We start from the raw sequence: 57,257 nt of genomic DNA on the forward strand, positions 1-57,257 counted from the left end.
CTCTTTTGTTTTGGGTTCTGTTAAACCCGCACATTTTTGCGAAAACATTGTTCAGTTTTCAAGGTACTACCTGCTGCCTCTTTAAAACAGCTTTTTTATTTTCCCAGATCCGTGCCCTTTTGTCAAGCACTTTTTTCTGGGACCTTTTTGCCGTCTTGCCCGACAGCGTTTATTATCTTACTAAAGCAGCTCGCTTTTGTCAACTGCTTTTGCTCGATTTTTTTGCCGGCCACCGGGGCCTCTTGCCTTGCGGCTCATTGCCCGACGACAGTTATTAATACTAGCAATTATTTTTCTTTTTTGCAAGTATTTTTTACAAAAAAAATTAATTCAGTCAGCTTTTTTTATTGATTGCTCAATATGAACCAATAATAAATGGATACTCTGGTATACATCCCTGATATCATGTCGGCATTCATCTACCACCCAGTTAAAAACAATAGCATAAATTCCGTTTGCTACTAATTCCACTTTGCGAACTGAAAATGGACCTCTAGGTCGCATGTAATTTTCTATTGCTATAGCATATTCTTTTCGCAAAACACGATAAAATTCTGGTGGATCTTGTGCAATCCTATTGAGATTAATATAGAATATTTTATTCTCTTTTATTTTCAGCAACATGCGGTAAAACATCCGGTCCATCGTTTCGCCATCTACACTTCGCAATGTCCGCCTAGTTTGCAGAGTTAAAACTGAAGTAAATAAATCACAAATATTGCGGTATTTTGTATAAAAAACCCCACGATTTATATTTAACTTCTTACAAAACTTAGTTACAGTGTACTTATAAACTCTATATTTTGACAGCTCCAACAGGAGAACTTGCTCAGTCTTTGTTAAGCTCATATTGATCGCTCCTACTTATAGTATCATAAGTATATCAATAATAGGCATGACGAGCAATACTATCTTGGAAAAAAATGATGTTATTTTTAAAAGCTAAAAAAGCACTTAAAAAGGCAACATACTTTAATTTATCCTCTAAATAAAAAACCAACAACTACTAAAATCGTAGGCTGGTTTTCAGATAATAAGTTAAATTTGATTTTTATTTAAAATTAAGTTTGATTATCGCGCCTATCTTTTCTTTGTCGCTTTGCCTTACGAATTTTACTACGCTGCTCAATTTTATTTTTTTGAGCTCTGTCTTGCTGAATAGCTCTTTTAATCTTTTTCTTATAGCCTGGTTTACGTTTTTTCTGCGCTTTTTTTACCATTCCTCTCACCTTATTATCAAGTCCTTGAGAAGTTGATTTTCTTAATTTGCGGTTATGATAATGTGTCCGTGATATGAGAGAATTATCTTTAATTTCGACAAAATCAAAATGAATCCCCATTTTTTCCAGCTTAAGAATTTGATTCATTTCTTCTTCACGAATTAAGGTAACGGCATGACCACTCATCCCATTTCGTCCGGTTCTACCAATACGGTGAATCACAAATTCTAATTCACGGGGGATTTCATAATTAATAACCAGGCTGACACCTTCAATATCTATGCCACGTGCGGCTAAATCAGTTGCCACTACATACTGGTATTGTCCGGCTTCTACTTCACGCATAGTTCTTTTACGTTCGCGTTCAGTTATTCCACCATGAATCTTAGCCACTTTTAAGCCCTGATTAATGAGAAATTCTGCCAGTTCATCAACAGTTTGCTTTGTGTTAGCAAAAATAAGTGCCAAATACGGTTGACCCATTGTTAATAATTGATAGAGTACTTTTTTACGACTTTTTGAGCCAATATCAAGCAAATCGTTTTTGACCGTTGGCGAGATAACGGTGGGATTATCTATGATAATAGTTTCAGGCTTTGCCATGTATTTACGTAAAAAGTTAGCCAACTTAACCGGAATTGTAGCCGAAAAAGCAGTTAAAACACAATTTTGGGGCAATCTTTGAGCAATAAAATCAATTTCACTCAAAAAGCCCATGTCCAAAGTCATATCGGCTTCGTCAATAACAAAGTTTTTGACATAATCTAATGGCAAAATCTTTTTTTCAACGAAATCATGTAGTCTGCCGGGAGTGGCAACTACAATCTGAGGTTTATGGCTAGAAATCTTATCGACTTGTCGCTCACGGTCGGTACCGCCAGCTAGATGTGCAATGGTAATGTCTAAACCGGAAGCGTCCCTTAACTGGCGGGCTACTTGATACAATTGCTGGGCAAGTTCACGACTAGGCGTAGTCAAGATTGCCTGAGTAAATTGAAGATTCTCGTCAATTTCATTCATAACAGGAATCAAAAAGGCGTGAGTTTTACCTGAACCGGTAACTGCTTGCACTACAGCATTTTTGTGTGCCATTAAAACAGGGATCACTTTTTCCTGCACTTCAGTAGGTTTAACAAAGTTAATCTTTTTTAATCCCTGTCTAATTGCTGGATTTATCTGTTCATTTTCAAAAATATTATTCATGTTCCTCTTGATATTCCTTGGTTACCTGAACTAGTTCTGCGAAAATTTGTTTCACTTCCGCCATGTCTTTTGCGTTAGCTCCACTTGCTAAAGCGTGACCGCCTCCATCATGTTTTGCTGCTAATTCGTTAATTACTGGTCCCTTTGAACGATAATGGACTCTGAATGTACCGTCTGGTTTTTCAACAAAAACATTCCAGGCAATGATATCCTTAATTCGACCGGGAGTAGAAACAGTACATGAAGCTTGTTCTGAATCTACACCCAATTTATGCAGTGTATCCTGAGTCAGAATAGCATAGGCTGCACCACTAGCATCGACTTTCATATACTCCAAAACTTCGGCCTGTAATTTTGCCTGTTCGAAGGTAACATCACTGATATTACGCGCAATTTCATTAATATTAATTCCGGTCGCTGCCAATTTAGCCGCAATTTTAAAAGTACGATCTGTTGTTTCAGGATACATAAATCTACCGGTATCACCCACTATTCCAGCATAAAGGGGATAAGCAACTTCTGCAGTAAGTGGCATTTTTTCAGTAATAATAAAGTCTGCTATAATTTGTGAAGCAGCAGGAGCCTGATCATCAACAAAACTCATATCAGCATATGGTTCAACATCGGGATGATGATCAATTTTAATTAAAAAATCGCCTTTGCTATATAATTTATTTGAAATACGGGCAGTATTTCCTGTGTCTGTGGTGATTACAAGAGCTCCTTCATAATCTTTTTCAGTCACTTGATCCATATGATTGATCCATGCTAGATCGCCTTCATCATTTTGACCCGCGCATAAAATACGCTTATTGGGAAACTGCAGCTTTAAAGAACGTGCAAGTCCTGCCTGAGAACCTAAAGCGTCTGGGTCTGGACTAGTGTGTCTATGTAAAATAATGGTGTCATATTGTGTGATTTTTTGATATATTTCGGTAAAAGTATTCATATCTAAACTCCTTTATTACTTATATAAATTCCAGCCTAATAACAATTTTTTATTGAGTAAACAAATCTAAATCCATATTTTCATAGTCTGCTTCTGTAAAATCTGTAGCAGTCACACCCAAAAGTCTTATTCCATCATTTAAAAATGAACTGGAAATAGGATCAAAAAGTTCTTTAGCAACATTGTATAACTCTAATGGATTATTAGTAGCATGATCAAGTTTACGCCTTTTAGTAACAGTCTTGAAATCACTGTTGCGAATTTTTAAAACAACAGTATTGGCATAAAAATTTCGTTCAATTAGCTTATCAGCCAGATCATTAACATAATTACGCAAATTTGTCAGTGCAGTTTGCTCATTGTAAACACTAGGTTCATAGGATCGTTCAATACCAATAGATTTGCGATTACGCTCATCATCAGGAATTACTCGTGATAAATCAATACCGTTGGCGTGTTCAGCCATTAAGTATCCCATACGGTTGAAGTGTTTTATTAAATCACGAACATGCATTTTTTGCAACCCATGACCTGTAAAAATGCCCATTTCTGCTAATTTTGCTTGAGTTTTTGGACCGATACCATGAAACTGAGCAATTTTTTGTTTTGCTAAAAATTTTTTGGCTTCATCTGGCAAAATAACAGTGCGCCCGAATGGCTTCGAATACTCAGAACCCATTTTTGCTAAAAATTTGTTATATGTGACGCCAAAAGAACAGTTAAGACCAACTTCTTTTTTTATTTTCTTCTGAAGATTAATTGCAATCTGCAACGCAGAGGTTATCCCTAATTTGTTTTCAGTTACATCCAAATACGCTTCATCAAGCGCGATAGATTGGACGTTATCAGTAATTTCATGCATCAACTGATGTATTTCTGCAGAAACACTATGATATTTGGTAAAATTTGGGCTCAAAAATACCAATTTATTTTTCGGTATCAGTCTTAATGCCTTAATCGATGGCATAGCAGAGTGCACACCGTATTGACGAGCAATATAATTAGCTGTTGCAACCACACCATGACCGTGATAATTTCTCGGATCCTGACCAATTACCAGTGCCTTATTTTTTAATTCGGGATGATCACGTGTTTCTACAGACGCATAAAAAGCATCCATATCAAGGTGAATAATTTTTCTATGTGTATCATTTTTAGGCAAAAGGCCATCGTCAAAATTACTCATAAATCCAACGTTCTGTCGGTGACTCAAAAATTTTAGCAGCTGATTTAGGACCCATTCTGTAGGGCAAATATTGTTCAGGTTCTTGACCCTGTTCGTTTTCTTTTTGCCAAGCTTCTTCAACATGGTCAATAAATTTCCAATAGTTTTTTAGTTCACTCCAGTGAGTAAAATTAGTCGAATCATTTACAAAAACATCATGCAGCAAACGTTCATAACCATCTGGCACCTGTTTTTGCTCTTCACTTGTAAGTCCGTAGCTTAAATTCTCACGTCTGATTCCAGTTTCATTGATTTTTTTACCGTTAATAGTAATAAAAATCTGCATCTGCGGATCTATAATGATTGAAATATTATTTGAATGAGCCATGCCATACTGATTCGACATATGCTTTAAAACAATGTCAATCCTATTTTTCTTTTCTCTCATTTCTTTACCAGTTCTAAAATAAATTGGTAAATCTGCCAGTGGCCCCTTTTTAAACTTTACTTCACCTGCTACATAGGTTTCCGTATGAGAATCCTCAGCAACATTGGGTTCTTGACGATAGCCAAATGTAACATCACTGCCGAGATATTGTCCCCTTACAAAGTGTCGTGCAATTTCATCTTCTGTGGGAATTATCATACTATCAAGCAGTTCTTGCTTTGCTTTGTGGATACTTTGCGAAGTTAGATCTTTAGGTTCCGGCATTGCGAGCAACGTAATTATCTGAAAAATATGGTTCTGTACCATATCGCGCAAAGCTCCTGCTGTTTCGTAATAGCCACCTCGAGCCTCAACTCCAAGTTGCTCAGCCAAAGTGACCTGAACGTTTTTAATATTATGATTATTCCAAATATTTTTAATCAAAGGATTGGTCAGCCTCATTGGCAAAATATTCTGAATCATTTCCTTACCCAAATAATGATCAATCCGAAAGATATCATCTTCAGCAAAAGATTCAGTTATTTGCTTGTTCAACTCTTCTGCCGTGGCAAGATCACGACCAAAAGGCTTTTCAACAACAATGCGGTTAAAACCCGAACTAGTTAAATGTTGATCATTAATGTGTTCAGCAATAGTCCCAAAGAATTTAGGAGCCATCGCCATGTAGAAAATACGATTTCCCTGTGCACTATATCGATCGTCAAGATCTTGCGCCAAATTTTTCAAGGTTTCATAGTGTTCCACATTTGTCACATCATGAGACTGATAGTAAAAATGACTGGCAAACGCAGCTAAATCATTTTCATCCACTTCATTATGTGTTTCGTGCACAGCGTCACTCACTTGGTCGCGCAAATATTCATGTGACCATGGACGACGAGCCGTGCCGATCACAGCAAAATTATCGTGAATTAAACCTTGTTCAAATAAATTAAACAGTGCAGGATATAACTTCCTATGAGCTAAATCTCCACTCCCACCAAAGATAATCATAATTACCGGAATGTTATTCATGAAAAAATCCTTTCTGCTATCTTTTTACACTAACTTTATTTTATACTATTTTGCCGTTAAACTCGCGCTTTGAGCAATATTTGCCAATATTTGTTTACTAATTTTGGTAATAAAAAAGTGCCTTAAAGGCACTTTTTAACCACTTTATTTTGACTTGTCCGGTGTTTCAGCAGCTGAACTAGCTGGCTTTTCTTCAGCTGGTTTTTCAGCAGGCTGATCCGGCTTTTGATCTGTCGTCGGTTCACTTTGCTTTGCTTCTTCAGTTTTGTCAGCACTTTCAGAGGTAGCAGCCGGTTCAGCATTGGTCGCATTGCCTGGCAGAATTTGCTGTACCGCCATTCTACTAAAGGTTAAATAAATGCCATCTGCATCAAGCACCACAGTTTTGTCTTTAGTATTAACAGAATCAATTTTACCGTGAAGACCGTCGATCATGATGACGCTGTCACCTTTCTTCAATTGATTCATCATTTCCATTTTCTTTTGCTGTTGCTTTTTTTGGGGTTTGATCATAGTAAAATACATCAAAGCAATCAAAACAACAAAGATAATGATTGTCCACAAACTTCCGCTTCCATTATTAGCATTAGCTAAAAATAAATTATTCAATGTTACACTCCTCAAATTAAAATTACTCATTGTCTAAATATTAATTATACAAAAAATAACGAACAATTGCATTATTTGTTTGGCAAGGGCAAGCCTAAATGAACGTAAGCTTTCTCAGTGACCATTCTTCCTCTTGGAGTCATTAATAAAAAGCCATTTTGCATTAAATATGGTTCGTACAGTGACTGGATAGTTTCAACGTCTTCACCCGAATTTGCCGCTAAAGTCCTGATTCCTACCGGACCACCATGATAATTTTCAATAATCACACGCAAAATTTTGCGATCAGTCTGATTAAGCCCTTCATCGTCAACTTGCAATTGTTGCAGTGAGCTTTTGGTAGTCGCAAAAGAAATAACTTCTTCTCCTTTGACCTGAGCAAAATCACGCACTCTGCGTAATAACCTGTTAGCCACACGGGGCGTGCCCCTAGATCTGCGTGCTAATTCGTGTGCTGCTTGAGGTTCAATATCAATATTAAAAACTTTGCTTGAACGACAGATAATTTTTTCTAACTCATCAACCGTATAATACTGCAAGTGTTCCACTATACCAAATCGTCCGCGCAATGGTGCGGACAATTGCCCAGCCAAAGTAGTTGCGCCGACTAAAGTGAAAGGTGGCAAGGGGACATGAACCGCGTGAGTAGTCTGCCCTTCACCAATTACGATATCGACATAATAATCTTCCATAGCAGAGTAAAGAACTTCTTCAATTGGTTTGGCCAAGCGATGAATTTCATCAATAAATAAAATATCACCAGGATTAAGATCAGTTAGCAAGGCAACTAAATCACCAGCCTTTTCAATTGCAGGTCCACTAGTGCTTTTCAAATGAACACCTAGTTCATTCGCTATTACAAATGCTAAAGTTGTTTTTCCCAATCCAGGCGGACCATATAATAGAACGTGATCCAGTGCTTCGTCTCTTTTTTTAGCAGCTTTTATATAAACTGCCATTTCTTTTTTTACCCGTTTTTGTCCCAAATATTCATCTAGTGTTTGGGGACGCAGTGAAAATTCGGCCTGTTCTTCTTCTGAGCCTTGAGCTTCACCAGAAACTATCTCATTTTTATTTTCTGCCAACTGTCTCACTTCCTTTTAAATCGTTATTTTCATTATAACAAGATTTACTTCTTTAAGAGAAGAGACAATCCCTTTTTGATGTACTGATCTGCTGTTGTCTTTTCCTCTTCTATTAAAGCCGGTGTAATCCTGTCTACTTCTTTTTTAGTATAACCTAGTGCAAGTAAAGCTAACAAAGCATCATTTAATTCTGGGGTTACTTCTGCTAAAGCTTCTTTATTTGCTTTATTGACATAGTCTCCTAATTTACCTTTTAAATCAAGGACAATTTGTGAAGCTGTTTTTTTACCTACACCTGGAAAACGAGTTAAGTATTTCACCTCACCCTGTTCAATTGCTTCGGCTAGAGAATTACTGTCTTCAGCAGCCATAATTGCTAAAGCAGACTTTGGTCCGATACCACTGACACTTAAAAGCTTTAAAAACAATCCTTTATCATCTTCAGTCTGGAAACCATATAAAGTGACTCCTGTATCTCGCACAATTTGTTCGATAAAAACTCGCACTTTTTGTCCTTCTTGGTATGCATATGGTGAGGGACTAAAGACCTTGTAGCCAACTCCATTTACGTCAACTACTATAAAATCTGGCTTGATTAGAGTAATATTACCATTTAAATATTCATACATTTGTTGTTAATCTTTCTTAAACATTTTGCGTAAATCTTTTTTCCTTAGGCGCACAATTACCAAATTACCCTTTGCATCATGATACGGATCAGAAATTTGCCTCAAATTTGTCAAAATTTCGCCACAATCTGCAGATGTCAATTTTTTGCGCCCTGCAACTTCCCTTTGAGCTTGGTCTGCTGCTATTCTTTTAATTAAATTTTGAGAATCACTGTCATCTATGTTTAAAAACGTGTCTAAAATTGTACGCACAGAATGTTCGACGTCTTTGCCTAACCAAGTGGGATAAGACCTCAAGATAAAGGTATCTTGCCCAAAGTCTTCTAAAAAAATGCCAATTTTTTGAATGTCTGCCAACTTATCTTTTATTTGTAGAAAATCTAAATTGCCAAATTCCAAAATTAAAGGACTCAGTAAACCTTGCTGGCTAATTTTAGAACTAGACAACTCGAGCATAATCTTTTTAAAAGAAAGCAGTCTTCTAGCGGCAACCTGATCAATTAAATATAGGTCATCATTACTTGCAGCAATAATATATACTTTAGTCTGACCTACAAAACTTAGCTCGGGTAAACTACTTGCCAGTAATTCATCCCCTGTAGAAATTATCCCACTATTAGATTGCTTACTGGTAAAAGGGGTCAACTGACATTGCTTTTTTACATTATCTGTCCAAGTTGCAGTAATCAAATATCGATCATCATCTCGCGGAATATCTAAATTCACGTACTGTGCATGCTGTATATGCTGGATTTTTTCAGGTACCGTTTCATTAATTTGGTCAGCTTGAGTTTCAGGTCTGTTAGTTTCAACCACGTTTTTATTTAAATTAAATTTTAACTGATCAACTAAAGTATCCTCCGTAGCATTATTTAAATTGCTGATAGCATCAGATTTTCTTTCATTTTTCAAAAGCACAGTGCTGATTGCATTTGTTATTAAACGACTTAATTCAGTTTCTTTGGATAAACGTACCTCTCTTTTTGTGGGGTGCACGTTGACATCTACCAAAAGCGGATCAGTTTTTATCTTAACAACAGCTATCGGATAATGTTTAGCAGCAAGGTTATTACCATAACCAGCCATCACTGCACTAGCTAATTTGAAATTTCTAATGTAACGACCATTAAGTAAAATGGAAATAAAATTACGCGTAGATCTGGTAAGTTCAGGGTTAGAAATTAAGCCACTTACTTCAAAGTCATTGTCACTGCCTTTAAAAGACAACATTTTTTCAGCAATATTTCTGCCATAAACACTAGAAACCGTTTGCCGTAAGTTATTGTTGCCAGCAGTCCTTAATAATATGCGACCTTCGTTCATCAATGTAAATGCAATTTCAGGATAACCTAACGCAATCCGATTAATAATATCCACGATTTTCATAATTTCAGTTCTCGGACTACGTAAATATTTCAATCGCGCCGGCGTGTTATAAAATAAGTCTTTAACAGTAATCTGTGTACCTTTTCTGGCAGCGGCATCCTCCTGTGCTTTTTTAACTCCACCCGCAAACTCGGCGCGCGTACCTATTTCATTAGCAGAATTAGTTAAAATTTCGACATGACTGACTGCAGCAATTGAGGCTAAGGCTTCGCCCCTAAAACCTAATGTATTGACATTAAATAAGTCATGCTCATTTGCAATCTTACTGGTCGCATACCTAGTAAAAGCAAGATCAATCTGATCGCTATCAATTCCGGAGCCGTTATCTTGAACTACAATTTGCTTTAATCCGGCATCAGTGAATTCAATTCTAATTCTGCTGCTACCTGCATCAATTGCATTTTCAACCAGTTCTTTTACCACGCTAGCAGGTCGTTCAATTACTTCTCCGGCTGCTATCTGATTAGAGAGGTTGACAGAAAGCTCATGTATTTTTGCCATGACTAGTTCTCATCCTTTAAATCTTCCTGCCAGTTTTCGACTAGCTGCATTACTTGCAAAGGCGTCTGATCAGCTAAATAAAGATTAGAAATTTCATCTAAGATATCTTTTTCTTTATCAGTTAATTCATCCTTGGAATCTAATGGTGTTTCAACAGGCTCAGCTTCTTCTGTTTCACTAACTGAACTAAACAAATCCAGCTGCGTGGAAGCTGGGCCCAAATTACTTCCTTGAGCTTCAAGCCTATTAAGCAACTTGGTAGCTTTGCGTAAAACTTTTCGCGGTAACCCGGCAAGTTGAGCAACATGGATGCCATAACTTTGATCAGCTGGTCCAGGTAAAATTTTGTGAAGAAAAATCAACTTGCCGTTTTCTTCGGTTGCTCCCACGTGAATATTCTTTAAATGAGGCAAAGTCTGTTCCAAGGCTGTTAGCTCGTGGAAGTGCGTCGCAAATAAAACTTTGGCTCCAACTTCATCGTGCAGATACTGGACAATAGCACCAGCTAGAGCCATACCATCATAAGTGGCTGTTCCCCGCCCGATTTCATCAAATAAAACCAAGCTGCGTTTAGTGGCATGTTGTAAAGCATCATTTGCTTCAGTCATTTCAACCATAAAGGTACTTTGACCAGAAATCAGATCGTCTGCTGCCCCAATCCGGGTAAAAATTTGGTCAAAAATCGGCAAGTCAGCACTATCTGCTGGCACAAACGAACCAATTTGAGCCATCACGGCAATAAGCGCCATTTGTCGCATATAAGTACTTTTCCCTGACATATTAGGACCTGTTATCAGAAAAATGTCCGTATTTTCTGTTAATTTTACATCGTTAGGAATAAAAGAGCCTGCTTTCATGACCTGTTCAACTACAGGGTGACGGCCCATGATAACTTTAACATCCTGATTATCAGTATGGAATTGTGGTCGGCAGTAATTGTTGTCCTCGGCTACTTGAGCAAAAGAGCAGAAAACATCGAGCTCTGCCACTTGTCCAGCCAACTTTTGCAAGGCAGGAATATATTTCTTAACTTCTTCTCTTAATTTCACAAACAAATCATATTCCAAATCCGTCGATTTGGTCTGTGCTTCTAAAATCAGATTTTCATGTTCTTTAAGTTCAGGTGTAATATATCGTTCAGCATTGGTCAAAGTTTGCTTACGGGTATAACGATCTGAAGGTACTTTGCCCTTATTCGAATTTGTAACCTGAATATAATAGCCAAAGACCTTGTTGTAACCTACTTTTAAATTTTCAATTCCTGTTTTGGCCCGTTCATCCTGCTCCATTTCAGTCAACCATTTTTTACCATTATTCATGGCATCCCGGTAGCGATCCAATTGACTATCAACACCATCTTTGATTAATCCGCCTTCAGTCGTCAGAACTGGAGGCTGATCAACAATGGTATCTGTAATTAATTTAGCAATGCCTTTTAACGGATCAATTTGTTTGGCAAAATTTTGCAGATTTTTATTATCCGCCCTTTGCATTGCTGTCAAAATCGTTGGCACGGCATTGAGAGAGTGAGCCAACTGCAATAACTCGCGGGCATTGACATTGCCAAAAGCAATTCGTCCAGTTAAACGTTCCAGATCATAAACCCCTTTTAGAGCATCGTTAATATTTTCTCGCGTAAAATATTCATCAATTAAGGCCTGCACCATTTCTTGCCGTTTATTTAGCTGCTCAACTGACAAGAGTGGCCGAGCCAGCCATTGTTTTAACAACCGTCCACCCATTGCAGTGTGCGTTTTATCCAGAACCCAAAAAAGGGAACCCATTTTTTTGCCGGTTTTCGCAGATGCTGTTAACTCTAAATTATCCCGTACGGTATGAGACATTTGCAAATATTGATTGACTTCATAACTTTTTGCTACTTGTAAGTGGGCTAAACTGCGGCGCTGCGTCTGCAATAAATAACCTACAAGTTGTTTTACAGCAGCTTTTTCGGCAGAATTAGTTAAATTTTGTTCAGCAAAGGAAATCTCCGCATGTTTGCCAGTCAGTTCTACTGGCTCTGAAATAGTAATATTTGCTTTATGAAAAAAATCACTATCCTTGTCACTTAAGTGACCATTAAAAACGACTTCACGGGTACGCAATGACAATAGTTCATTTGAAACAGCCGCAAAACTCTTTAAATGTGTGGCATAAATTTCACCGGTAGATAAGTCACTGTATGCCAGTCCAAAGCAACTTTTAGTAGTCACAACTGATGTCAGATAATTCGATTCCTTGGCTTCACTGGGCTTGTCATTCATCAAAGTTCCCGGAGTCACAAGTTGAATTATGCCCCGTTTAACCATTCCTTTAGCTTTTTTAGGATCTTCAAGTTGTTCACACAAGGCTACTTTGTAGCCTTTTTCAACTAAAGTATCTACATAAGATTGAACAGCTACATGCGGGACTCCCGCCATGGGAACAGGATTTTCAGTTTTATTTGACCTGTGAGTCAGCGTTAATTCCAAAATTTGCGCACCTTTGACTGCATCATCTTCAAATAATTCGTAAAAATCGCCCACCCGATAAAAAAGGAAAGCATCCGGATATTGCTTTTTAATTTCGTGATATTGCTCCATCATCGGAGTCAGGTTTGTTTGCGCCATTATTCCCCTTCTTTTCTGCATTACTGTTATTATTATACGCTAAACTTCTTGTTAAAAGAAAAAAGACCGCAAGTAAAACGATCTCTTTTCACAATATGCTTTTTAGTTGCAATAATTGCTTTCTGTTTAAAAAATTTAAGCAATGTGACCTTCAATACTCTGTAAATCTTTTTTGCCATCCATTTTCACAATTGCGGTAATTGCAGCAGTAATGCCTTTGACATCATCTGCTAGGCTAAGACATGGAGTTTCAGGTTTAGCAACAACTTGCTCAGGTAAATATGGAATATGCATAAATCCAGCTTTTAAATTATGAAATTCCTTATCAATCATATACTGCACTTGATACATAATATGATTGCAGACAAAAGTTCCTGCAGTTGTTGAAACAGAGCTTGGCAATCCGATTTCACGAATTGCTCGTGCCATGGCTTTAACAGGAAGTTGTGTAAAATATGCGTTTTGACCATCTTCATGAATAGGACTGGCAATTGGTTGATAGCCTTTATTATCAGCAATACGTCCATCATCAAAATTGATAGCTACGCGCTCTGGAGTCAAAGCATAACGACCACCAGCTTGTCCGATATTTAACACATAATCTGGTTTTTCCTTAAGAATAGCCTCATGAACCACGTCGGCACAATCACCGAAAACAGTTGGTATTTCCAGTTTTATAATTTGTGCACCAGCGATTTCATCATCCAGTAGTTTAACTGCCTCAATTGCAGGATTAATTTCATCTTCACCAAAGGGATCAAAACCTGTTACAAGAATTTTCATTATCTTCTCTCCTCACTATCTTAAAATGCTAAAAAGTACATTAGAACAATTTGAATGAGCAACATGCTGATTGCGATCGGAAATTGTTGCTTGATTACGCCTAGTTGGTCTTTCATTTCCATAAGAGCAACTGGTAATGTATTGAAATTGGCTGCCATTGGAGTAAGCAATGTGCCGCAATATCCAGATGTCATTCCCAGTGCTGCAACTACAATCGGTGAGCCACCTTGGGCCACAACGAAGGGTATACCAATCCCTGCTGTAATAACTGCAAACGCAGCAAATGCATTACCCATTATTGCTGTAAATAGTGCCATAGCAATACAATAAAGTGCAACTCCTAATAAGTGGTTTCCAATAGGAAAAAGCCCGGAAATAGCTTTAGCCGTCACTTGTCCCACACCTGAAGCTGTAAATACCACACCTAAAGTTGCAAGTAGTTGTGGTAAAATGCCGGCAGAACCAACAGAACGGACCATTCTTTGTGTATCTTCGTAGACTATTTTGGTATTTGATTTAGTCAAAATTTGTGCAACAACAAGTGAAACAATAGCTGCTACACCGATACCTACTTGACCACCTAAATTAGTAAATTGGGCTATGACCAAAGCTAAAACTGCCAGCAGGATACTTGGTAAGAAAATCCAGTTGCCAATGCGTTTAACCGTTTTTTGAGCAACTTTTTCATTTAAATCCTTTATGTGTCCTACACGCACTTGTTTAAACAAAGATAATAAAGCAATGATCAGGATAATGCCACCATTAATTGCATTTGGCAACCACTGTCCAGCACAGAAAAGTACTGCAAACAAAAGCCAAAATATTCCAGTACCCCAGCGGACTGGATTAGATTGATCACGCCAAGATTCAATAGCAGCAGCGAGGAAAAAAAGGCCAATTAAAATATAGAATGCGAGTAAAATGTTATTAATTATAGTTTCCATTATTTCTCCTATTTTTCTTTATTCTTCATTAGCTTTTGGTCAAATGCGTGATTGTAGAACAAGCATAAAATATAGCTGATAATTGCGACTGGGAAAGTATATAAAACTATTCCAGATGGATCTACAGGATGACCCAGCGATTTCATCGTACTTGCAATAAGTAAAACACTTGATGAGGCCACAAACAGATTTTGCGCAAAGAAATTACCAAAATTTTCTGTTGCAGCAGCTCTACCTTTGATTTGATCTACTTCTAAAGGTGTCAATTCGCTATTAACCTTACCGGCCGCTTGCGCCATTGGATTAATTAATGGTGCAATAAACTGGACGTGTCCTTGTAATGAAATACCAAAGGCACCGGCAATTTCACGAATGGCCTGATAAATATCGAATATACGACCAGGTGTCAGTTTCTTCATTTTTTTAATTAAATTAACAGCGGCTTGTTTTAAACCATGTCTTTCTAAAATTCCAATAGTTGGCAAAGTGAGAAAGAAAAGAGAAACCATTCTGTTATCCATAAATCCTTTACCTAGAATTGTCAAAAATGAGGTAAAATCTATTCCTGAAACTAATGCCGTAACTAAAGCAGAAATTACGACTACAGCTATTGTATCAAGTCCCAAGGCAAACCCTAACACTATAACTACAATACCCAACAAACTTAAATATTCCACTAATGTTCCTTTCAAGTAAATAATCTTAACCAAGATAAACTAAAAATGAATTGTAACAAAAAAATCCTACTAGCAAGCCCCACAGGATTGCTAGTAGGATTTATTAATTAACTAATAAAAACTAAATTACATCACACCTGGATTGCCAGCGCCTGCAGCATTAGGATCAGCAGCAGGTTTATCTTCTGGTATTTCAGCAACAACAGCTTCAGTAGTTAAGAGCAAAGCAGCAATTGAAGCAGCATTTTGTAAAGCAGTACGGGTTACCTTAGTTGGGTCAATAATTCCGGCTTCAACCATATTTTCCCACTTGCCATTAGCTGCATTGTAGCCTACTTCATTTTCTTGACCTTCAAGTTTGTTCAAGATAACTGAGCCGTCTTCACCAGCATTGTCAGCGATTTGACGAACTGGAGCAGTTAAAGCTTCTAAGACAATGTTGATACCAGTTTGTTCATCAGCATTATCACCTTTAAGATCCTTAACAGCATCCTTAACGTCTACTAATGCAGTACCACCACCAGCAACATAACCTTCGTCAACGGCTGCACGAGTGGAGTTCAAAGCGTCTTCAATGCGGTATCTGCGTTCTTTCAATTCAGTTTCAGTAGCAGCACCAACATGAATAACGGCAACACCACCAGTTAATTTAGCTAGACGCTCTTGTAATTTCTTCTTATCAAAGTCAGAAGTAGTCTCTGCAATTTGTTTTCTAATGGAATCTTCACGATCTTTAATAGCTTCGTCAGAACCAGAACCATCAACAATGGTAGTTGAGTCTTTGGTTACAGTAATGCGACGAGCTTGACCTAATTGATCAATCTTAGTGTCCTTTAACTCAAGACCTAAGTCCTCAGTAATAACTGTACCACCAGTTAAAGCTGCAATATCTTGCAGTTGTTCTTTACGACGGTCGCCAAAGCCAGGAGCTTTAACAGCAACAACGTTAAAGGTACCACGAATCTTGTTCAAAACTAAAGTTGGTAATGCTTCACCAGAAACATCATCAGCAATGATCAAGAGTGATTTGCCTTGTTGCACAATTTCTTGTAACAATGGCAAAATGTCTTGAATGTTAGAAATCTTCTTATCAGTGATTAAAATGTATGGATTGTCAAGATCTGCTTCCATCTTGTCATTATCAGTTACCATGTATTGTGAAAGGTAGCCACGGTCAAATTGCATACCTTCAACTACTGATAATTCAGTTTCGATACCACGTGAGTCTTCAATAGTGATAACACCATCATTACCAACTTTTTCCATAGCATCAGCGATCAAGTCACCAACTTCTTTTGAAGCTGAAGATACTGAAGCAACTTGAGCAATTTGGTCCTTTGAAGAAACAGTGTGACTAATTTTATGTAATTCGTTAACTACAGCTTTAGTAGCTTTTTCAATACCGCGGCGAACACCTACAGGGTTAGCACCAGCAGTCACGTTCTTCATGCCTTCACGAATGATTGCTTGAGTCAAAACAACAGCAGTGGTAGTACCGTCACCAGCTATGTCATTGGTCTTTTGTGCTGCTTCTGCAACTAACTTGGCACCCATATTCTCATAGTGGTCTTTTAACTCAACTGCTTTGGCAATAGTTACACCATCGTTTGTGATGTCAGGGTTGCCGTACGATTGCTCTAAAACAACATTTCTACCCTTAGGACCGATTGTAGCCTTAACAGTATCAGCTAATTTGTCAACGCCCTTTAACAGGGAACGTCTTGCTTTTTCTGAAAATTTAATTTCTTTTGCCATATTTTTCTGCGCTCCTTAATTACTTAACAATTGCTAAAATATCTTTTTCATGAAGGACTAAATACTTTTCGTCATCGTATTTGACATCAGTGCCTGAATATTTGTCATATAAAACAACGTCACCCTTTTTAACAGTCATAGGAATTTTACTGCCATTTTCAGCATAACTGCCTTCACCAACAGCTACAACTTCACCTTCTGTTGGCTTTTGTTTAGCATTAGAAGCCAGGACGATTCCGCCTACAGTTTTCTCTTCTTCTTCTTTAACTTTAACGATCACGCGATCACCAATTGGTTGTAACACGTTTGTCCCTCCTAAAATTAAATTATTAATCTATTTTACGTGTCATTAGCACTCCTATTCATCAAGTGCTAACTTACATTTATGATAATAACCCCTTTTCATAAAAAATGCAAGAAAAAATTAGCACTTTGAGTAAAAAAGTGCTAATTGTATTTTTATACCTACTTTTTCTTATCTGAGTCAAGGAAGTAAATTAGAGTTTGTAATTCCGTTGCCAAATCAACGTTCTGGATTCTAATACCACTTGGAGCAGACAAACGAATTGGCGTGAAATTCATAATTCCTCGAATACCGGCTTCAACCATATCATCAGCAGTCTTTTGTGCTGTCGTGGAAGGAACAGTCAAAATTGCAATAGAAATCTGTTGGTCACTAAGCTGTTTTTTTAGTTCACTCATGTCATAAACAGGCACGCCACTGAGAATCTTGCCTGTAATTTTATCATCTATATCAAAAGCACATGAAATACGAATATTGTTTGTACGTTTGAAATTATAGTTTAATAACGCATGGCCTAAATTACCAACGCCAACCAGGGCAACATTTGTTAAGGTATCTTGATTTAAAATCTTTTTAAAAAAGGAAAGCAAACTTTTTACATCATAACCATAGCCCCGTTTGCCCAATGCACCAAAGTATGAAAAATCACGTCTGATTGAAGCACTATCTACTTGAACAGCCTCAGATAATTCAGTTGAGGATACCTTTTCTTTACCAGCCTCATTTAAAATTATCAGGTAGCGGTAATATAGCGGCAATCTTTTAGCCGTAGCTGTGGGTATTTTGATTTTTTCCATTTAAAAAGCCTCCAACTTGATTAAGAATATATTTTGTTTTGTGAATTTTTCAGCAATTACTACTATTTTATCTATAAATTTGCGCTATTTGCAAATATTTTTTTCACAATCTATCAAATTTTAGCATAATAGTAACAGGTTGATAATAGAAATTTGTATTTTTACCCTTTCAAATGCAAAAATGCTTCTTTTTTACATTTATTTCTTATATTTGTCAATCAAACTCTCCCACAAGAATTTTGCTACGTATGCTAAAATGGTTTCTAGGTGAAAAATTATGATAATTGCTCAAGGGCACGATTTAGAAAAACAATTCGGTGCCAACACATTATTTAAAAATGTCAATTTTTCAATTGACTCAAATGCAAGAATAGGTCTCATTGGACCAAATGGTGTCGGTAAAACGACCTTGCTTAAGATTATGACCGGCGAAGAAGAAGCCACACATGGCGACTTTACCATCAATAAAAATATAGATGTCGGCTATATTGCCCAAGAAAATGATTTAAATGAAAATAAAACTATTTGGGATGAAATGCTGTCCGTTTTTACTCCCCTAATTAATATGGGTAAAAAGATAAGGGATTTACAAGAAGAAATGTCTGCAAATCCGCAAAAAAAGGACCTGCTAAAACAATATGATCAGTTGCAATATAGCTTCGAACAACAGGGAGGATACACCTACCAGGCTGATATCAAGAGTGTTTTGAATGGCTTTAACTTTCCAGAAGCAACTTGGACTAAAAAGGTCGGCAGCCTTTCTGGGGGAGAAAAAACGCGGCTTTCTTTTGTTAAGTTGTTATTGCGCAAACCCCCATTATTATTGCTTGATGAACCTACCAACTATCTGGATTTAGACACACTAGACTGGCTTGAAAATTACCTTAAAAACTATTCTGGTGCCATTTTGGTAGTTTCTCACGACCAATATTTTTTGGATAATTTAGCAACACAGATTTTTGAATTGCAATTTGGCAAATTAACTGTGTTTAAAGGAAATTATTCTGCCTACGTCGCTGAACGTCAATTACGTGACCGTCAACAAGAAGAAGCATACGAAAAGCAGCAAGAAAAAATCAAAAAAGACGAAGAATTTATTCAAAAAAATATTGTCAGAGCCAAAACTACTAAGAGAGCACAAAGCCGGCGCAAGCAATTGGAGAAAATGGAAAGAATTAATCCGCCAAAACACAAAAGCAAAGTACGCATTAATTTTCAAAGCGAGCGGCCATCTGGTAAAGAAGTGCTAATTTTACGTGATTTAACTATTGGCTATCCCACAAAAACAATGGTTCACGGTATTTCTCTGCAAATTAATAAAGGTGACCGTGTAGCCGTTATTGGTCAAAATGGTATTGGTAAATCAACTTTACTAAAAACCGTTATGAAGGAGTTAAAACCGAAAAAAGGTTCAATCAAATATGGAGCTTCGTTAGACATCGGCTACTATGATCAAGAACTGCAAGGGCTTGATCCAGGTAAAACTGTAATCGATACAGTTTGGGACCGTCATAAAACAATGCCTGAAAAAGATGTGAGGTCGATTTTAGCCAGTTTTTTGTTTACGGCAAAAGATATTGATAAAACTGTAGGTCAACTTTCCGGTGGTCAAAAAGCGAGATTAACCCTAACAGTTTTGTCGCTTGAGCATAATAATTTTTTATTGATGGATGAACCCACAAACCACTTGGATCTCGAAGCCAAGGAGGTTTTAGAACAGGCACTACAGAACTATGATGGTACTTTACTTTTCGTTTCTCACGACCGCTACTTCATCAATCAGTTAGCAAATAAGATTGTAGAAATTAAAAACGGTGTTGCTCAAGTATATGAAGGTGATTATAGTTATTATCTAGATGAAAAGAATAAGCAAGACTCAGCCTCAAAAAATGAATCATCCGAGAATAGAGAAATAGTAGAACCTGAACAAAATAAAAATAAATTGTCCTATCAGGAGCAAAAGTTGCGCGATTCACAAAAGCGTAAATTGCAAAGAGAAGTTGAAAATACCGAAAATAAAATTGAAAAACTGGAAAAAGAGCAAAAAGATATTCAATCTCAAATGGCTGATCCAGCAATTGCCACTAATTTTGACAAGTTAGGTCCCTTGCAAGAACAGCTTAGCGCTGTACAAAAACAACTGGACGATGCAAATGATGCTTGGGAAAATGCATTGAATAAACTGGATAGCTTTGATTAAAATAATATATTAAGTAAGCACAATAAAAATAGGAATAAATTAGCTTTCTTATCTAATGTTTCTATACTTTTTAACTTGCAGAAAATACCTCGCTAACTATTAATAAAATTTTCTTTTTATTTATAAATACGTAATAATTATCAGACGCAAAAAAAGATCGTTATACTGTTGCTTTTAAAATTGTAGTTGTTTAAACTTAAAGATAGTAATTTTACTGGCTTTATAAAAAATAAATTGAGAGGTACACATGGAAAAATTACGCACTGCTCTTTAATTATTAATTAATTAAGGAGGAATAAAAATGAAATATATAGCTGACAAAAATATCGCTATGGAACAACTTATCAATTTATACACAAGCGTCGGTTGGAGTTCTTACACGCAAAACCCTCGGCAACTGCAAAAAGCAGTTGCAAATTCGCTTTTTGCTATTGGCGCTTATGATCAAAACCAGTTAGTTGGATTAATCAGAGTAGTTGGTGATGGTCTGACCATCATTTATATCCAAGATTTACTTGTTAAACCTGCTTATCAAAGACAAGGAATTGGTACGAAATTAATCAATAGCGTGCTAAAGAAATATGATTCTATTAGACAAAAAGTTTTGTTGACAGAAAATACCGTTAAAACGCGCATGTTTTATGAGAGTTGTAATTTTAATCCCTGTGACAAATACAACTTGATTGCTTTCTACAAAGATTTTTAAGAGATAATAAAGAGTCTGGGAAAAAACTATTTTCAGAACAGCAAAAAGACGTTGAACTCAACGCCTTTTTTCGTATGGATTTTGTCTTAATCCTGATATTATTTATTTTATTGTAGCATTTCTGATGCGTAAGGTAATTCTAAAGATGGATCAGCATCCAAAGTAAGATCAGCGAATTTTCCTTCTTGGTACAAGTTATAGGCCGCAGCACCAATCATTGCAGCATTATCTCCACACAACTTTAACTCTGGCAAAATTACTTTCGGTTGTAAATTCCGAGGCAGGTTTGCTATTTCATGGTTCATTCTTTCACGTAAACCATGGTTAGCGGCAACCCCTCCACCCATAATAAAAGTTTTTGGAGCATACTGTTTAATTGCTCTAATAGTTTTAGTAGCCAAGACATCTATCACTGCAGCTTGGAAACTGGCAGCCAAATCATATTTATTCAGGTCTTGATGAATTTGTTCAGCGTGATGATAGGTATTAATAAAAGCGCTCTTTAAACCAGAAAAAGAAAAATCATAATCATCTTCTTTAATCATTGCCCGCGGAAATTCAAAGGTATCCTTTCCTTTCTGAGCCCATTCATCAATAGTTTTACCAGCTGGATAATTGACCCCCAAAACTCGGCCAATTTTATCATAAGCTTCTCCAGCCGCGTCATCCCTTGTATCGCCAACTATTTCAAAGTGGGTTGAATCTTTTAACAATACAATCTCTGTATGACCTCCAGAAACTTGCAAAGCAAGAGCCGGATAAGAGATTTCTTCCTTTAACTGAGCTGCCATAATGTGACCCATGATGTGATCAACGCCAATTAAAGGAATACCCGTAGCCATTGAAGCAGCTTTTGCCGCGCTAACACCAATTAAAAGGGCACCTACCAAACCAGGTCCATAGGTTACCGCAATTGCATCAATATCTTTCCAAGCTACGTGTGCTTCTTTCAGTGCTTCATTGGTTATTTGTGTAATAACTTCAATATGATGACGACTAGCAACCTCAGGAACAACACCCCCAAAACGTTGATGGCTTTTAATTTGAGTAGCTACTATCAAACTTTCCACTTCTCTGCCATTTTTTACAACAGATGTCGAAGTCTCATCACACGAACTTTCAAAAGCCAAAATACGGATGTCTTTTTTGTTTACCAATTTATTTTCCTTTCTTTTAGTCACTTGTCAATTTAAGCACCATGTTAAAAGCATCTTGATGCGAACTCTGGTAATAATTAGGCCACACAAAACTTACTGTAAAACCTAACTTGCAATACAAATTTTGAGCAGTCAAGTTATCAACTCTTACTTCTAGACTAAGTTCTTTACAGTTTTTATTTTTAGCAATTTCAATCACTTTTTTGATTAAATAAGTACCTATACCCTTTTTTTGCCAGGCCGAATCAACCATCAGATTAGTAATATGTGCATTACTACTGTCAAAGCGTGCACCGATTAATCCAATGACACTCTGGGTTTGCAATACAGCTAAATATAGTGAATCATTTCTACTTATTTCAGTATGAAAAGCCATTGAATTCCACGGTTGTTTCCCCTGATAAAGACTTTGTTCCAATAACAATATTGCAGAAATATCTTTAACTTGGGCTTGCCTGACACTCAGAATAGATTGATTCACAGTGATTTTTTCTGGGGCAAACTTAATAAACTTTTTTCCTTTTGCTAAAAGCCAAAAAGACCCAAAATGTTTAAACTTCTTCCACATAATTGCTATCTGGTTTATAGGCTTCCCCTGTCTTTTTATGCCAGTCAATTTCAGCTTGCGTGCGCCGCAAATAATTCGGCAATAATTGATCAGGGTCATCAGGTTGAGCATTCAGAGCCAGCTTACCTATTAAACCAGCATGAACAACATTCTGCTTTTCCATGCCTAAACTGAAAGAAATATTTGTCTTTTTTATAGCCTCTTCCTGCTTTTCAAAGCCAGTCCCAACATAAATCACTCTTTCTAAATTGTTAGCTGTACAATATTCTGATATTGCACTTAAAAGAGTATCAATGTGATAGTGACCATCCGGAATCACGCAGACAGGTACATTACCATTTTCCTTATTTATATAAGCACCGGCAAAATAGTTATTATTGCGAGCATCTATACCTGCTACTATTAACGCTGTTTGTTCATTGCAACTGGAAGCTAAAGCTTGTAAAGTAGACACACCAATTACATCTTTATGTAATATGCTGGCAAACATCTTAGCAGTAGTCACACCTATTCGCAAACCTGTATATGAACCCGGCCCTATCGCAACGGCAAAGCGATCAATTTCAGCTAATTTCAGATTATGTTCTTTTAAAATTTGATCAATTAAAGGATCCAAATGAGCACTATGATTGCGGGCATCATATTCATTTTTTTCCGCAATAGTCTCACCATTATCATTTAAAGCTACACTTAAATTATTTGTCGCAGTCGACATACTCAAAATTTTCATTCTAAAATTTTTATACTCTTTTCAAAATTACCTTTTGATTCTCACGCGTGAAATGGCGTTTAATACAAAGTAACTAATAATCATCTCTAACCACGGAGTAATCGCTTCTTTAGGTATTCGTTGAATAAGGACAACGCGAAAGTCCATCCCGTAAAGAAGGTGCACCCATAAAGTATTTAGCCCTATATTAACAACAAAAGTTACTAATAGAGTTGCAAGAATTATCCGCCATACTTTAACTGGCTTTTGATAAAAAACCAAGCCATAAATAAAAGGACCTATCATTGCACTCAATGTAAAGCCAAGGAAAAACCCTCCTTGATTGCCAAATAGAGCTGATGAAACCAAATCACTAATTCCACCACCAATGCTTCCCCAGACTGGACCAAACAAATAACCTAGCATTACACTGCCTATAAATCCGAGGCTAACATGCACAATTGTTGTTCCAACTGTAAAACGACTAAGAATAATTTTCATTGCCACGATAATTCCTAAAAGGACAAGATCACGCAATTCGACCTTAAGCATCTCTTTAATAGTCATTTTCAGCACTTTCTTTCTTCAGTTAATTTTTGTGAGAACACAAAAAATAATTATATTATAATTTGTGCCAAGTTAGTTCACAAACAGCTTTGTCATTTTTGTCTTCATCTGCAATTGTATGATAAGATTTAATACCTGTTTCGTCTTTAATTACGCTCACGCGCGAATATGGTTCTTCCCCATAGCGCACTTCAAGGTTAAATTTAATATCAATAGTCTTGACAATATGGTTTTTCAAAAAGTCACGGTCCAATGTATCAATAAACCAGTTAAAATAGTGGCCATTGGTCATGTGATGGTTTGTATCCAAATCATCATAACGTACCCGATATTGTCTCTCATTTTGATATTCATCCTGAACTCGCAACCTAGGAAAACGAGGTAATTTTTTTAGAAGTGGAACGCCAATTTCAGCCATCATTTCTTTATCTGTGGAAACCAGTTTACGAGTTTTTAAATCAAATAGCACCCATTCGCTCTTAACAGTTATCAGGTCATTGCCATTTTGATCTGTAAAAGCATAATTTCTATATTCTAAAAAACGGTTATAGCCGAATGGTTCGGTTGTGATGGTAATTTCTTCATTTGGTCTGGGCAGACGCGCCACTTCAATATGATATTGTGTTACAACCCAGCCTAATCCTCTTTTAGTTAACGCACTTGTACTGCCATTGCCTGAGTCTAATTGATGCTCTGAAACGCTCATCATTAAATCAATCATTGCAGGCAATTTCAAATTTTTATTTTCATCACACTCATAATAATTTACTATATGCTTTTCACTATACTTCATACTTTCACCTACTTTTGATGATAACGTTCATATAACTCATTTTTTGAAACATTATTTTCTTGAGCTACTGTCTTAATCGCCGATTTTTTACTTTCTCCTGTGTCAACCAACCGGTTCACCGCTTTAATTAATTCGGCCCACGACAATTGCGTTTCTTGAGCGGCATTAGGAGAAATTAAAACAACGAATTCACCTCTAGGAGCATTTTGTTCAAAATAATCTGTAACCTCACTGATTGTACCACGAATAAATTCTTCATGAATTTTTGTAAGCTCTCTGGCAACAACAATTTTTCGTTCAGAATCCAGTATTGCGGACATGTTATTGAGAGTTTTTATTAATCTGTGTGGTGCTTCATAAAAAATAGAGGTAGCTCGTGCTTCTTTCATTTGTTCAAAAAAAGGCTGTTGCTCACTTTTTTTGCGTGGTAAAAAGCCATAATAGGTAAAGGGTTGGGCGTCAAAGCCGGAAGCAATTAAGGCAGTAGCAAATGCCGAGGCACCAGGCAGAGGAACTACGGGAATATTATTTTTGATACATTCTTGCACCAAAATGTATCCCGGATCTGAAATGACAGGCATCCCCGCATCACTAATTTCAGCAATAACCGCACCATCTTTCATTAGCTTAATTAATTCCGGTGCCCTTTCTTTTGAATTATATTTGTGAAAGGAAAGCATATGATTATGAACCCCAATTTTTTCAAGCAGGATGCCACTTGTTCTAGTATCCTCAGCAGCAATATAATCAGCTTCCTGTAAAATTCTTTTTGCTCTAAGGGTAATGTCTTCAAGGTTACCAATAGGAGTTGGCACTAAATAAAGTTTGCCGCTGTCTTGACCATAACTACTTTGCCTTTGCATTTAATCAATCCTTTAATGTTTTTTCTTTTTCTCGCCAAAATTATCAAGAATATCCAAACAAAACATGCAGTCAGTATTAGGATCACGGTGAGAGCCATAGTACATATTGCAAATATGGTAACCTGAGCTGTAAATTTGCCGTAAAGATTCAAGGCCACTCTGAGTTTTAACTGTATTATTATTATGGGCACTATTCATTTTGTCCATTTTTTCACGCAGCAATTGATTCTCTACTTTTAATTCAGTATTTTCTTTTAATGTTTCTAAAATACTATTTTCTAAACTTTCGATTGTTTTGGTCATACTAACCATCGAATCATGAAGTTGCTCTAACTTTGAATAAGAATCCACCATGAACACCTACCGCTTCCATTGTAAAGCAAGAAAATCGAGTAAATTGCGAAAACTAACATTGCTGTATTGCATTTTGTCAATTTCAAGCAAATACTTTAACATTCTTGCCCTGCTTCCTTGATTATTGCCATTTAATTCTGCTTGAGCCCATTTTTTAAGTAAAAAGAGAACGTAATTTTGCTCACTTTTGCTTTTTGCCATTTCTGCTAACTGATGTGCACTCACAAGTGAAAGTGAGTTATGTTCAAGCATTTCTTGGTAAAAATATTTGGTTCCTTTATCTAATTTAGCTGTATCTACCAATGAGTCAACTTCGCTCGGACTAAAACCATTTGCCAGTAATTCTTCGTTTTTATCATGGTTTTTTTGATTGAGCGTAAAATTAATAATTTGAGTACGTGAACGAATAGTGGGCAAAATTTGATCGGTATTATTTGTGATTAAAATAGTAACAACAGGCGCAATAGGTTCTTCCAATAAATTAAGTAAAGCATTAGCAGCAGGCAAAGTTAATTTCTGGGCTTCATTAATAATAAAGAAGCGGACACTGCTTTGAACCGGACTTTTAGCCAATTCTTCCTTCAAAACCCGAACTTGATCAATTCCTAAATTTTGTTTGCCTTCAGGCTTCACCAGTAACACATCAGGGTGGTTACCGGAAATAATTTGCCTGCAATTCTGACATGTACCATCCGGTTTTTCAATACCGCTACAATTAAAAAGGCAAGCTAGCCAATAGGCAGTATTTAATGCTTGAATTTCATTGGCATCAACAAATAAATAGCTATGCGCCAATTTGTTTTGCTCAAAAGCTTGACGCAAAAGTTCAGACTGTTTCTTGCCTCTTTCTCTAATATCGACCGACATCAGAATTGCTTGAATTCTTCAACAGGCAAAACAAAACACGTAGCTCCCCCAACCGTAATTTTTACTGGTTGGCTACTCATTTCAAAACCTGTCATCACCAAATTAGGGTTCATATATTCTTCACGGGATTTAGACTCTTCCTTAATGATGCGCAAAACCTGCTTGACATGTTTATCATCTATACCGATAAGAAAAGTAGTATTACCCTCACTTAAAAATCCGCCAGTTGTAGCCAGCTTAGTCGCACGAATATTTTCTTTGACAAAAGTACGCTGCAATCTATTAGCATCTTCTTTTTGAACAATTGCAACTATTAACTTCATTTTAATCAGTCCTTTAACAAATCTACTGGTAATCGGTTTGCAATTATTTTAACACAATCCTCTACTACTAAATTAAAAGGTTTATTTGCGTCAACAACCTTTATTCTTTCAGGATGAGCCTTAATTACTTCTTGATAACCCTGATAAACTTTTTGATGAAAATTTAATTTTTCCTGTTCCAAACGATCTTCTTGACCGGCTCTTTCTTTAGCAATTCTGGTTAATCCAACTTGCGGTTTAACATCTAAAAAAATAGTTAGATCGGGTTCAATTTTACTTGTAGCAAAATCATTAATCTGTTTTACTGCAGCAATACCTAATTCTCGTCCTGCTCCTTGATAGGCTAATGAACTATCAACAAAACGATCTGAAAAAACTATTTTACCTGCTTTAAGTGCTGGTATCACGGTTTCAAACATGTGCTGACTGCGAGAAGCTGCATAAAGCAATGCTTCAGTTTTGGCAGACATTTCTTCATTAACCGGATCCAAAATTAATTGCCGGATTTTCTCAGCAATTTTTGAGCCTCCTGGTTCTCTGGTTACTAGATATTGTGTCTTAAGCCTAGGCCCAATTTCCGCCACAACTTGCTTTAAAACTGTACTTTTTCCTGACCCATCCGGACCTTCAAAACTGATAAAATAACTCTTCATAAAACTCTCCATGTCTCTATTTTACAAGAGTTATCTTTATATGAACACCCCAACGTACTTTTAATTTTTCATCAAAATAAAAAGCCCTTTTGAAAAAGGACTTTAATCTGAAATTGCATTAGTAAAACCACTAAATCTTGTATGACGGTGACGCGCTTCATCATATAAAAAGGAATACTTGGCTCTTAAAATTTTACCTGTCACTACATTGTCTTCAGACATATCTAGTGTTGTCGGATCAAGATTTTTTTGAACAGCAATCTTTTCCTGCAAGTCTTCAATAGTAGCCATTAACCACTTATCACCCATATTTTTTATTTTGTTACGTGCCATTAGATTGAAGTTCTCCCCTGTACTGCTCGTTTTAAGGTAATTGAATTAGCGTATTCAATATCACTGCCTACAGCCAAACCTGCTGCTAGCCTGGTTACTTTAATACCAGCTGGTTTGATTAGTTTACTAATATACATGGCTGTTGATTCTCCTTCTGGAGTTGAATTTAAAGCCAAAATGACTTCTTTTACGCGATCCTGCTTTTGTAGACGAACTATTAATGACTTAATATTAATTTCTTCTGGGCCAATACCATCCATTGGGGATAAAACTCCGTGCAAAACATGATATAACCCGCTATATTCACCCATATCTTCAAAAGCCATCACATCTTTTGGCTGCTCAACTACCATAATGGTCGATTGATCACGTTCAGGATTACTGCATATAGTACACGGATCCTTTTCTGTAATGTTGCCACATATAGAGCAACGGTGAAGCTTTTCTTTCACCTCTTTTAGTGCAGTACTAAAACTATGAACATCTTCATCTGGCATATCTAAAGTATAAAATGCAAGCCTTGTAGCTGTTTTTTCACCAATACCAGGTAATTTCATATAAGAATCAATTAAATGCGCAATTGGCGCTGGATATTGCAATTAAATCATGCCCTTCGTATATTTGCCTAAACTTTGCTGGGTAGCTTGGTCAATTTCCTCTAATCCTTTATTAACCGCATCAATAATTAAATCTTGCAACATGTCAGGATCATCAGGGTCAATCGCCTCTTTATCAATGGTAATATTTTTCATTTTGCGATCTCCGCTAAAAGTAGCTACAACCAAATCATCTGCTGACTTGCCTACAAATTCCTGTGCAGTAATATTTTGTTGCTCTTGCGCCATTTGCTCTTGCAACTTCTTAGCCTGCTTCATCATTTGTTGCATATTCATGCCGCCCATAGCACCAAAATTAGGTCTTTTACTCATATTTTTTTCTCCTTTAAATTTTAGTCTTTAACATTTACTGTGTCACCAAATAGCTCTTTAGCTTTTTCTACAACCTGATTGCTTGACTCGTCTTGTTCTGAACTTGAATCTGATTGCTTTTGCTTATTAAGCAGTTCTTTGCCATGCTTTTGCAAAAATTCTGTCCGCACAGTAGACCAGTCTTCATCAGGTACCAGCACTATTTCATAATTATGCTTAGTAAATTTAGCAATTTCATCTGTCAATACATCTAGTAAATTACCATCTTCGCTGGCTTTTTCAAACCAAAGAGTATATTTGCATTTCATTACTACCTGATTTGAACTGGCTGCAACAGGATTCAGCACATCTAGCAAAGCACGTTGCGATACGCCTAAAACTGACTGCAGATCCGGCCAAACATTTTTGATAGCCACAAGATCATCCTTAGTGGCATTTTCTAAGACATGATAAACTTGTTTCCGATTTTGTTCATTAGCCTTTTTTCTACTTCTAATTGTTTTTCTAGGTTTGGAAACAGTTTTTGCTTTGGCATTTTTACTTTTATTAGTATCAATTCGATCAGAAACGGTACTGTCAAGATGAAAAATCTTATCGCTATTTTGGGTTTGCTTTTTGCTTAAATTAGAAACTTTTTTAGTTAAGTTTGCAACCTGCTTTTTTAATGCCTCTAATTCACTAGTCAAATCAGTATTTGCATTCCTTTGACTTTCCGAATCGGCCAAAACATTTTCAGAACCAACTTTGCTATTTTGTTTGCCAGCACATTCAACTAAAAAGACTTCTAGTGGAATCTGTTGCTGATTAGTATAGCGTAAATCATTTAATGCAGTGTTCGCGGATGCAATCAGTTGAAAATAGCGGTCAGGATCAACTTCTTTAATCTGTTCAACAAAATCATCGCTTAAAAAGAAGTTTTGGTTGCTGTCGTTAGTTTTGACAGCCATTAATGCATTAGTCGCCATTTCAATGAGCTCATCTAAAATGTTTTTTGAACTGGCACCATTTTCAAGTTCTGTCTGCGCCAAAGACAATGCTTCAGTTGTATCATTATTTAAAATTGCTAATAAAATCTGTTCGATCTTTTCTTTATCAGCAAAACCTGTTATTTCAAGAGCCGCATCATATTCAACTTTGTTTTTATCAAAACTTAAAAGTTGGTCTAAGATGCTTAAGGCATCCCTCATACCACCGTCAGCTACTTGAGCAATTACGGCTAAGGCTTTTTCATCATAACTGATTTTTTCTTGCTCAAGAATATACTTCATTCTTTGTTCAAGGTCAGCCTGAGTTATACGCTTAAAATTATAACGCTGAGTCCTTGATATGATAGTCGCTGGCACTTTTTGCAATTCCGTAGTGGCCAGAATGAAAACAACATGCTCCGGTGGTTCTTCAAGAGTTTTAAGCAAAGCATTAAACGCACCCATTGACAGCATATGAACTTCATCAATGATGTAGACTTTGTATTTACCTTGAGTTGGAGCATACTTAACTTTATCTCTAATATCGCGTATTTCATCAACACCGTTGTTAGAAGCCGCATCGATCTCCATAATGTCTGCCATTGCACCCTTGTCGGCTGCAAGACAATTGGCGCACTTGTTACAGGGCTCTCCATCTTGCAAATTGCTGCAATTCAATGCCTTAGCCAAAATTTTTGCACAGGAAGTTTTTCCAGTTCCCCGTGGACCAGCAAACAAAAAGGCATGGGATATTGTACCGCGCTTAATTGCATTTTTCAAAGTATCCGTAATATCATCTTGACCAACCACACTATCAAAAGTGCGAGGTCTCCATTTGCGGTATAACGCTTGATAAGCCATTGATCAGTCTTCCCTAGTAAAAAACTCTTAACTCTTTCGCAAGAGTTAAGAGTTTGTAATTGTCTAATAAAAGGCACATGCCCGAGCAACCTTAGTGCTGCTACCTTCCGGTCCTGACACGCTTTGGAGGTCAAACATTGCCCATAAGATATATTAACGTATTTTAAGGTATTTTTCCACTAATTTGCGAAATTTTTGCCGGAGTCTTTTGCCGCTTTTTGTTTTTGTCTAATATCTTTAAAAAAATCTTTTAACATCTGACTCGCTTCTTCACGGTATAGTCCCCGAATAACGTTAGGATGATGATTAAATTTTTCAATATCAAAAAGGTTGACAACGCTACCAGCCGCACCAGCTTTAGGGTCAAGTGCTCCAAAATACAAACTCTTAAGGCGAGAGTTAATAATCGCACCTGCACACATAGGACAGGGTTCTAGGGTGACAAAAAGACTACAGTCTATTAAACGCCAAGTGCCAAGCTTTAAGCAAGCTTCCCTGATAGCAATCATTTCAGCATGTTGAGTCGCGTCTTGGTCCAATTCGCGCCGATTAAAGCCTTCCCCGATAACTTGCCCTGCAGAATCAACAATTACAGCTCCAATTGGAACTTCTCCTAAATCTTGGGCTTTTTTTGCTTGCTGAAAAGCTAATTGCATAAAGTCTTTTTTTTCTGCACTTGAAAATGACATTAATTATTCACCGCCTGCAAAACATAGTAACCTTTATCTCTTTTTAAAATGGTACAGTTGCCAAAAGTTTTTGTTAATAATTTACGGGCACTCGGCTCACCTTGTTTTTTTTGAATTACTACTAGTAAAACCCCATCAGTTACCAAATGATTTTTCGCACCAGACAGAATATTTGAAACAACTTTTTTACCAGCTCGAATCGGTGGATTAGTTAGAATTAAGCCATATTTCTTTGCTGATGCAATATTGTTATAAATATCAGAAGAAAAAATAGCAACATTATCTATATGGTTAAGCTCAGCATTCTTTTTTGCTAGATCTAATCCACGCAGGTTAACGTCTATCATTTCTACTGTTTGCTTTGGCCAAAATTTAGCTGCAAAAAGACCGATTGGTCCATATCCGGTGCCAACATCTAAAATATTGTTTTGAGGAAAATCAACATCAAGCATTTTCTTAATTAAAACACCTGAACCATAATCCACGCGTAATTTCGAAAAAACTCCGGCATCAGTGGTAAATTTGAGATCAATGCCGTTGACTTGATAATCAATTATATGCTCATCATGCTGAGAAGTGGGGTTCTCAGCAAAATACATTTGGTTTTCTTTGTCAGTCATAATTCGCTCATTTCTAAAACCTTATCCAGATAATTTTAACGGACATGTCATTTTTTGCAAATACAAAAAAACTAATTATGTTTAAAAGATATTTTCCAACATAATTAGTTTCTTGGATATTAGTAAATACCGTAAAGCATGCGAAACTTCACATAGTTTTTATATTTCTTAAATTTATCTATTTTAAAGAATATATAATGATAGCCGTAACTGGGATCATTTATCTCAACATCAACAAAACGAACTGTATCCATAAAATCAGCTACAGTATCTTTCATAGTATCAGAGGTATCAATCTTCCAGTTGTGATAAAAATGTTTTTGCTTTTTAGATGCAAGAAAATTTGTTTCGTTACCCTTTTTTAATTTAAAATCACCTTTTGGATCAATAAAATCTTTATAAAAAGCTTTAAGCAAAATATCAGGAGTTAATTTAATTCTTTTGACCTTGATATTCTGTTTTTTCTTAAAAGCTATGCCATGAATTATTGCATTATCTCTAGTTTTATAGTGCATAATGAAGTTACCCTTTGAAAAGTCGGCACTAACCGCGTGAGCCTTTAATTGTTTAAATCTCGGATAATATGAAGATTTAACTGGTTTCATATTTTTAGTGTATTTGGTATATCCACTATGATCGGTGACAACATAACCATTCATATGAACCCAGGGATTCTTAGCATAGGCTTTTTTAGAGGCCTTTTTTTGCAGTTTATAGAAGTAATCATACTTTTTAGGATGTTTTTTTTGGAATTAGATGCTTAAGGCTATAATAATTGTATTCATTATAGGATGCCTTTATTTCAGAGCTTTTTGCAGTTAACGGCAAGGCTAGACTGACTAACCCTATAGTTATGTAAGCCAAAATTTTGGCAGGTTTAAGATGCTTCATTTTTACCTCAAAGGACGTTTAATATTATTAATTAAATCACTTGTTGTATTTCATTGTTATCAGGCAACCTTTGACGAGTCTACATTTTTTTACTTAATATGTAACTCCAACCGATGAATAAATTTGATCGCTGTTGTTATCTACTACTGCACCAAGTCCAATTGTCTTATCCTTAGGATTAAGCAGAATGTCACGGTGGCCCCAATTGGATGCAGCGTCATCATAAATATATTCATAAACCATGTTATCGGCTACTAAAGCACTAGTGCCACCATGTGGGGCCTCAACAAGCTGGTTGCTTGAATGATCCATTGTCCAACCCCAAGGAAACATCGCTAGACATTCAGAGGTACTGTTACGACTAATTCCGGCCTTATCAAAGAAGTCATTTAAGATAAATTTTCCATTCGCATCCACATGAGCAAAATTATTAGGCAGTAGTTTGGTCCTTTCCTGTACAACTTCATCTAAACGAGAATCTTCTGCTACTGTATTTAACCCCCGTTTTGTTCTTTCATTATTTAATTCTTTTAAAAACTCTTGCCTAAATTCACTAATTGAAAAATCAGCAATTGTAGAATTATTTTGTGCAGGTTGTGTTGTGCCTGTATTAGCTGAACTTACTGGTTTATTAGTATCTACTGGATTGGCAGAATTACCTGAATTAGATTGAGTAGGTTGATTTACAGGCTGTTTTTGTGGCTTTTTAACCTTTGACTTAATATTTGCAACATCTTTTACCAGGACAAATCTATTTTTAGTTACCAGATAAAACTTTTTTCCTTTTATTTTTTTGGCTTTTTTAACAACCGTTAGCTTCTTGCCCTTTTTCAAAATCTTTTTCTTTAACTTCTTGCCTTTTTTATTATAGTAATATGTTCTTTTTTTGACTTTTACCCTTTTAACAGCTGGTGCTTTCAAAACCACCCTGCTGGAAACTTTCTTAGCTTCTGTGGTCGCTGAGCCAAAAGACAAACCGCTTGCTATGCTTGTAAAAGTTAATAGTACTGCGACAGTTTTACGATAATTAAATTTTTTCATTGCTTTCTCCTTTATTTAATAATAACTCTTAGTCCAGTTGGTGCTTTTTGATAGAACCAATTTGCATCGCTTGTGCTTAAATGAATACAACCATGAGAGGTTGGCTTTTTACCTAATTTGTTAGCTACCTTTTTAATTAATTTATGATGAATATTCCGCGGATTTTCATGAAAAAGATATAAGCCGCCTTGCAGCCAGCCTACCGCAAATCTTGCACCCATTTTCTCACTGGCAGAATAAAACCACGGTGCCCGATAAGTATTAATACGAAAATGTCCCTTAGGTGTTGAGTTATGTGCTCCAGTTGAAACATAAAATTCGTATCTGGTTTTGCGACCACGGATCAAATACGCGCGCTGCTTTTTTAATGAAACTACTATCTTATCTTTTTTAGCGCTCATCCCATGAGGATATGGTTTAATTTCAGAAGATTTAGTATAACTAATCGGTTTACGCATATATTCCTGTGGAATTTCACTAACGGATTTTGCAAAGATTTTCTTTTGCCCAAAATTTAATATGAATCCGCCAAGAATAATTAAAAAGCTAACTATTACAAATTTATTCTTTTTTATTTTCACTATCCATTACTCACCTTCTTTAATATGTCGACTAACTACGATGCTTATACGTAAATTTTACTAATTTATTCGCATCCAAAAACTCATCTTTGTCATGCAATACCACTACAATCCGTCCGTTGCCCTTGTTACAACTTCCAACAAAGCAATAGCCTGATCGCGGTGTCCAGCCTGTTTTCATGCCATCGGTTTTGAAGGATTTAACGTTATATTTACGACCAGGTAACGTATCATTATAGTTATGTAATTTCTGGCCTGCCACATACATCTCAGGTGTGGCAAAAAATTTCATCAAACTGGGATAATCATGAGCAACATGATAACCAATTATTGCTAGATCTTTTGCCGACAATAAGTTTCCTGAACTCCAAGCACCTTTAACATAATAACCATAAGGTGCTATATCACTGTTTTCAAGCCCTGAAGCTGATACGAAATTTGCAGAAAGATGCCATAGCTTTGCCTGTTTATTCATCATTGTGATGAATTTCTTATTTGAACCTGCAACCCATTGACCCAATCGAATTGCAGAGTTATTGTCGGAATCAATTATTGCTGAAGACATGATCTCTTTGATAGTATACTTTTTGCCTTTTTTTACATGAAAGCAGTCAAGGTTAGGATTCTTGGCCATTTTTACCAAAGAGCTAGAAAACTTGAGCTTTTTTTGCCAATCATGCGGATTACGGGCAAGCTTGCGCCTGGCTAAATAAATCGTCATTAGTTTCCCAGTAGATGCTGTTAAATAACGCTTCTTCGCATTTTTTGCCAACAATACTTCTCCAGTTTTACGATCCAAAACTAGGTAAGCTTTTGCTTTGGTTTTAGGCTTTTTTCCATGAAAATACTTAGTATATTGGCCAACTGATTTGTCTTGAGTGTGACTATAAACTGTAGTTTTATGTTTTTTCTTTTTAATTTTTTGATCCACTTCATTGTTTGCACTATTGCTGTCTATTTGAATGGTTTCATCAGCATGAGCTACTGAAGCGCTAACAAAAAAAGCTGCTATTATAGAAAAAAGTCCAAAAATAAACTTATTTTTGACTTGCACCTATACCTCCCTAAACATTTTCAAATTTAAAATTACAAGTGATATTTTAAAATTAATTAACTATAAATTTCATTATATTATAAAATGGTAAATGTAGTTAAATTTTTTTAAAATTGATTGGAGCTAAAATGTTAAGCAAATCCAAATTATTTTTAGTGGCTATCAGCTTATCACTTATGAGCACATTTATTTTTAATGAAAGAGTTTCTGCTGCAACTACTAATACACCAAGTATTGTTGATCAGCAGAACAATGAGCAAAAAGAGCAAACTCAATCTAATTCTGACACTAGTGATGATTCTAATTCTGACAATAACCAGATAGAAGATTCTAATACGAACGATAATAACTCTGGTTCAAACGGGGCAATTAACACTAATAAAAAGCACAAAGAAGTGCCAAAGGTTGTCTATTCTAAGAAAAAAGGTAGTGGTAAAATTTACCAAACCCATTATCGCTTTAGTAAAACATTAACTGGCAAAAAGCGTTCAGCCAAAAATTGGTATAAAAGACAAATTAGTTACAGCAAATTAGCCAAAACTAACAAAGGGACTTTTGTTAAGACAAAGTACGGATGGTTAAATAAAAAAGCTTTCAATCAGTTTCTATTAACTAAAAATAAAATCAATTATAAAATGAAAATTGTCAGAAATGCCAAATTGTATAACTTACCCGCCCACACTAATGATGCCAGAAAAATAGGAACTAGCAAAAATTTGCATTTGAAGAATAAATGGGTTCATGTCAATATGATTGCCCATACTAACTTGCATGCAGTATATTATCGTTTTAAACATCGGGGACAAAATTATTGGATTTTAGGAAAAAATATCAAATATAATTTAAAGGCTCTAGAAGGCAACAAAAAGTCGCTTGAACGCAGTATCAAAATCGGTGAAAAAATGATTGGTCATTCCAAATATGACGAAAAATCAAGACATTTTGACTGTTCTAGTTTTATGAATTATCTTTTTACTAAAGCAGGCCATCATCTAGGATCAACCACATTTAGTCAATGTTATAATGGCAAACCCGTTAATTATAAAAACAAAAAACGTGGCGATCTCATTTTCTTCGATGATAAAGACGATGGTCATTTAGCCCATGTTGGAATCTACCTCGGAAAAGGATTATTTTTACATGATAGTCCCTATACTGACAACGGCGGAGTTGGAGTTTCCAGTCTGCAAGACAATTTCTGGAACTCACACAATTCAAAGTATTTATCAGTTCACTATCCTGATGGTATTGTCAGAAGAATTATGTAAAAAATAATTAAAAGCCTTTAGCTTAAGTCCAATTTTAATAAAATCTCTTGAAAAATAAAAAGACGTATTTGCAAATTGCAAACACGCCTTTTTTTAACTTGTCCGATTGGACTACAATTATTTCAATGTAACTGTAGCACCAACATCTTCAAGCTTAGATTTAATGTCGTTAGCTTCATCCTCAGAAACGCCTTCCTTAACGTTCTTAGGAGCGCCATCAACAAGATCTTTTGAGTCCTTAAGGCCAAGACCGGTAATATCACGAACTGCCTTAATAACCTTAACTTTTTCTTGGCCAGCTTCTGTCAATTCAACATCAAATGTTGACTTAGCAGCAGCTTCGCCACCAGCGGCACCTGCAGCAGCAACTGGAGCAGCAGCAGAAACACCAAATTCATCTTCAATAGCCTTTACCAGGTCATTTAATTCAAGAATTGAAGCACCTTTTAAGTCTTCAATAATCTTATCAGTATCTAAAGCCATACTTATTTTATCCTCCGAAATTTTTAGATATAAATTATTTTATTTATTCTGCAGATTCATCTTTTGAATCAGCAACAGCTTTAACAGCATATGCGAAATTGCGTACTGGAGCTTGTAATACAGAAACAAGCATTGACAATAAGCCTTCGCGACCAGGAATGGCAGCAAGTTCCTTGATTTCTTCTTTAGAAGTCAATTTACCTTCCAGCATACCTCCCTTAATATCGATAACATCATAATCATCTTCGTATTTTGAAACGATACGAGCTGGTTCGGTAATGTCATCAGCATTATCAGTATAAATTACAGCAGTAGGACCTACAAAAGTCTCATCAAGACCTTCTATACCGGCCTTAGCAGCAGCACGTCTTAAGTAAGTATTCTTAACAACCTTCATGTTAACATCGTTTTCACGAAGTTCCTTACGCATGTTAGTAACTTCTTCAACAGTTAAACCCAAGTAGTTAATTATTAAGATTGCTTTAGCAGCTTTAAGTTCTTCAGCAAACGCATCAACGAACTTTTCTTTTTCAGCAATAGCAGCTTTACTCAATCGATTTCACCTCCATCAAATTTAATAATAAATTCCATCAGGCCCAAATAAAAACTCCATGCCAAGAAAGACATGGAGCTTTAAACTCATCAACATCTTCTGGCCTCGGCGGGAAATTAAGGCGTCATGCCACCCGAGTCTTAGGTAGAATTTACCTTATTAAATATAACAGGAATATAACTTAATTGCAAGCTAATCAGTTCTTTTTCGGCTTAGGTTTTATTAACTCAAATAATTCACCTGAAGTTTTGTAAATTACCCAACTGGCCAGGTTCACAATATGATCACTTATTCTCTCTAGTAATCTGATGATAACAAAGTAACTGGCAGAAGCTACAGCGGCGTCAGGTTCCCGCTCAACCCCGTCTATAATCATTTGTCTGGCATTCTTATAATCTTTAAAAACCTTAGCATGTCCAAGTACCATTTTTCTAGCATCTTTTTCATTTTCTTGAACATAAGCAGTTAACACTTGAACCAACATTTCACGCACTTGATGGGTCATGTTGGAAATTACTTTTTCAACTTCTGGCAGACGTGGATTACCTTTGACTCTGACAGTTTCAACGGCAATGCTATTCGCATTTTCGCCAATTCTTTCTAAGTCCGTTGTAGCTTTTAAGATACTAATAACAACGCGAAAATCTGTCGCAACCGGCTGTTGCAATGCCATTAATTCCAAAGCCTTTTTTTCAATTTTAACTGCTTCTTTTGCGACTTCCTTGTCTTCGGCAATCATTTCTTGCGCCGTCTTTTTATCATGTTCAACGAATGAACGCGTACCCTTGTCAATCAAATCATTGACCAAGACTCCCATTTCCATAAACTGAGCGTTCAACTTTTTCAGTTCATCTAAAAATATTTCGTGCATAATCCACCTCCAAAATTAGCCAAAACGGCCGTTAAGATAATTGTTTGTCATTTCTTTTTTAGGTGACAAGAACATTTCTTGTGTCGAACCTGATTCAATCAATTCACCATTCATTAAAAAAGCTACCTGATCTGAAACCCGACTCGCCTGTTGCAAGTTGTGTGTCACCATAATAAAAGTATATTTCTGTTTCAAAGCCATTAACGTTTCTTCAATTTCTGAACTCGATATTGGATCTAAAGCAGATGTCGGCTCATCAAGTAAAACAACTTCCGGTCTGATTGCCAGAGCCCGAGCTATACAAATACGTTGCTGTTGTCCCCCTGAAAAAGCAAGAGCATTACGCTGCAGGCTGTCTTTAGTTTCATTCCAAATGGCAGCTTGCTTCAAACTTTCTTCAACACGCTGTTCAATCAGATCTTTATCTTTAACACCAGCTATGCGTAAACCATAAGCTACATTATCAAAAACTGAAAATGGAAACGGCGTGGGCTGTTGAAACACCATTCCCACCTTCTTACGTAAAGCAACTAAATCAATATGGGAATGATAAATATCTTTTCCTTCTAAAAGTATCTCACCAGTAATATTAATATCGTCAATATCATCATTCATACGATTTAAACAGCGCAAAAAGGTAGATTTGCCACAGCCAGATGGTCCAATTAAGGCAGTCAATTTTTGAGCGGGAAAAGCTAAACTTATACCATGTAAAGCTTCAAAACTGCCATACTTAAGTTTAACATTTTTAGCCTCCATCACATTTGTCATCAATAACGCCACCTTTATCCAAAACTACCCTGAATGTACTTCTCAGTAATTTCACCTTGAGGGTTGGTGAAAATATTTGTAGTAGTATCATATTCTAACGCATGTCCCAAGTGAAAGAATGCTGTATATTCACTAATTCTTGAAGCCTGCTGCATATTATGCGTTACCATAACCATGGTATATTTCTTTCTCAACTGCTTTAAAGTATCTTCAAGCTTAGCAGTAGACACTGGATCTAAAGCACTAGCAGGCTCGTCAAGAAGTAAAATTTCGGGTTTTAGAGCAATCGCTCGCGCAATGCATAGTCTTTGCTGCTGACCCCCTGATAGTGCCAATGCACTTTGGTCGAGTTTATCCTTTACCTCATCCCATAAAGCCGCAGCTCTGAGACTTTCTTCTACAATTTGATCCAGTTTCTTTTTATTCTGCTGACCGTTTGCTTTTAAGGCATAAGTGATATTTTCTCTAATTGACTTCGGAAAAGGATTAGGCTTTTGAAAAACCATTCCAATTGCCTTCCGCAATTCATAAACATTAATTTTGTTCTGATTAACATTAAGGCCATGAAACATAATTTTGCCGTCAACTCGTGCCACACGATCATTCATACGATTAAGTGAGCGCAAAAATGTTGATTTGCCTGAACCAGATGCTCCTATTAATGCAGTAATTGTATTTTTCTTAAAGCCTAAGCTAACATCAAACAACTTTTGAACTGTACCACCATAGAAAACACTCAAATCATTAGTTGAAATTGCACAGTCATCTTCAGGAAAGGTCTTAATGTAGGTTTTTTGTTTTTGCCAATTTTCCATAAAAAGCTTCCTTACTTTATTTTAGCGGCTGTCAACCGTTTATATATCCAATTTCCTAGTGCTCTGGCACCAAAATTAAAGATGATGACAACAATTACCAATAAAGCTGATGTTCCAGCAGAAACCACATTCACATCTGGAATTATCCCTTCAGTATTTACTTTCCAAATATGTACAGCTAGCGTTTCTGCTGGACGCATTACATTCAAAAAACTAGTAGGACTAAACATATTCCAGTTAGAATAATCAACCGTTGAACCACTTTGCCCTGCGGTATAAATCAAAGCTGCAGCTTCACCAAAAACACGTCCAGCGCTCAAAATAACACCAGTAATTATTCCTGGCAGGGCTGCTGGCAATACAATGCCGTGAATGGTCTTCCAATTAGATAAACCCAGAGCCCAGCCAGCTTCTCTTTGAGTTTGAGGAACACCTTTAATAGCTTCTTCAATATTACTAGTAAGAGTTGGCAAGTTGAAAAAAGTTAGTGCTAAAGCGCCAGCGAGAATTGAAAAGCCAAATCCGAACTGAACCACAAATAAAAGATAGCCAAACAGACCAACAACTATTGAAGGTAAAGAGCTCAAAATTTCAATCGTGGTTCTGATTAACTGAGTGAACCAGTTATCAGGAGCATATTCGGCTAAATAAATGGCAGCACCGAGTGCAATTGGCATTGAAATTAGTAAGGTAAGTAATAAAAGATAGATAGAATTAAATAATTGGTCTCTAATTCCACCGCCTGCTTCAAAAGAGGACGATTCTGAACTCAAGAAATGCCACGATAAATGCGGTAATCCCGAAACTAAGATATTACCAAGAATACCAACCAAAAGAAGTACAACGATTCCAACTAAGAAATAAATCACGCCAGTAGCAATTCTATTTGTTTTTTTTGCGTTCATAATACTACTAACTCTTCTTTCCAATTAAATGTACCAAGAAATTAAATACCAGTGACATAATTAATAACAAAAGTGCCAAAGACCATAATGAATTGTTAGGCAAGGTACCCATAACAGTATTGCCCATTTGACTAGTTAACTGACTAGTTAACGTTGCTGCTGGGCTAACCAAGTTATATGGCATTAAGACTGCATTCCCGATTGCCATTTGCACAGCTAAAGCTTCACCAAAAGCACGAGCCATACCGAAAATAACGGCTGTCATGATACGTGAGCGAGCTGCTCTCAGCACAACGTGATATATAGTCTGCCATTTCGTAGCACCAAGAGCTGCTGAAGACTTTCGCAAATCTTTGGGAATAGCTTTAAACGCATCAACAGTAAGAGAAGTGATTGTGGGCAGAACCATTACAAAAAGTATTAACGTGGCAGTCAAGATGCCAAAACCTGTTCCTCCAAAAATAGTTCTAACAGCTGGAACAACTACCATTAAGCCAATAAAGCCATAAACTACAGAAGGAATACCTACTAAGAGCTCCATTACGGATTGCAGTAACTGCACTCTCTTACCAGATTCATATTCTGTCATAAATAGTGCCACGGCAATCGAAAATGGTGTTGCAATTAGTGCTGCCAAAAGTGTTACAGCAAATGAAGTTACAATCATCGCAGCTGCTCCAACATGGTTTTTACCAGCATTAGGATTCCAGTCAGTAGAAAACAGAAAATGGAAAATGTTCACTTTATTATCAATAAAGGTTGCTAACCCATGCATGCCAACAAAACCAATGATTGCAACTATTAATATTCCTATTAATATAATTGCCAAAAATGTTAATCCTCTGCCCCACCATTCTTGTCGTGTTTCTTTTGATGGCTTAGTTAAGCGATCAACATCAATATTTTTGGGATCAATACCTTTGAACTTAACATGTGGTACTTTTTGTTCGGCAAGAGCATTCTCAACAACTTGTTGTAAATCTTGTTCTTTTTTTGCCATTTTATTTACCTATCTTCGTAATTTTATTTTGACTATCACGCGCAACTTTCATTTCATGTACACTTATATAGCCAATTTTAGGAACTAAATCTTTTTGAACTTTTTTACTCAATACGTATTTAATAAAAGCTGCAGTAGCCTTATTCGGTTTGCCTTTTGTATACATATGCTCATAAGACCAAAGTGGCCACTTGTTCGTAGGTATGTTTCTATTATCTGGTTGAACGTTATTTATACTTATTTTTTGAATATTTTGGTCATTAGCATAAGGAAAAGAAATATAAGAAATAGTACCCGGTGTAGAATTGACAATTTTTTTGACAGTTCCATTTGAATCCTGTTCTTGAGAATTAATTGCTTCTTTTCCATTTAGAACCAAGTCCTCAAATGTCGATCGCGTACCACTCCCACGAGAACGGTTGATCACAATGATTGACTGATTTTTGCCACCCACTTGACGCCAATTTTTAATTTTACCAGTAAAAATATCAGAAAGTTGTTTAGTAGATAAATTTTTAACTCCGACACCCTTGTTTGCAATTGGCACAATACCAACTACTGCCACAGGATAATCTTCTAATTTCTTTGCATCAATGCCTTTTTGCGTTTCAGCAAAAACATCAGAAGTACCAACTTCAACGGCCCCTGCTTGCACTTGGCTTAGTCCTGTACCGGAGCCACCACCTTGGACTACAATGTTGCTGCTCATGTGGGCTAGGTGATAGTCATTGCCAGCTTGTTCTATTAAAGGTTGTAAGGCACTGGAGCCAACAATAGTAATTTTTTCTCGGTTTTGACTGCAACCTGTCAAAAATAGGGACATAAATAATATTAATGTCAGCAGTCTGCCTAAATTACTTTTTCTCATATATGATTCCCTCAATTAAACAAATAAAATTTAGCTCTAGTTTATCAAAACTTTTACCTTTGACCAATCATAAATACTCGTAAATAGATAAAAAAAGCAACCTGCTCTATCGCAAAGTTGCTTTAATTAATTGTTCAATTTTAGTCCAGATTTAATGGATCAAGTTTAATCCCAGGTCCAAAGGTTGCAGCCACAGCTACACTCTTAATGTATTGACCTTTAGCGGCAGATGGACGCGCACGTAAAATAACGTCACGCAATGCATCAAAGTTTTCAATTAATTGTTCATCAGTAAATGAAACTTTACCAATTGCTGCGTGAATAGCAGCTTGACGGTCAACACGATATTCAACCTGACCAGCTTTTACATTCTTAACGGCTTTTTCAATATCCATTGTAACAGTACCAGTCTTAGGGTTTGGCATCAAACCTTTTGGTCCAAGCACACGACCTAAACGACCAACTTTTGCCATCATTGTTGGTGTAGCAACCACGACATCAAAGTCTAAGTAACCGTTTTGTACTTTTTCAACTAAGTCGTCAGAACCAACTTCATCAGCACCAGCAGCCTTAGCTTGTTCAGCTTGAGGACCCTCAGCAAAAACAATGACCTTTTGTGTCTTACCAGTACCATTCGGCAAAACCAGTGAGCCACGAATTTGTTGGTCTGCTTGTTTAGGGTCAACGCTCAAGTTGTATGAAACTTCAACTGAAGCATCAAAGCCTGCGTATGAAGTTTCTTTAACTAACTTCATTGCTTCAGCAACTGAATATAATTTCTTTGAATCTACTTTTTTAGCAGCTTCTAAATATTTTTTACCATGCTTTGGCATGTGATTTCCTCCTTAATATGTGGTTAAGCGAGCTAAAGCTCTCCCACCTAAATTGTTATAAATAACAGGATTAGTCTTCGACTTCGATACCCATGCTTCTAGCAGTACCTTCGATCATCCGCATAGCAGCTTCGACATCAGCAGCGTTAAGGTCCTTCATCTTAGTTTCAGCAATTTCCTTAACTTGATCCTTGGTTACCTTACCAACTTTCTTGGTATTAGGTTCACCGGATGCCTTGTCAATCTTAGCAGCCTGCTTCAAAAGTACTGGAGCTGGTGGAGTCTTAGTTACGAATTCGAATGAACGATCTTCATATACTGTGATGACTACAGGAATAATCATGCCTTTTTGGTCAGCAGTTCTAGCATTGAAGTCCTTAGTAAAGCCAACAATGTTAATACCAGCTTGACCTAAAGCTGGACCAACTGGAGGAGCGGGTGTTGCAGCACCAGCTGGTATTTGTAATTTAACAACATTTATAACTTTCTTTGCCACGGTCAAAACCTCCTTGATTCCGTGCGTGGTTAAAATGGAAAAGTTACCTACTTTTCCTCCCACAATAATAAAAGTACTTTAATATATTATCATCGATTTAGTAATTTTGCAATAATTGACTTATTACTAACTAATTTTCTTTACTTGATCATAATCAAGCTCAGTGGTAGTAGCACGACCAAACATATCAACGGAAACAAACAATTTATATTTATCTGGTTGAATTTCAGTAATTTTGCCTTCAACACCGTTAAAGGCCCCATCAATGATCGTAACAGTCTCACCAACTTCAAAGTCAATTTGGGGTCTTTTAGCTGGTTCACCTTGTTGACGTAAAAGCCTGTTGACCTCGTCTTCTAGAAGTGGCGATGGCTTAGAGCCACCGCCGTGTGAACCGACAAATCCTGTTACGTTTGGTGTGTTCCGCACAACAAACCAACTTTCATCGGTCATTACCATTTCAACAAGAACATAACCAGGGAAGATTTTTTCTTCGACTTCTTTTTTCTTGTTGTTAACCTTTTCAATCTTTTCTTGTTCAGGAACCATTACTCGAAAAATATAGTCTTGCATCCCCATGCTTTGAGCTCGCGACAATAAGTCAGATTTAACCTTGTCTTCGTAACCGGAATAAGTGTGAAGCACATACCATTGCTTTTTAGTAGTTTCTACCATTATTACATATTCTCCTTATATTTTTGGCAAACAAAAAAGCCTCTTGCGTCAGAGGACTTTTCTAATTAGTATAATTGTACCACAAATCAATCAGCTGCGCTATTACATAACTATTTGTGTAACATTAGTAAATAGCAGATCAAGTAAACCTAAATACGCAGCAAACAAAATCGAGGAAACAATTACGATTGCAGTGTCGTGCCGGTTTTGTTTTGCTGTTGGCCAAGTAACCAGCTTCATTTCCTCAACTACACTCTTAAAGAATTTAACCATAATTTACCTCGTTTCTTTGTGTAATGTCATTTTACCGCAATGCTTACAATATTTTTTTAATTCAAGGCGCTGAGTGCGATTCTTACTTGCAGCGATTGAGTAATTACGAGAGCCACAGATGCTGCAAGCTAATGATGCTTTTTTCACTGCCATAATCTCACTTCCAAACTATTGTATTTTAGCAAAAATGGCTAACTTAAGCAATTAATTTAATAATTACTTGTAAACTTAATTATTACAAAACAAAAGCAGTTGCTCATTCAAGCAACCGCCTTTGTAGTAGCCAAACAAATGCGTGACCACAGTGCGTAGAACATTGTATTAGTCGGATTTACTTCTTAAGATTTTCATTTACGAAGGATTCGATTTTATCGTCAGAGTCTTTCAGGAATGGAAGCATAGCTTCTTCCGTTTTAATGGTATCTCTGCCATTCTTTTCCATAAAATAATCCCAAAGGGCATCTCTAACTGGAAGATCTGAATCACTCCAGTCAAAAACTTCTTTCATGTGACGATCTAACAATGCGGTCTTCATAACTTCATCAGCCATCTTAACTACCTCCTAAAATTTATTCTACAAAAACAATTATACCGCAATTTCCAGATATCAACTATAAAAATACTAATTAAGCAATGTTTGACGCATTTTCTGTGCAAGACGTGAACGCGCTCTTGATAAAGTTAATTTACTAATTTTTAGTTTTTGGATAACTTCTTTTTGTTCTATCACACCCAAGCCCACCAATAGCGCATTGGTCTCCAAATGAGACAACTTACTGGTCAAAATAGCAATATTTTCACTTAAAGGAATTTCTGGTATAGAAACAAATGATTTATCTAAAGGCAATAAATTGTTTTTCTTGGCTGTTTCTAATGAAACTGATTGTTTCAAAGCCTGCCTCCGATAGGCATTATCATATCTTACAAGTGAGCGTGCATGATTGATCAGTCGTGTTTTAAAATAGCTACCGAATTTTCCTTTATTTAGGTCAAAACTTATTGCAGAATCGTGACAAATAATCATCGCATCCTGTTCCCAATCCTGACTGTCATAATAGCGAACATGATACAAACTTTTCACCTTATTAATCAATGGCTTATAGCGAAAACATAAGTCTAATAAAGCTTCATCCTCACCATTTTTTATTTGCTTAATAAGTTCCGCCTCACTTTTAATATTTATTCCAGTATTCTTCATTTTGCTTCTCCTATTTAAATTTTTATTGAAGAATACAGCAACTAATGAACCTCAAAAATCGAACCTAAGTTCAAATTCAGCAACTATTTTTTACTGTCAGTTCGGCAACAACAAAAAGCCAGATTTGTTGAAACCGCATTAAATAAAAAAGAGAATATTACTTTATTTGGCCACAAAAATACACTCTGATTGATCAGAGTGTTAGAAAAGCTATTTAAGAGGATTGCGGCTGTTAAGCATCTGATAAAGCAAAACACCAGTTGCAACACTGGCATTCAGTGATTGCACATGCCCGACCATAGGCAATGTCAGCATTTGGTCCATCTGCTCTTTAAGAAGGCGTGAAATTCCTTTACCTTCATTGCCGATTACCAAAACAGTTTTGCCATTACTGTCCCACTGTCGATAATCTGTACCTTTCATATCAGTACCAAAAAGCCAATAGCCACGTTTTTTTAATATTTTTGCAGTTTGCACCAGATTATTTACCCTTGCTACTGGCACATAATCAATTGCTCCAGTTGAAGTTTTAGCTACAACAGAAGTTAACCCGGTAGCACGTCTTTTAGGAATAATAATGCCGTCAACTCCAGTGGCATCTGCTGTTCTCAAAATAGAACCCAAATTATGGGGATCTTCAATTGAATCAAGCATCAGTAGAAACGGTTCGTGATTGCTGTGGTCAAATTTATCCAGCAGCTGATCCAGATCGGCATATTCAAAACTAGCTACCGTTAAAACTATTCCTTGATGATTTCCACCTTGAACCAATTTGTCTAATTTGTTTTTAGGTACCGTTTGGACAATTAACCCCTTCTGCTTAGCCAAGGTAAATACTTGATTGGCAAAACTTTCTTTAATCCCCTGCTGTAAAAATATTTTGTTAATATGATCAGCATCTTGAGTTTTTAAATAATCCAGTCCCGCATGCCTGCCAAAAACAAAGTCTTTGTCACTTGAAGTCATATTCCTCTATGCCCCCATTCTCAATAGTTTTAATACACCATTCAGTCAGCTGCTCTATACGATCTTTTTTGTTTAAGAGATCTAAGTAACCCCAAACAGCTTCAAAACCTGTAGATAACTGATAAGTAGCCAAACTGGTATTTTTTGCTTTAGTATAGGTTTTCGAATTGCGACCGCGGTGAAAAGTTGCTACTTCATCTTCAGTAAGCAACTCTTCTTCCTGAAGTTTGGTAATTAATGCTGCTTGCGCTTTGGCCGACACATAATGAGTAGCTCTTCTTTGCAAGACTTGGGGTTTAACAATGCCACATTTAATTAAATGCCTCCTGATAAAAATTTCATAAACAGCATCACCTAGATAAGCTAATGTTTGACCATTTAGTGTATCCGGATTAACATCACTTTCTGTCATTTTTAGAGTTTTATTCACGTAGCCACCTTGTTCCTTGTGGTGTATCTTCAACTGTAACACCCATTTGTTTAAGTTCGTCCCGCAACGCATCGCTTTGTGCCCAATCTTTGCTTTTACGTGCTTCTTCACGTTTTTTAATTAGTCTCTGAACTTGCTCATCATCATTTTGATTTTCAGCGGTAATTAAGCGCTGTACATCTATCCCGAAAACAGCTAACCAACTTGTCAAAAGTTTAGCCGCTTTTTTAAGAGCATCTTTATCTGCATTTTTAGCATTAATGTTGGCATTTATTTCTGGTAATAAATCGTAAATGGCGGTTAAAGCGTTCTGAACATTAAAGTCATCATCCATAGCATTAATAAATTTATGCTGAGTGTCTTGAATTCTATTGACTAAAATTTCTGACTTTTTGCTTGTTGAACCATCTTTAAGGCGATATTCAAGATTGTTAAGAGTATTCTTAAACCTCTGCAAAATAATTTGTGCTTGTTTTAAATTATCAGTCGAATAATTAATTTGCCTGCGATATTGCACACTGGCCATAAAGAAGCGCAACACTTGTGGATCAACTTCTTTTAGCAAATCATGCACAGTTACAAAATTATGCAGTGACTTAGACATTTTTTCAGCATCTGCTCCAACTGTAACAAAACCATTATGCATCCAGTAATGGACAAAGGTTTTACCAGTTGCTGCTTCACTTTGAGCAATTTCATTTTCATGATGAGGAAATTCCAAATCTTGACCACCACCATGAATATCAATTGTTTCGCCTAAATATTTTGTAGCCATAACTGAACATTCGATATGCCAACCGGGACGGCCCTTACCCCAAGGAGAACCCCAAGCTATTTCATCAGGTTCCTTTTGTTTTTTCCATAAAGCGAAATCTATTGGGTCTTCTTTACGCTTTTGTTCTTCTTCATTAACATGCTCAGAAGCACCCTCTTCAAGCTTTGCAATATTTTGGCTACTAAGGGCGCCATAATGCTTAAATTTTCTGGTATGAAAATAAACATCCCCATCTGACTCATAAGCATAACCGTTAGCAATCAGTTTTTTAACAAAAGCGATAATTGCTGTGATTTCATGAGTTGCCCGTGGATTAAGTGTTGCCGGCTCAACATTTAAGGCTGCAATATCTTCACGATATGCTTTAATGTAGCGCTGAGCTAATTCAGGTACCGTAACATTTTCAGCTTTAGCTTCAGCAATCATCTTGTCATCTACATCTGTAAAATTAGACACATAATTGACTTTGAACCCACGGAATTCTAAATAGCGTCTGATTGTGTCAAAAGCAATGACGCTTCTGGCATTACCAATATGAATGTAATTATATACCGTTGGTCCACAAACATACATTGTCACTTGCCCTGGGACTATCGGCTTAAATTCTTCCTTTGTATTAGTTAAAGTATTATAAATTTTCACAGCGGCTGACTTGCCTTTCTAAAATCTTATATTCTCATTTTACCAGAAACTCTGGCACATCCTAACAAGCAAAAGATTTAATCTTAATGTAGCCAGGTTCCTTTCCAATATACACTAAAACAGCGTATTACTCATTCAATAACAGAATAATACGCTGTTTTATTTACAAGCCATTTTCACTCATTTGTTTTAATGTTAAGTCCAGATGCTCTAATACGCGTTTTTTGCCTAATAGCTCCATCGCTTCGCCAATTCCTGGTCCTACCATTGACCTGGTAGTAGCAATTCGAATTGGCATAAACAAGCGTCTGCCCTTAATCCCAGTTGCTTGACGAGTTGCTTGTACCGCATTCATAATTTGCGGTGCAGTAAAACGGGGAATTAAATCAATTTGTTTTTTAAATTCCTCAATTACTGGTCTGGCTTCATCCTGACGAATTTCCGCAATTTCTTTTTCACTTAAATCTTTAGGTGCATTAAAGAAAATCTTTGCCAGATCCACAATTTGTTTTGTATAAGACATTTGGACAGAATAAATATTAACTAATTGTCTGACCCATTCCAGCTTTTCCGGATTGGGATCTTTTTCAACCAAACCAGCTTCCTGCAAGTTGTTAAGCGCTAAATCCAAAAGCGTGTCTCGGTCAGCTTTCTTAATATACTGGTTGTTAATCCATTCCAGTTTTTTCTGGTCAAAAGCAGCAGGAGAATTTGACAAACGCGCAGGATCAAATTGCTTAATTAATTCTCGTTGACTGAAAATTTCACTCTCGCCCACAGGAGACCAGCCCAATAAAGTAATAAAGTTAAACATTGCATCAGGCAAATAACCTAAATCTCTATATTGTTCAATGAATTGTAAAACAGATTCATCACGTTTAGAAAGTTTCTTACCTGTTTCAGAATTAATAATCAAAGTCATATGACCAAACTTTGGCGGCTGCCAGCCTAATGCCTCATAAACCGCTAATTGTTTTGGTGTGTTTGAAACGTGATCATCTCCACGCAAAACATGAGTGATTTCCATCAGGTGATCATCTATAACAACAGCAAAGTTATAAGTTGGCATACCATCGCGCTTTTGAATGACAAAATCGCCACCAATGGTATCTGATTCGAAACTTAGATGTCCCTTAACAATATCATCCCAAGAATATGTTTCCATTTCAGGAATGTGGATACGAACAACCGGCTTTAAGCCCTTCTTTTCTGCTTCTTCTTGCTTTTGAGCAATTTCAGCAGCTGTCATGCCCTCATATTCGTAAGTATAGTGGGGCGCAATTCCCATGGCCCGCTGTTCTTCACGCTGCTCTTCTAATTCTTCTTCAGTTTTATAAGAATAATAAGCTTTGCCCTCATCAATCAGCTGTTTGATATATTTATTGTAAATATCCTTACGCTCAGATTGACGGTATGGGCCATAAGCGCCACCTTTATCAGGACCTTCATCCCAGTCGATGCCGAGCCAGTGTAAATTTTCCATTTGAGACTGCGAACCGCCTGCAACATTACGTTTCTGGTCCGTATCCTCAATTCTTAAAACGAAAGTGCCCTTATTATGCCGCGCGAATAAGTAATTAAATAGCGCGGTCCGTGCATTACCAATATGTAAGTGCCCCGTTGGACTTGGGGCATACCTTACCCGAATTTTTTGTTTAGCCAAAATTCATGCCTCTTTCAAAAAGTAAATATAAACAATTTAAGTTTACCCGTAATAGTCAAAAAGTTCAATATTCGTTAGCCTAAAACCAATTTTAAAGCTTGTGGAATACTTGAAACCGGAATAATTTCAATATCTGCGTTTTTCAGGCTGGTATGCATATTATGTTTGGGAATAAAAATACGCTTAAACCCAGTTTTTGCTGCTTCCTTAATTCGCGCATCTATTTGATTAACTCGCCTTACTTCACCAGTTAAACCGACTTCGCCTACAAAACAATCTGTGGGCAAAATTTCCTGATTTTTATAGCTTGACGCTATAGCCATCACTACAGCCAAATCGACAGCGGGTTCGTTAAGGCGTATTCCACCGGTAGCTGTTAAATAGACATCCTGATTTTGCAACATTAAGTTGCCCCGTTTTTCCAAAACTGCTAACAGCAGTCCAGCGCGGTTATAATCAATACCAGATGTAGTTCTTTTAGCATAGCCAAAAGCAGTGGGTGTAACTAATGCCTGAATCTCTGCCAAAATAGGACGAGTCCCTTCGAGTGAAACGACTATAGCAGACCCGGTTGACTTCGGTAAACGCTCATCCAAAAAAATAGCAGACGGGTTAGTAACTTCTTTTAAACCATTATTAACCATTTCAAACATGCCGATTTCATTAGCTGCGCCAAATCTGTTTTTAACGGAATGCAAAATACGGTAGGCATGGTGTTCATCACCTTCAAAATAAAGAACAGTGTCAACCATGTGCTCCAAAATTTTAGGTCCGGCAATTGCCCCTTCCTTTGTAACATGGCCGATAACAAAAACGGTAATAGCATCCATTTTGGCTATTTTCATTAACTCACTTGTAACTTCCCTTACTTGTGATGCTGAACCCGTCATTGAGTCTAAGCTAGGTTCATTCATAGTTTGAATTGAGTCAATGACAACAAAGTCAGGTGCTAAATCGGCAATTTGCTGGCGAATATCTTCCATATCAGTTTCTGGATAAAGCATCATATCATTAGCCGGCAGTCCCAAGCGATCTGCTCTTAACTTGATTTGATTAGCTGATTCTTCACCGGAAACGTACAATACTTTATATTTACCAGCTAGTTCGCTCATGATTTGCAACATTAAAGTTGATTTGCCAATTCCTGGATCACCACCAATTAAGACTAAGGAGCCTGGAACAATGCCCCCACCTAGAACCCTGTTCAATTCTTCCATACTAGTCTGAATGCGTTCTTCTTTTTCAGCCTTAACATTTTCCAGCTTAACCGGTTCACTTATTCCGGTTTTCTTGATCAAGCGACTAGGGCTGCCTTTAGTTGAGCGATTTTGCACCGCTTCAGTTTCCTTTTCAAACTGATTCCAGGCACCGCAATTAGGACAGCGTCCTAAATAGCTGGCAGAAATATAGCCACAAGAACGACATTTATATTTTGTTTTAAGTTTTGCCATTTAGCTTTCCTTCTTATTAGTTGAGCCAAAACCGCTTAACCTTTGCCTGTCAATAGGCAGATCATTATCGGTTTTTAAATAATGAACAAAAATCCCCTGACCAATTCGATCCCCCTTGTGAATCTGAATTGGTCTGACGCCATAATTAATTAACTGTACGAAAATTTCACCTTCATTGTCATCATTATTGTAATAATCCGCATCGATGACGCCCACGCCATTTGGCAAAGAAAGATTTTTTTTAAAAGTATTTGAAGAGCGGTTAGCCAATATTAACACTTCATCTTCAGGCATATAAGCCTTTACACCTGTCGGAATCAAAAACGGCTTGAGCACATGTTCGGCCATTTCATAGTCTTGTTCGTATAGCTGATGACCATTACGAATTAACCGAAAAATACGCACAAAATTAAGCCGCCAAATACTGGGAATTAAAACGTCTTTTGCTGCTGCTAAATCATAGCCTGCGCTGGCAATTGTTTGTCTTCTAGGTAACGCCACATTTTTATTTTTATATTTAGATACAATTTCAAAGCCCCGAATTTTCTCCATACTTATCTCCTTTAAAAATCTTTAAACACTATTTTACATTAATTTACTGCTGTGTTTTAAAATCTTATATAATTAGTTTGATAAAATTAGCTGAAATATTAAAGTTTGAAGGAAAAGTAAATGTTTAACTTAGATAACCCTCACCAATTTTTTCGCGAAGATGATGATAATGGCGAAACTATTTGCAGCTGGACCATGGATAAAATTAAGCGCAAAGACGCTACTGTCTGGATAATGAACCATTTCTTTATCAACCCCAAAATAGACAGTAACAAGATTTTACACAAACAAATGGCAACAGTAATGTTTATTGCTCAAGAATCTCACTTACGTGTTTGGCCACTTGATCCTTTAGTTATTAAATACTTTGAGAAGCATTCGGAATTTCATTCGATCTGGTATCATAAGCCAAATCCAGCTAACAAAAATATATAAACATTTCAGATTAAATAGGTAAAGCAAAAGCAAATATATTTTTAACAATAATTAAATTTTCAAAGATAGACTACTTTATTTAGTTAGGCTAAAATAGTATTAGTTTGTTTAAGGAGGATTTTAATATAAATGACAAAAGAAATTACAAGTGCAGCCATTGATAAATTTACAAAAGACTTATCAAATCATGCTGGAATTAATATTGCCAGTCATGCTGCTCAAGAAAACGGCATTTTTAAGGCAAGTCAAAATTTACAATCCAAAATTGATTTAACGCCTACTTTTTCAGTAGAAATTGATACCGGTAAGCCTGCTGATCAAAAGCAGTCTGGTCGCTGCTGGATGTTTTCTGCATTAAATACTATGCGTCACCCATTGCAAAAAGAATATAAGATTAAGGATTTTGAATTATCTCAAAATTACACTAACTTCTGGGACAAATTTGAAAAATCAAACTTCTTCTTCGAAAATGTAATTGCGTCAGCTAAGAAGCCACTCGGTGACCGTAAAGTTAGCTTCCTATTCGCAACCCCCCAACAAGATGGTGGTCAATGGGACATGTTATGTGGATTAGTTGAAAAGTATGGTATTGTACCCAAGTCTGTTTACCCAGAAACTGCCAATTCGAACAATTCTGGAGCTTTAAATGATACTTTAAATACTCTTTTGCGTAAAGACGGCTTAGAATTACGCGATTTGGTCAATGCAGGTAAGTCAGTAGACGAAATTGAAAAACGTAAAAACGAATTGTTAAATGATGTTTTCCGCATTTTAGCTATTTCATTAGGCGTACCACCAAAGAAATTTGACTTTGAATATAAAGATGATGATGGTAATTACCACCGTGAAGCTGGTATCACTCCTAAAGAATTCTTTGATAAATTTGTGGGCATGAACTTGGAAGATCATATTTCAATCATTAACTCTCCTACTGATGATAAACCATATCACAAAGTCTTTTCAGTTGAGTATTTGGGTAATGTTGTTGGCGGCAGACAAGTACGCCATCTTAACGTTAAGATTTCTGAAATGAAAGACTTGATTATTAAACAACTAAAAGCCGGAGAAGTTGTTTGGTTTGGTTCAAATGTTGGTAAGGATTCAGAAAGACAGCTAGGCTTGCTTGATACCAATATTTACAAACGTGATGAATTATTTGACGTTGATTTTTCAATGTCTAAGGGTGATAAACTTGATTCCAGCGAAAGCATGATGGATCATGCCATGGTTATCACCGGCGTCGACTTAGTCGATGACAAGCCTACTAAATGGAAGATTGAAAATTCCTGGGGAGAAAAACCTGGCTTTAAAGGCTACTTCGTAATGAGTGATTCTTGGTTTGATGATTTTGTCTACCAAGCAGTTATTAACAAGAAATTCTTACCTGATGATTTAAGAACAGCCTTTGATGAAGGAGCTAAGGACCCGATCCAATTACTACCATGGGACCCAATGGGCGCTTTGGCTTTTAAATAAAGTTATTATTTCCGTTCAAAAATTTAAATATTAAAAAGCATTGAGAAATTTGGTGGTTATATCACCTAGCAGTTTTCCCAATGCTTTTTTATACGCTTTGAATAAGTACTTAAAGTTGTTTTTCCTGTAGTATTCCCCGCTGCAATACGAATTGACGATCATATTTAAGTTCATTAATTTGATCATGGCTGGCAACCACTATAGTTTTATTTTGCTTTTTCAATTTTTTTAGCATAGCTACAAATAAACCAACGCTCTCTTGATCAATTCCACGTGTCGGCTCATCAAGCAAAATAATATTTTGGTTTTCCATCACAGCCTGGATGATGCCCACCTTTTGCCTCATACCAACAGAATACTTGACTATGGGTTCCGGATCGTCAGGATCAAGCATAAAGTACTGTAGTAAAGCCCTAACTTCTTTCTCATTAAAGCGCTTGTTAAGATTAGCCAGAAAATGAAGGTTAGACATGGCTGACTCATATTCCAAGAAATTGGGATTTTCAATTAATGCCCCAACAATATCATTTTCATCCAGCTTAATTTCACCGCTGTCTGCTTTTAACAAGCCGGTAATAATCTTAAAAATGGTAGACTTCCCAGAACCGTTAATACCTGAAACATGAATTAGTTCTCCTGGCTTAGCTGTCAAAGATACGCTTTTTAAAACCAGCTTCTGACCAAATGACTTTTTTATCTGCTTAAGCTCTAACATTATTTCTCCTTAAAAGCCACCATAAATTTCATGGATAGCCCGATATAACTCGTCATACACAGGACTATAATTTATTAAAATATTTTTTTCTATATAGTAGTGATAAATTAAATCTATGATTATTGCCATTAGCAATAATAAATAAGGTCTATGCCAGTTATAGCCACCAACTAACAGCCAAAGTAGAAGCAAAAAAGCCAGAACATGTAGTAGTATGAGTTCAATGCCCACAATTGGGTTACCAAATTTAAATAAAGGGTAATCAGTAAAAAAATACGGAACAAAAAGACCTAATACAAAAATTAAACAATAAATTGTAGCCAGTACCATTAAGTGCATGATCATCGACTTATTCTTTTTTCGCACCGTCACAAACACGTTGATGTTACGAAAAGTAAGTATCTGCTTATAAAATAGCAAGAAGACCGCTGGCTGCAAATACAGTGATACCATGTGAAAATTGAGGTATTCGTTTGGCAATTCCATGGTTTCCGGTGAACCTGTTTTTATAAGTATAATGCTTCCCATTAGTCCTATCAAAAATACGATAAAACCATTTAAAACAAGTCTGTAGGATATTCTTTTTAAGCGCATAATTAGCCCAGCTTTCTTTTCTGCTGCCACAGTTTGATTAAGTAAGCAGCAAATAACAGATAAAGCAATGCAACCAAAACAAAAAGCAAATATGAATTAATCGGTGGCAAGCGAGATCCTAACGCAAACTGTCCCGGTGCAAGTACAGCAAATGGAAACCACAAATACGAGAGGAAGAGCAAAAATTCATTGCCAAGCCGCGATATTATGATCGACAATAAGGTTAAACCCATCCCTACACACGGTCCTAAAACTAGGTAAATACTATTTTTTGATACAAAAAGACCAATACTGAAAATTAAAATAGCAAAAATACCCCAGCCTATAGCGGCTAAGGTAACGTATGAACATAAGTCGATTAGCTGGTTAGTAGAAAAATATCCTGGTCTGGCACCAATGTATAATTCTATAGGTCTGGTTTTAAAGAAAAAGGGATAATAAAATAAATTAATTAATGCTAACTGGTAAAAATTAGTTAATAAAGAAAATACCACCCCAATAATAAAGGAGTTAATAATCCCTGCTTTGATAAAGCCATGATATCCGACTCTTTGCTGGACAGCGCTAAACATATTATTATTTTTAAAATAGATTAAGAGACCGGCTCCAAAGATAGGTACCAAGGCCAACAAAATAACTAAATTTATAATATTTTCGTTCCAACCATTCGGTTGAATTGAAAAGAAAAGCATAACAGAAATTTCAACTGCTTTGCCCTTTAATGGTATTAATCCTGCTTCAGATTTA

At 36.5% G+C, this 57,257-nt stretch carries 66 protein-coding genes, 1 other RNA gene and 1 other annotated feature (1 of these 68 running past the window's edge); of the genes, 6 read left to right on the forward strand and 61 right to left on the reverse strand.

The window, feature by feature from the left end; translation table 11 throughout:
- Window positions 1-278: hypothetical protein (locus LDM92_RS02650; RefSeq protein WP_223901938.1), on the forward strand; the 278-nt coding region annotated here is incomplete at its 5' end.
- Between the two features lie 52 nt (window positions 279-330).
- On the opposite strand, the gene LDM92_RS02655 is transcribed toward LDM92_RS02650, so the two are convergent.
- From LDM92_RS02655 to LDM92_RS02730, 16 genes are all read right to left on the reverse strand, one after another.
- Window positions 331-849 carry a TetR/AcrR family transcriptional regulator gene (locus tag LDM92_RS02655; protein WP_223901939.1) on the reverse strand — a complete coding sequence of 173 codons (519 nt, stop codon included), beginning with the start codon at window positions 847-849 and terminating at the stop codon, window positions 331-333.
- Window positions 850-1,061: 212 nt separating this feature from the next.
- Complete coding sequence (locus LDM92_RS02660) at window positions 1,062-2,423, reverse strand: DEAD/DEAH box helicase (RefSeq protein WP_223901940.1); 1,362 nt, start codon at window positions 2,421-2,423, stop codon at window positions 1,062-1,064.
- Window positions 2,416-3,372 carry a DHH family phosphoesterase gene (locus LDM92_RS02665; protein ID WP_223901941.1) on the reverse strand — a complete coding sequence of 319 codons (957 nt, stop codon included), beginning with the start codon at window positions 3,370-3,372 and terminating at the stop codon, window positions 2,416-2,418. The genes LDM92_RS02660 and LDM92_RS02665 overlap by 8 nt, the downstream gene beginning before the upstream one ends.
- Window positions 3,373-3,421: 49 nt before the next feature.
- The gene (dinB, locus tag LDM92_RS02670; protein WP_223901942.1) at window positions 3,422-4,558 is read right to left on the reverse strand and encodes a DNA polymerase IV; all 1,137 of its coding nucleotides are present in this window, start codon (window positions 4,556-4,558) and stop codon (window positions 3,422-3,424) included.
- Window positions 4,551-5,999: a glucose-6-phosphate dehydrogenase gene (gene zwf, locus LDM92_RS02675; RefSeq protein WP_223901943.1), complete on the reverse strand. Its 1,449-nt coding sequence runs from the start codon at window positions 5,997-5,999 to the stop codon at window positions 4,551-4,553. The genes dinB and zwf overlap by 8 nt, the downstream gene beginning before the upstream one ends.
- Window positions 6,000-6,143: 144 nt before the next feature.
- Window positions 6,144-6,608: a preprotein translocase subunit YajC gene (gene yajC, locus LDM92_RS02680; protein WP_223901944.1), complete on the reverse strand. Its 465-nt coding sequence runs from the start codon at window positions 6,606-6,608 to the stop codon at window positions 6,144-6,146.
- A gap of 71 nt (window positions 6,609-6,679) precedes the next feature.
- Complete coding sequence (gene ruvB / locus LDM92_RS02685; RefSeq protein ID WP_223901945.1) at window positions 6,680-7,693, reverse strand: Holliday junction branch migration DNA helicase RuvB; 1,014 nt, start codon at window positions 7,691-7,693, stop codon at window positions 6,680-6,682.
- A 44-nt stretch (window positions 7,694-7,737) separates the two neighbouring features.
- A complete protein-coding gene (gene ruvA, locus LDM92_RS02690) occupies window positions 7,738-8,322 on the reverse strand; it encodes a Holliday junction branch migration protein RuvA (RefSeq protein WP_223901946.1) in 585 nt (194 codons plus the stop codon).
- Window positions 8,323-8,328: 6 nt separating this feature from the next.
- Window positions 8,329-10,209, reverse strand: coding sequence for a DNA mismatch repair endonuclease MutL (mutL, locus tag LDM92_RS02695; protein WP_223901947.1), 1,881 nt, complete (start codon window positions 10,207-10,209; stop codon window positions 8,329-8,331).
- 2 nt (window positions 10,210-10,211) lie between these two features.
- Window positions 10,212-12,794, reverse strand: coding sequence for a DNA mismatch repair protein MutS (gene mutS / locus LDM92_RS02700; RefSeq protein ID WP_223902192.1), 2,583 nt, complete (start codon window positions 12,792-12,794; stop codon window positions 10,212-10,214).
- A gap of 159 nt (window positions 12,795-12,953) precedes the next feature.
- The gene (gene pcp / locus LDM92_RS02705; RefSeq protein WP_223901948.1) at window positions 12,954-13,601 is read right to left on the reverse strand and encodes a pyroglutamyl-peptidase I; all 648 of its coding nucleotides are present in this window, start codon (window positions 13,599-13,601) and stop codon (window positions 12,954-12,956) included.
- A gap of 20 nt (window positions 13,602-13,621) precedes the next feature.
- Window positions 13,622-14,545 (reverse strand): DUF979 domain-containing protein, encoded by a 924-nt coding sequence (locus tag LDM92_RS02710; protein WP_223901949.1) that lies wholly within the window; start codon window positions 14,543-14,545, stop codon window positions 13,622-13,624.
- 8 nt (window positions 14,546-14,553) lie between these two features.
- The gene (locus tag LDM92_RS02715; protein ID WP_045928375.1) at window positions 14,554-15,222 is read right to left on the reverse strand and encodes a DUF969 domain-containing protein; all 669 of its coding nucleotides are present in this window, start codon (window positions 15,220-15,222) and stop codon (window positions 14,554-14,556) included.
- A 126-nt stretch (window positions 15,223-15,348) separates the two neighbouring features.
- Window positions 15,349-16,977: a chaperonin GroEL gene (groL, locus tag LDM92_RS02720; RefSeq protein ID WP_223901950.1), complete on the reverse strand. Its 1,629-nt coding sequence runs from the start codon at window positions 16,975-16,977 to the stop codon at window positions 15,349-15,351.
- A gap of 19 nt (window positions 16,978-16,996) precedes the next feature.
- Complete coding sequence (gene groES / locus LDM92_RS02725) at window positions 16,997-17,281, reverse strand: co-chaperone GroES (protein ID WP_034980276.1); 285 nt, start codon at window positions 17,279-17,281, stop codon at window positions 16,997-16,999.
- Window positions 17,282-17,442: 161 nt separating this feature from the next.
- Entirely contained in the window at window positions 17,443-18,078 is a 636-nt protein-coding gene (locus LDM92_RS02730) for a redox-sensing transcriptional repressor Rex (protein ID WP_045928377.1), read from the reverse strand.
- 277 nt (window positions 18,079-18,355) lie between these two features.
- Here LDM92_RS02730 and LDM92_RS02735 point away from each other — a divergent pair, with 277 nt between their 5' ends.
- Both LDM92_RS02735 and LDM92_RS02740 read left to right on the forward strand, forming a co-directional pair.
- A complete protein-coding gene (locus tag LDM92_RS02735; RefSeq protein ID WP_223901951.1) occupies window positions 18,356-20,278 on the forward strand; it encodes an ABC-F family ATP-binding cassette domain-containing protein in 1,923 nt (640 codons plus the stop codon).
- Window positions 20,279-20,579: 301 nt separating this feature from the next.
- Window positions 20,580-20,984, forward strand: a complete 405-nt coding sequence (locus LDM92_RS02740) for a GNAT family N-acetyltransferase (protein ID WP_223901952.1) — start codon at window positions 20,580-20,582, stop codon at window positions 20,982-20,984.
- Between the two features lie 107 nt (window positions 20,985-21,091).
- Here the strand turns inward: LDM92_RS02740 and tsaD are convergent, their stop codons facing one another.
- The 21 genes from tsaD to LDM92_RS02845 form a co-directional block, all read right to left on the reverse strand.
- Complete coding sequence (tsaD, locus tag LDM92_RS02745; protein ID WP_223901953.1) at window positions 21,092-22,141, reverse strand: tRNA (adenosine(37)-N6)-threonylcarbamoyltransferase complex transferase subunit TsaD; 1,050 nt, start codon at window positions 22,139-22,141, stop codon at window positions 21,092-21,094.
- Between the two features lie 16 nt (window positions 22,142-22,157).
- Window positions 22,158-22,709, reverse strand: coding sequence for a ribosomal protein S18-alanine N-acetyltransferase (gene rimI, locus LDM92_RS02750; protein WP_223901954.1), 552 nt, complete (start codon window positions 22,707-22,709; stop codon window positions 22,158-22,160).
- Window positions 22,693-23,439, reverse strand: coding sequence for a tRNA (adenosine(37)-N6)-threonylcarbamoyltransferase complex dimerization subunit type 1 TsaB (gene tsaB / locus LDM92_RS02755; protein ID WP_223901955.1), 747 nt, complete (start codon window positions 23,437-23,439; stop codon window positions 22,693-22,695). The genes rimI and tsaB overlap by 17 nt, the downstream gene beginning before the upstream one ends.
- Before the next feature lie 27 nt (window positions 23,440-23,466).
- Window positions 23,467-23,985 (reverse strand): folate family ECF transporter S component, encoded by a 519-nt coding sequence (locus LDM92_RS02760; protein WP_223901956.1) that lies wholly within the window; start codon window positions 23,983-23,985, stop codon window positions 23,467-23,469.
- A 55-nt stretch (window positions 23,986-24,040) separates the two neighbouring features.
- On the reverse strand, window positions 24,041-24,778 hold the full coding sequence (locus LDM92_RS02765; protein ID WP_223901957.1) for an acyl-[acyl-carrier-protein] thioesterase: 738 nt from the start codon (window positions 24,776-24,778) through the stop codon (window positions 24,041-24,043).
- 8 nt (window positions 24,779-24,786) lie between these two features.
- Window positions 24,787-25,641 carry a 16S rRNA (cytidine(1402)-2'-O)-methyltransferase gene (gene rsmI, locus LDM92_RS02770; protein WP_045928386.1) on the reverse strand — a complete coding sequence of 285 codons (855 nt, stop codon included), beginning with the start codon at window positions 25,639-25,641 and terminating at the stop codon, window positions 24,787-24,789.
- 12 nt (window positions 25,642-25,653) lie between these two features.
- Entirely contained in the window at window positions 25,654-25,992 is a 339-nt protein-coding gene (gene yabA, locus LDM92_RS02775) for a DNA replication initiation control protein YabA (RefSeq protein WP_223902193.1), read from the reverse strand.
- 9 nt (window positions 25,993-26,001) lie between these two features.
- Window positions 26,002-26,862, reverse strand: coding sequence for a DNA polymerase III delta subunit-related protein (locus LDM92_RS02780; protein ID WP_223901958.1), 861 nt, complete (start codon window positions 26,860-26,862; stop codon window positions 26,002-26,004).
- Window positions 26,862-27,185 (reverse strand): cyclic di-AMP receptor DarA, encoded by a 324-nt coding sequence (gene darA, locus LDM92_RS02785; RefSeq protein ID WP_223901959.1) that lies wholly within the window; start codon window positions 27,183-27,185, stop codon window positions 26,862-26,864. The genes LDM92_RS02780 and darA overlap by 1 nt, the downstream gene beginning before the upstream one ends.
- 5 nt (window positions 27,186-27,190) lie before the next feature.
- Window positions 27,191-27,838, reverse strand: coding sequence for a dTMP kinase (gene tmk, locus LDM92_RS02790; RefSeq protein WP_223901960.1), 648 nt, complete (start codon window positions 27,836-27,838; stop codon window positions 27,191-27,193).
- A 102-nt stretch (window positions 27,839-27,940) separates the two neighbouring features.
- Window positions 27,941-28,171 carry a YaaL family protein gene (locus LDM92_RS02795; protein WP_223901961.1) on the reverse strand — a complete coding sequence of 77 codons (231 nt, stop codon included), beginning with the start codon at window positions 28,169-28,171 and terminating at the stop codon, window positions 27,941-27,943.
- Window positions 28,171-28,770, reverse strand: coding sequence for a recombination mediator RecR (recR, locus tag LDM92_RS02800; RefSeq protein WP_223901962.1), 600 nt, complete (start codon window positions 28,768-28,770; stop codon window positions 28,171-28,173). Before recR ends, LDM92_RS02795 begins: the two co-directional genes overlap by 1 nt.
- Complete coding sequence (locus LDM92_RS02805) at window positions 28,771-29,100, reverse strand: YbaB/EbfC family nucleoid-associated protein (RefSeq protein WP_223901963.1); 330 nt, start codon at window positions 29,098-29,100, stop codon at window positions 28,771-28,773.
- Window positions 29,101-29,120: 20 nt separating this feature from the next.
- Window positions 29,121-30,926 carry a DNA polymerase III subunit gamma/tau gene (dnaX, locus tag LDM92_RS02810; protein WP_223901964.1) on the reverse strand — a complete coding sequence of 602 codons (1,806 nt, stop codon included), beginning with the start codon at window positions 30,924-30,926 and terminating at the stop codon, window positions 29,121-29,123.
- Between the two features lie 57 nt (window positions 30,927-30,983).
- An RNA gene (gene ffs / locus LDM92_RS02815) (signal recognition particle sRNA small type) lies at window positions 30,984-31,077 on the reverse strand.
- Between the two features lie 28 nt (window positions 31,078-31,105).
- Entirely contained in the window at window positions 31,106-31,615 is a 510-nt protein-coding gene (gene tadA / locus LDM92_RS02820) for a tRNA adenosine(34) deaminase TadA (RefSeq protein ID WP_223901965.1), read from the reverse strand.
- Window positions 31,615-32,235 carry a class I SAM-dependent methyltransferase gene (locus tag LDM92_RS02825; protein ID WP_223901966.1) on the reverse strand — a complete coding sequence of 207 codons (621 nt, stop codon included), beginning with the start codon at window positions 32,233-32,235 and terminating at the stop codon, window positions 31,615-31,617. The genes tadA and LDM92_RS02825 overlap by 1 nt, the downstream gene beginning before the upstream one ends.
- A 119-nt stretch (window positions 32,236-32,354) precedes the next feature.
- Entirely contained in the window at window positions 32,355-32,894 is a 540-nt protein-coding gene (locus LDM92_RS02830; RefSeq protein WP_223901967.1) for a hypothetical protein, read from the reverse strand.
- 325 nt (window positions 32,895-33,219) lie between these two features.
- Window positions 33,220-34,167, reverse strand: coding sequence for an SLAP domain-containing protein (locus LDM92_RS02835; RefSeq protein ID WP_223901968.1), 948 nt, complete (start codon window positions 34,165-34,167; stop codon window positions 33,220-33,222).
- An 11-nt stretch (window positions 34,168-34,178) separates the two neighbouring features.
- Complete coding sequence (locus tag LDM92_RS02840) at window positions 34,179-34,748, reverse strand: L,D-transpeptidase (RefSeq protein WP_187160558.1); 570 nt, start codon at window positions 34,746-34,748, stop codon at window positions 34,179-34,181.
- Between the two features lie 31 nt (window positions 34,749-34,779).
- On the reverse strand, window positions 34,780-35,802 hold the full coding sequence (locus LDM92_RS02845; protein ID WP_223901969.1) for a D-alanyl-D-alanine carboxypeptidase family protein: 1,023 nt from the start codon (window positions 35,800-35,802) through the stop codon (window positions 34,780-34,782).
- 176 nt (window positions 35,803-35,978) lie between these two features.
- Between LDM92_RS02845 and LDM92_RS02850 the strand changes: the two genes are divergently transcribed.
- Window positions 35,979-37,070, forward strand: coding sequence for a C40 family peptidase (locus tag LDM92_RS02850; RefSeq protein WP_223901970.1), 1,092 nt, complete (start codon window positions 35,979-35,981; stop codon window positions 37,068-37,070).
- A gap of 117 nt (window positions 37,071-37,187) precedes the next feature.
- On the opposite strand, the gene rplL is transcribed toward LDM92_RS02850, so the two are convergent.
- The 21 genes from rplL to LDM92_RS02955 form a co-directional block, all read right to left on the reverse strand.
- Window positions 37,188-37,553: a 50S ribosomal protein L7/L12 gene (rplL, locus tag LDM92_RS02855; RefSeq protein WP_045928398.1), complete on the reverse strand. Its 366-nt coding sequence runs from the start codon at window positions 37,551-37,553 to the stop codon at window positions 37,188-37,190.
- A gap of 43 nt (window positions 37,554-37,596) precedes the next feature.
- Complete coding sequence (gene rplJ / locus LDM92_RS02860; RefSeq protein WP_045928399.1) at window positions 37,597-38,106, reverse strand: 50S ribosomal protein L10; 510 nt, start codon at window positions 38,104-38,106, stop codon at window positions 37,597-37,599.
- 39 nt (window positions 38,107-38,145) lie between these two features.
- Window positions 38,146-38,269: a sequence feature (ribosomal protein L10 leader region), on the reverse strand.
- A gap of 33 nt (window positions 38,270-38,302) precedes the next feature.
- Window positions 38,303-38,977 carry a phosphate signaling complex protein PhoU gene (gene phoU / locus LDM92_RS02865; RefSeq protein ID WP_223901971.1) on the reverse strand — a complete coding sequence of 225 codons (675 nt, stop codon included), beginning with the start codon at window positions 38,975-38,977 and terminating at the stop codon, window positions 38,303-38,305.
- 15 nt (window positions 38,978-38,992) lie between these two features.
- A complete protein-coding gene (gene pstB / locus LDM92_RS02870; RefSeq protein ID WP_045928401.1) occupies window positions 38,993-39,748 on the reverse strand; it encodes a phosphate ABC transporter ATP-binding protein PstB in 756 nt (251 codons plus the stop codon).
- 14 nt (window positions 39,749-39,762) lie between these two features.
- Window positions 39,763-40,563 carry a phosphate ABC transporter ATP-binding protein PstB gene (gene pstB / locus LDM92_RS02875; RefSeq protein WP_223901972.1) on the reverse strand — a complete coding sequence of 267 codons (801 nt, stop codon included), beginning with the start codon at window positions 40,561-40,563 and terminating at the stop codon, window positions 39,763-39,765.
- An 11-nt stretch (window positions 40,564-40,574) separates the two neighbouring features.
- Window positions 40,575-41,468 (reverse strand): phosphate ABC transporter permease PstA, encoded by an 894-nt coding sequence (pstA, locus tag LDM92_RS02880; RefSeq protein ID WP_223901973.1) that lies wholly within the window; start codon window positions 41,466-41,468, stop codon window positions 40,575-40,577.
- Between the two features lie 7 nt (window positions 41,469-41,475).
- On the reverse strand, window positions 41,476-42,468 hold the full coding sequence (pstC, locus tag LDM92_RS02885; RefSeq protein ID WP_034980330.1) for a phosphate ABC transporter permease subunit PstC: 993 nt from the start codon (window positions 42,466-42,468) through the stop codon (window positions 41,476-41,478).
- A 1-nt stretch (window position 42,469) separates the two neighbouring features.
- Window positions 42,470-43,336, reverse strand: coding sequence for a phosphate ABC transporter substrate-binding protein PstS family protein (locus tag LDM92_RS02890; protein WP_223901974.1), 867 nt, complete (start codon window positions 43,334-43,336; stop codon window positions 42,470-42,472).
- 140 nt (window positions 43,337-43,476) lie between these two features.
- Window positions 43,477-44,169, reverse strand: a complete 693-nt coding sequence (gene rplA, locus LDM92_RS02895) for a 50S ribosomal protein L1 (RefSeq protein WP_045928405.1) — start codon at window positions 44,167-44,169, stop codon at window positions 43,477-43,479.
- 70 nt (window positions 44,170-44,239) lie between these two features.
- Entirely contained in the window at window positions 44,240-44,665 is a 426-nt protein-coding gene (gene rplK / locus LDM92_RS02900) for a 50S ribosomal protein L11 (protein ID WP_034980336.1), read from the reverse strand.
- 126 nt (window positions 44,666-44,791) lie between these two features.
- Complete coding sequence (gene nusG, locus LDM92_RS02905) at window positions 44,792-45,340, reverse strand: transcription termination/antitermination protein NusG (RefSeq protein WP_109586561.1); 549 nt, start codon at window positions 45,338-45,340, stop codon at window positions 44,792-44,794.
- Between the two features lie 102 nt (window positions 45,341-45,442).
- On the reverse strand, window positions 45,443-45,613 hold the full coding sequence (gene secE / locus LDM92_RS02910) for a preprotein translocase subunit SecE (RefSeq protein ID WP_045928406.1): 171 nt from the start codon (window positions 45,611-45,613) through the stop codon (window positions 45,443-45,445).
- 3 nt (window positions 45,614-45,616) lie between these two features.
- A complete protein-coding gene (gene rpmG, locus LDM92_RS02915; RefSeq protein ID WP_187153829.1) occupies window positions 45,617-45,766 on the reverse strand; it encodes a 50S ribosomal protein L33 in 150 nt (49 codons plus the stop codon).
- Between the two features lie 178 nt (window positions 45,767-45,944).
- Window positions 45,945-46,163: a P8 family protein gene (locus LDM92_RS02920; protein ID WP_034980340.1), complete on the reverse strand. Its 219-nt coding sequence runs from the start codon at window positions 46,161-46,163 to the stop codon at window positions 45,945-45,947.
- A 72-nt stretch (window positions 46,164-46,235) separates the two neighbouring features.
- A complete protein-coding gene (locus LDM92_RS02925; protein WP_223901975.1) occupies window positions 46,236-46,811 on the reverse strand; it encodes a sigma-70 RNA polymerase sigma factor region 4 domain-containing protein in 576 nt (191 codons plus the stop codon).
- A gap of 210 nt (window positions 46,812-47,021) precedes the next feature.
- Window positions 47,022-47,777 carry a 23S rRNA (guanosine(2251)-2'-O)-methyltransferase RlmB gene (gene rlmB / locus LDM92_RS02930; protein ID WP_187160551.1) on the reverse strand — a complete coding sequence of 252 codons (756 nt, stop codon included), beginning with the start codon at window positions 47,775-47,777 and terminating at the stop codon, window positions 47,022-47,024.
- On the reverse strand, window positions 47,764-48,189 hold the full coding sequence (locus tag LDM92_RS02935; RefSeq protein WP_274383949.1) for a Mini-ribonuclease 3: 426 nt from the start codon (window positions 48,187-48,189) through the stop codon (window positions 47,764-47,766). Before LDM92_RS02935 ends, rlmB begins: the two co-directional genes overlap by 14 nt.
- Window positions 48,190-48,199: 10 nt before the next feature.
- Entirely contained in the window at window positions 48,200-49,624 is a 1,425-nt protein-coding gene (gene cysS / locus LDM92_RS02940) for a cysteine--tRNA ligase (RefSeq protein WP_223901977.1), read from the reverse strand.
- 163 nt (window positions 49,625-49,787) lie between these two features.
- Window positions 49,788-51,287 (reverse strand): glutamate--tRNA ligase, encoded by a 1,500-nt coding sequence (gene gltX / locus LDM92_RS02945; RefSeq protein ID WP_046325291.1) that lies wholly within the window; start codon window positions 51,285-51,287, stop codon window positions 49,788-49,790.
- A gap of 74 nt (window positions 51,288-51,361) precedes the next feature.
- Entirely contained in the window at window positions 51,362-52,738 is a 1,377-nt protein-coding gene (radA, locus tag LDM92_RS02950; RefSeq protein WP_122026310.1) for a DNA repair protein RadA, read from the reverse strand.
- A complete protein-coding gene (locus tag LDM92_RS02955) occupies window positions 52,739-53,290 on the reverse strand; it encodes a dCTP deaminase/dUTPase family protein (RefSeq protein WP_046325293.1) in 552 nt (183 codons plus the stop codon).
- A 120-nt stretch (window positions 53,291-53,410) separates the two neighbouring features.
- On the opposite strand from LDM92_RS02955, the gene LDM92_RS02960 reads away from it, so the two are divergent.
- Window positions 53,411-53,725 carry a hypothetical protein gene (locus LDM92_RS02960; RefSeq protein ID WP_198202687.1) on the forward strand — a complete coding sequence of 105 codons (315 nt, stop codon included), beginning with the start codon at window positions 53,411-53,413 and terminating at the stop codon, window positions 53,723-53,725.
- A gap of 129 nt (window positions 53,726-53,854) precedes the next feature.
- The gene (pepC, locus tag LDM92_RS02965; protein WP_198202688.1) at window positions 53,855-55,201 is read left to right on the forward strand and encodes an aminopeptidase C; all 1,347 of its coding nucleotides are present in this window, start codon (window positions 53,855-53,857) and stop codon (window positions 55,199-55,201) included.
- A gap of 109 nt (window positions 55,202-55,310) precedes the next feature.
- On the opposite strand, the gene LDM92_RS02970 is transcribed toward pepC, so the two are convergent.
- The 3 genes in view from LDM92_RS02970 to LDM92_RS02980 are tightly spaced (at most 9 nt apart) and all read right to left on the reverse strand, a layout consistent with a single transcriptional unit that may run on beyond the window.
- Window positions 55,311-55,916, reverse strand: a complete 606-nt coding sequence (locus LDM92_RS02970) for an ATP-binding cassette domain-containing protein (RefSeq protein WP_198202689.1) — start codon at window positions 55,914-55,916, stop codon at window positions 55,311-55,313.
- A 9-nt stretch (window positions 55,917-55,925) separates the two neighbouring features.
- Entirely contained in the window at window positions 55,926-56,510 is a 585-nt protein-coding gene (locus LDM92_RS02975; protein WP_187156637.1) for a hypothetical protein, read from the reverse strand.
- A 2-nt stretch (window positions 56,511-56,512) separates the two neighbouring features.
- Window positions 56,513-57,257: the 3' portion of a hypothetical protein gene (locus tag LDM92_RS02980; protein ID WP_122052724.1), read on the reverse strand. The gene runs 83 nt beyond the window's last position; the window shows 745 of its 828 coding nt (coding positions 84-828); the start codon falls outside the window, past its right edge; its stop codon occupies window positions 56,513-56,515.

Origin of the sequence: Lactobacillus laiwuensis, from assembly GCF_019972835.1 — a bacterium.
Taxonomy (GTDB): domain Bacteria; phylum Bacillota; class Bacilli; order Lactobacillales; family Lactobacillaceae; genus Lactobacillus; species Lactobacillus laiwuensis.

What these genes read in the sequence shown, in the direction of transcription:
- dnaX (WP_223901964.1), bottom strand. Translation starts at nt 30,926, where the DNA reads ATGGCTTATCAAGCGTTATACCGCAAATGGAGACCTCGCACTTTTGAT.
- rimI (WP_223901954.1), bottom strand. Translation starts at nt 22,709, where the DNA reads ATGTGGAAGAAGTTTAAACATTTTGGGTCTTTTTGGCTTTTAGCAAAA.
- groL (WP_223901950.1), bottom strand. Translation starts at nt 16,977, where the DNA reads ATGGCAAAAGAAATTAAATTTTCAGAAAAAGCAAGACGTTCCCTGTTA.
- pstB (WP_223901972.1), bottom strand. Translation starts at nt 40,563, where the DNA reads ATGGAAAATTGGCAAAAACAAAAAACCTACATTAAGACCTTTCCTGAA.
- LDM92_RS02935 (WP_274383949.1), bottom strand. Translation starts at nt 48,189, where the DNA reads ATGACAGAAAGTGATGTTAATCCGGATACACTAAATGGTCAAACATTA.
- LDM92_RS02835 (WP_223901968.1), bottom strand. Translation starts at nt 34,167, where the DNA reads ATGAAAAAATTTAATTATCGTAAAACTGTCGCAGTACTATTAACTTTT.
- LDM92_RS02825 (WP_223901966.1), bottom strand. Translation starts at nt 32,235, where the DNA reads ATGACTGACAAAGAAAACCAAATGTATTTTGCTGAGAACCCCACTTCT.
- LDM92_RS02660 (WP_223901940.1), bottom strand. Translation starts at nt 2,423, where the DNA reads ATGAATAATATTTTTGAAAATGAACAGATAAATCCAGCAATTAGACAG.
- LDM92_RS02955 (WP_046325293.1), bottom strand. Translation starts at nt 53,290, where the DNA reads ATGGAGAAAATTCGGGGCTTTGAAATTGTATCTAAATATAAAAATAAA.
- LDM92_RS02655 (WP_223901939.1), bottom strand. Translation starts at nt 849, where the DNA reads ATGAGCTTAACAAAGACTGAGCAAGTTCTCCTGTTGGAGCTGTCAAAA.
- rsmI (WP_045928386.1), bottom strand. Translation starts at nt 25,641, where the DNA reads ATGCAAAGGCAAAGTAGTTATGGTCAAGACAGCGGCAAACTTTATTTA.
- LDM92_RS02735 (WP_223901951.1), top strand. Translation starts at nt 18,356, where the DNA reads ATGATAATTGCTCAAGGGCACGATTTAGAAAAACAATTCGGTGCCAAC.
- ruvA (WP_223901946.1), bottom strand. Translation starts at nt 8,322, where the DNA reads ATGTATGAATATTTAAATGGTAATATTACTCTAATCAAGCCAGATTTT.
- LDM92_RS02890 (WP_223901974.1), bottom strand. Translation starts at nt 43,336, where the DNA reads ATGAGAAAAAGTAATTTAGGCAGACTGCTGACATTAATATTATTTATG.
- dinB (WP_223901942.1), bottom strand. Translation starts at nt 4,558, where the DNA reads ATGAGTAATTTTGACGATGGCCTTTTGCCTAAAAATGATACACATAGA.
- zwf (WP_223901943.1), bottom strand. Translation starts at nt 5,999, where the DNA reads ATGAATAACATTCCGGTAATTATGATTATCTTTGGTGGGAGTGGAGAT.
- LDM92_RS02780 (WP_223901958.1), bottom strand. Translation starts at nt 26,862, where the DNA reads ATGTCGGTCGATATTAGAGAAAGAGGCAAGAAACAGTCTGAACTTTTG.
- LDM92_RS02740 (WP_223901952.1), top strand. Translation starts at nt 20,580, where the DNA reads ATGAAATATATAGCTGACAAAAATATCGCTATGGAACAACTTATCAAT.
- LDM92_RS02920 (WP_034980340.1), bottom strand. Translation starts at nt 46,163, where the DNA reads ATGGCTGATGAAGTTATGAAGACCGCATTGTTAGATCGTCACATGAAA.
- nusG (WP_109586561.1), bottom strand. Translation starts at nt 45,340, where the DNA reads ATGGTAGAAACTACTAAAAAGCAATGGTATGTGCTTCACACTTATTCC.
- LDM92_RS02925 (WP_223901975.1), bottom strand. Translation starts at nt 46,811, where the DNA reads ATGAAGAATACTGGAATAAATATTAAAAGTGAGGCGGAACTTATTAAG.
- secE (WP_045928406.1), bottom strand. Translation starts at nt 45,613, where the DNA reads ATGGTTAAATTCTTTAAGAGTGTAGTTGAGGAAATGAAGCTGGTTACT.
- tsaB (WP_223901955.1), bottom strand. Translation starts at nt 23,439, where the DNA reads ATGAAAATTTTGAGTATGTCGACTGCGACAAATAATTTAAGTGTAGCT.
- pcp (WP_223901948.1), bottom strand. Translation starts at nt 13,601, where the DNA reads ATGAAAATTCTTGTAACAGGTTTTGATCCCTTTGGTGAAGATGAAATT.
- tadA (WP_223901965.1), bottom strand. Translation starts at nt 31,615, where the DNA reads ATGTCATTTTCAAGTGCAGAAAAAAAAGACTTTATGCAATTAGCTTTT.
- LDM92_RS02960 (WP_198202687.1), top strand. Translation starts at nt 53,411, where the DNA reads ATGTTTAACTTAGATAACCCTCACCAATTTTTTCGCGAAGATGATGAT.
- pstC (WP_034980330.1), bottom strand. Translation starts at nt 42,468, where the DNA reads ATGGCAAAAAAAGAACAAGATTTACAACAAGTTGTTGAGAATGCTCTT.
- mutS (WP_223902192.1), bottom strand. Translation starts at nt 12,794, where the DNA reads ATGATGGAGCAATATCACGAAATTAAAAAGCAATATCCGGATGCTTTC.
- darA (WP_223901959.1), bottom strand. Translation starts at nt 27,185, where the DNA reads ATGAAGTTAATAGTTGCAATTGTTCAAAAAGAAGATGCTAATAGATTG.
- LDM92_RS02730 (WP_045928377.1), bottom strand. Translation starts at nt 18,078, where the DNA reads ATGGAAAAAATCAAAATACCCACAGCTACGGCTAAAAGATTGCCGCTA.
- phoU (WP_223901971.1), bottom strand. Translation starts at nt 38,977, where the DNA reads ATGCACGAAATATTTTTAGATGAACTGAAAAAGTTGAACGCTCAGTTT.
- rplL (WP_045928398.1), bottom strand. Translation starts at nt 37,553, where the DNA reads ATGGCTTTAGATACTGATAAGATTATTGAAGACTTAAAAGGTGCTTCA.
- rplA (WP_045928405.1), bottom strand. Translation starts at nt 44,169, where the DNA reads ATGCCAAAGCATGGTAAAAAATATTTAGAAGCTGCTAAAAAAGTAGAT.
- pepC (WP_198202688.1), top strand. Translation starts at nt 53,855, where the DNA reads ATGACAAAAGAAATTACAAGTGCAGCCATTGATAAATTTACAAAAGAC.
- LDM92_RS02765 (WP_223901957.1), bottom strand. Translation starts at nt 24,778, where the DNA reads ATGAAGTATAGTGAAAAGCATATAGTAAATTATTATGAGTGTGATGAA.
- LDM92_RS02710 (WP_223901949.1), bottom strand. Translation starts at nt 14,545, where the DNA reads ATGGAAACTATAATTAATAACATTTTACTCGCATTCTATATTTTAATT.
- rpmG (WP_187153829.1), bottom strand. Translation starts at nt 45,766, where the DNA reads ATGGCAGTGAAAAAAGCATCATTAGCTTGCAGCATCTGTGGCTCTCGT.
- LDM92_RS02970 (WP_198202689.1), bottom strand. Translation starts at nt 55,916, where the DNA reads ATGTTAGAGCTTAAGCAGATAAAAAAGTCATTTGGTCAGAAGCTGGTT.
- pstB (WP_045928401.1), bottom strand. Translation starts at nt 39,748, where the DNA reads ATGACAAATGTGATGGAGGCTAAAAATGTTAAACTTAAGTATGGCAGT.
- pstA (WP_223901973.1), bottom strand. Translation starts at nt 41,468, where the DNA reads ATGAACGCAAAAAAAACAAATAGAATTGCTACTGGCGTGATTTATTTC.
- tmk (WP_223901960.1), bottom strand. Translation starts at nt 27,838, where the DNA reads ATGAAGAGTTATTTTATCAGTTTTGAAGGTCCGGATGGGTCAGGAAAA.
- LDM92_RS02850 (WP_223901970.1), top strand. Translation starts at nt 35,979, where the DNA reads ATGAGCACATTTATTTTTAATGAAAGAGTTTCTGCTGCAACTACTAAT.
- mutL (WP_223901947.1), bottom strand. Translation starts at nt 10,209, where the DNA reads ATGGCAAAAATACATGAGCTTTCTGTCAACCTCTCTAATCAGATAGCA.
- LDM92_RS02665 (WP_223901941.1), bottom strand. Translation starts at nt 3,372, where the DNA reads ATGAATACTTTTACCGAAATATATCAAAAAATCACACAATATGACACC.
- LDM92_RS02760 (WP_223901956.1), bottom strand. Translation starts at nt 23,985, where the DNA reads ATGACTATTAAAGAGATGCTTAAGGTCGAATTGCGTGATCTTGTCCTT.
- LDM92_RS02975 (WP_187156637.1), bottom strand. Translation starts at nt 56,510, where the DNA reads ATGCGCTTAAAAAGAATATCCTACAGACTTGTTTTAAATGGTTTTATC.
- LDM92_RS02795 (WP_223901961.1), bottom strand. Translation starts at nt 28,171, where the DNA reads ATGGCACGTAACAAAATAAAAAATATGGGTGATAAGTGGTTAATGGCT.
- rlmB (WP_187160551.1), bottom strand. Translation starts at nt 47,777, where the DNA reads ATGACTTCAAGTGACAAAGACTTTGTTTTTGGCAGGCATGCGGGACTG.
- LDM92_RS02830 (WP_223901967.1), bottom strand. Translation starts at nt 32,894, where the DNA reads ATGAATGGTTATGTTGTCACCGATCATAGTGGATATACCAAATACACT.
- radA (WP_122026310.1), bottom strand. Translation starts at nt 52,738, where the DNA reads ATGGCAAAACTTAAAACAAAATATAAATGTCGTTCTTGTGGCTATATT.
- LDM92_RS02805 (WP_223901963.1), bottom strand. Translation starts at nt 29,100, where the DNA reads ATGAGTAAAAGACCTAATTTTGGTGCTATGGGCGGCATGAATATGCAA.